This is a genomic window from Streptomyces sp. NPDC002232 (genome assembly GCF_042890295.1).
Classification (GTDB): Bacteria; Actinomycetota; Actinomycetes; order Streptomycetales; family Streptomycetaceae; genus Streptomyces.
In genome coordinates this window covers 1-56,214 of the sequence record NZ_JBIARV010000007.1, presented here as the reverse complement: position 1 = coordinate 56,214, position 56,214 = coordinate 1, and the positions used below count along the sequence as shown (strand labels likewise).

The window sequence follows — 56,214 nt, the reverse complement described above, 5'->3', positions numbered from 1 at the left end:
CCGCCACCCAGCGCCAGGGGTGGCGCACCGGGACGACCACCAGTGCGGGCGCCGGGTCGGTGGGACCGGCGGCTTCCTCGGAAACGGGCGCCGGGTCGGGTTCGGCGGTGGCGGGGACCGTGGGCTCGGCGGTGGGGGCCGCGGGCTCGGCGGCGGGGGCCGCGGGCTCGGCGGCGGGGACCGTGGGCTCGGCGGCGGGGGCCGCGGGCTCGGCGGCGGGTGGATCGCTGGTGAGAGACATGGCGGTTCCTCGGGAACGGGGCACGGGAGCGGAGAAGGGGCGCGGATCAGGCGCTCAGCGGGGCGGGGAGGCGACACTCCCGGTCGCGCAGGAGGGCCAGGGCGGCCCGCGCGGAGGCGTCGTTCTGCCCGAAGGCGACCCCGCCGGTACGGGGCCGGGTGAAGGCGCTCCCGGCGCGGGCGGTGGTGTGCGGGCCGAGGGCGAAGCGGCGCGGGTGCGGTCGCCCGTCGCGCTCCAGGATCCGGCCGTCGACGGGGTCGACGACGAGGAGGCCGCCGCCGGTGGTCCTGGTCCCCTCCTCGTACAGGGCGCGCAGCAGCGGGCTGCCGGTGAGCTCCAGGGTGGGGTCGGGGATCCGGGCCTCGACGAGGGCGCGGGCCTCGGTCCACTCCCCCGGCACCGCGGTGGACGCGGCACGGAAGACGCCGCGCTCCTCGTCGGTCTCGACGGTGACCTCCGGACCGAGGAAGCGGACGACGCCGGCCCGGGAGAGCGCGAGGAGCTGCCGCAGCCGGGGGCCCGGCGGGCCGGAGGCGAGGTAGCTGAAGAAGCCGTGCCACCAGCCGCCCGGGTCCAGCCGCTTGCCGAGCCGCAGGAGCTGGCCGTAGACGGAGAGCAGTCCGGCGAAGACGGCCGCGTCGGGACTGTGGGCGGGGTCGTGGCGGCGGGCGAGGTCCGCGGTGATGTAGCCCCGCAGGCCGTGCTGGAGCGCGTCGGCGGAGTCGTGGCGGAGGCCGTCCAGAGGGCGGTCGAGGGCGTCGAGGTCGAGCCGGTCGGCGGGGTCGGGCACGGCGGCGGCGACGAGCGCGGCGAGCTCGGCCGAGCGCGGCGGCGCCTGCGCGTAGGCCCGCTCGAAGGCGTCCGGGGCGAGGGCGGTCCGCTCGGGGTGGGCCGAGAAGAGCCGGTGGTAGTGCGCCCAGCCGAGCTCCTTGTCGATGAGCGGCCACACGTCGCGCCCGAAGTCGATCGGCCCGGCGCGCCCGAGCAGGGCGTCGGTCTGCTCGGTGCCGAAGAAGCGGGGCAGCGGGGGGCGTTCGCCGTCGAGGACGTAGCCGATCTTCGAGTGGTACGGGACGCCCCGGCGCGATCCGACGTGCAGCACCGGCTCCTTGCCGGAGGGGACGTAGACCAGCTCGTCGCCCTCGCCCTCGTACCGGCCGCCGCGGCCCTCGGTGAGCAGCACCATCAGGTCGACGAAGGCGAGGCCGAAGCCCCGGACGAGGACGGGTTCGCCGGCGGGCAGGGCGGCGAGGTCGGCGTCGGCGGTGAAGTCGGGCGGAAGGTGGACGAGGCCGTGGCGGGCGGCGAAGCCGGCGAGGTCCCGCTGCTCCCGGTCCGGTTCGGCGTCGAGGTGGCCGACGGTGAGGACGACGAGGTCGGCGAGGAGGGGCACGGCGGTGCCGTCCAGCCAGACCCGCTGCCGGCCGTCACGGGGGCCGGTGACCCGCAGGGCGGTGGTGCGGTGCTCGTGGACGGTGACGCTGGCGGGCAGCGCGGCGCGGGCCCGCTCGTACACCCAGCGCAGATAGGCGCCCTGCTGCGGGCGGGTGGGGAAGGTGCGGCCGTCGATGCCGGCCCACTCGGCGAGGGTGGGTCCGGGCCGGACGGGCCCTTCGAGGTCCACCGTCTCGTCGGTGAACATCGTGACGTCCTCGGCCTGGGAGTTCATCCAGAGCAGCGGGGACTGCGCGGTGCGCCAGATCCGGCCGGGGCCGGGCGGGTGCGGGTCGACGAGGTGGACGTCGAGGGGCTCGTCGCCGTACAGCTCGGGCAGGTTGGCGGCGAGCCGTTCGAGGAAGCCGGTCCCCCGCGGCCCGGCGCCCACGATGACGAGGGAGCGGCGCGGGCTCATCGGGCACCGGCCGTGCCGCGGGCGTAGTGCCGCTCGACGTAGTGCTGCCCGATGCCGAGGACCGAGGTGACGGCGACGTACCAGAGCGTGGCGACCAGCAGCAGCGGGATGATCTCGTACGTGCGGTGGTAGACGAGCTGGGTCGAGTAGAGCAGGTCCTGCACGGCGATGACGGAGACGATCGAGGTGCCCTTGAGGGTGCCGATCAGCATGTTCCCCGCGGGCGGGACGATCGCGCGCATGGCCTGCGGCAGCACGATCCGGCTGAGCCGGCGCCACCGGCCGAGGCCGAGGGACTCGGCGGCCTCGATCTGGCCCCGGTCGACGGAGAGGATGCCGCCGCGGACGACCTCGGCGGCGTACGCGGCCTCGTGCAGGGTGAGTCCGATGACGGCGACGGCGACGGGGCCGAGGAGGTTGACCGTGTTCACGCCGAGGATCTGCGGGTAGAGCACGCCGATGTTGAACCAGAAGAGCAGCTGGACCAGGATCGGGGTGGACCGGAAGAACCAGACGTAGCCCCAACTGACCGCACGCAGAACGGGGTTGGCGGAGAGCCTGAGCACGGCGAGCAGGGTGCCGAGGACGAAGCCGAGGGCCATCACGAGGGCGGTCAGCCACAGGGTGAGGCCGAGGCCGCGCAGGACGGACGCGGAGGTGAAGTACTCGGCGACGACGTCCCACTGGAAGGCCTTGTTGCGGACGACCGAGACGAGGGCGAGCGCGAGCAGGACCAGGACGAGGACGGCGGCGGTCCACTGGCCGGCGCGGCGGGTCGGGACGATGCGTGGAGGAGGTTCGGCCGGCGGGGCCGTGGAAGGTGTCTTGACGAGGGTCGCGGACATGCGAGGGCTCCGTGGATGCCAGAGGGCGGATCGAACACGGGGTGCGCCTTCACACGCGATGAGTCACGGATCCGGGCCCCTCAGCCCGATCCGCCCTTCGAGGCTATGCGGTCAACACGCCCTGCTGTCAAGGGTGTCCGCACTCTGAGCCGTACGTCTCATCCCGGTTGACGCGGACCCGGATGCCTGTTCCACTGGGGCCATGCATCCGCAGCAGCTGGTCACGCGCTCCCACATCGACTTCGGTCGCGTGTGGTCCTCTTCCTGTTGAGCCGACCCTCTGCTTCGCCCCGTCCGCGTGCTGTAGTCCGCGGCGCCTTCACACCCAGGCCCCACGTGAGCGCCTGAGCTCTCCCCTCCCCTCGCCCCACCCCGTCACGCCCTTCCCTCCTTCGCCCTGAAGGACCTTCATGACCTTCGCGTTGTCCGTGCACCGGACCACGACCACCGACCCCCTGGCCCGCCCGCTCCTCGACGAGCTGGCGTACGAGTACACGACCCGGTACGGGTCCGCGCACGATCTGCACCGCTATCCGGCGGCGGAGTTCGCCCCTCCGTACGGCGCCTTCCTGCTCCTCCTGGAGCAGGGCAGGCCCGTCGCGGGCGGCGCCTACCGCCGCTACGACGAGGACACCGCCGAGCTGAAGCGGATCTGGACGCACTCGGCGCACCGCAGGCGCGGTCTCGCCCGCCGTGTCCTCACCGTGCTCGAACGGGAGGCCGCCGCGCGCGGCTACTCCCGCATCTACCTGACGACGGGGCCCCGCCAGCCCGAGGCCAAGGGCCTCTACCTGGCGAGCGGCTACCGCCCGCTCTTCGACGTGTCCGCCGATCCCGAATCGATCGGCCCGCTGCCGTTCGAGAAATTCCTGGAGAACCCGAAGCCATGAGTACGCGCACGAGTTCCGGCACCGCACGCACCACCCTCGCCTTCGCCCTGATCACCGCCGCCGCGCTCGGCCTCACCGCCTGCTCGGGCGGCGAGCCCGCGACCGCCCCGGCCGGGGCGGCGGGAGCGCCGGGCACCGCGAAGGGCGCGCTCCCGACCGAGGACGTGGTGGCGGCGGTGAAGAAGAACGAGGCGGCGGCGAAGCTGCTCCCCGCCGACGTGCGGCAGCGCGGCAGCCTGACCTTCGCCGCCTCGGTGAGCAATCCGCCCAGCGCCGCCTTCCTGCCCGACGGCAGGACCGTCGTCGGCGTGGACGCCGACTTCTCCGCCGCGGTGACGAAGGCGCTCGGTCTGGAGCTGAAGCGCGAGGTGGTCGGCTTCGAGGCGATCCTGCCGGCGCTCGGCAGCGGCAAGTACGACGTGGGCACCGGGAACTTCGGCGTGACCGAGGAGCGGCGCAAGACCATCGACTTCGTGACGTACATCAACGACGGGCAGGGCTTCGCCGCGCGCGCCGACAGCACCCTGAAGGCGGTCACGGACCTCACCCAGCTGTGCGGTCTGAAGGTGGCCGTGAACGCCGGGACCACCTTCGAGCGGACGCTGGAGAAGAACAAGGACCGGTGCGGGAAGGCCGGGAAGCCGGCGTACGAGGTGAACGTCTACAGCGAGACGGGGGCGATCTGGATGTCGCTCCAGCAGGGCCGCAGCGACGTGGTGATGAACACGATCAACGGCGTGCGGTACGCGGTGACGCAGCAGAAGAACCTGAAGTTCCTCAACGAGTACCGCCGTCTCGACGTCGGCTTCGCCTTCAAGAAGGGCACTCCGCTCGCGCCGGCCTTCCAGGCCGCGGTGAACGGCCTGAAGGCGGACGGGACGTACGACCGGATCCTCAAGAAGTGGGGGGTGACGGCCTCGGGCATCGAGACGTCGCAGATCTCCCCGCCGGAGATCCCGGCACCGACGAAGTAGCGGGGCGGGGTCCCGGGGGCGCCAGGCGGGCGAGCGGCCGGACGGCTGGGCCCCCGGGGGCGCCCGACGCCGGGGCGGCCGGCCCCGACGGGCCGTCAGCAGTCGCAGCCGCAGTCGCAGTCCCCGCAGCAGCAGTCCCCTTCGCAGCAGGAGGAGCAGTTGCTACAGCAGTCGCAGCAGTCGCAGCAGTCACCGGGGTCGCACTGCTGGCAGAGGCCCTCGCGGCGCTGGCGGCTCCAGGGGTCCTCGAAGCTGCCGCAGCACATCTGGCAGGTGCAGGCGAGGCCGATCCAGAGGGCGCAGCCGGCTATCAGACCGCGCCGGTTCGGCGGCTCGGGCGGGAGCGGGCCCCCTCCGCCGGAACCTCCCGGTCCGGGGGTCCAGGGCCCGCCCGGTCCGCCCGGGCCGCCGGGGGCGTACGGGTTGCCGGGCACGGGCCCGCCCGGTGTCGCGTACGGGTTCCCCGGCACGGGGCCGTGGGCACCCGGCGCTCCCGGTCCCGCCCCGTGCGAGCAGGTGGTGGTGCCGAAGGCGCGGTCGACCGAGGTCCGCAGCTCGTGGGCGAGGAGGACGTGGGCGAGCCGGCCGTTCGCGAACTCGGCGTCCTTCAGCGCCAGGCGGATGCCGTGGAGGGCGTCGTCGGCGAGCCGGCGGGCCTCCTCCCGGGAGGTACCGGTGGCGGTGAGCGGGTTCCACGCGCCGGTCCCGGCGTCGGCGGCCTGGTCCTCGACGGCGTCGAGGAGGTGGGCGAGGCGGCCGAAGAGGCGGCCCGCCTCGGCGAGCGGCGCCGCGTTCCCCGGGCGGCCGGCGAGGACGGCGGTGTGGGCGAAGGCGGCGGCGGTCGCCGTCTCGGTCGGCTCGGTGACGGTGAGCAGCGGGGTGCCGGGTCCGGCGAGGGCCTCGATGCCGGTCTGGCGGTCGACGGCGTCGACCAGGACGGCGGTGTCGAAGCCGAGGTCCCGGCCCGTCCTGGCGCCCGCCCTGTCCCAGGAGCGGGCGACCCGCCGGGCCGCGGCGGCGACGGGGCGGCGGGCCAACAGGCCGTCCCGGTCGGCGACGTGGTCCCGCACCTTCGCCGAGGCGAGGACGAGCGAGACGGCGGCGGCGAGCCTGGCTCCCTCGCCGCGGGCGACCGGCGCGGTCCGCAGGGCGCGCAGGGCGCAGGGCCCGGCCTTGCGGCGGCCCGCCTCGGTCACCCCGGTCTGAGCCTCCGTCAGGACGGAGACGATGAGGCCGTCGTAGTTGGTGACGACCCGGGCGAACTGGCCGTGGTCGGCGCGGAGTGCCAGGCAGAGGCCGCAGAGGTGGGCCATCCACTCGGTCCTGAGCCCTTCGGTGAGCCGATGGGTGCAGGGTCTGACGATTCCGAACAAGGACTCCCCCGTGAGTCGTGGGCGGCGGCGGGCGGGGGTCCGCCGAGCGGCCCCGCGGCATCGTAGCGAGCGGCTTCGTTCACCCGTACGCGCCCATCGTCACCCTTGTGGCCCGACTTTCATATTTTCAGCTACATGGCCCTCCTTCAGGCCCCGCATACCGTAAGTTTTCTGACGAATCGCCAGGAAACGGCCCTCACGTTCTGCACCAGTCCCGTCACGAATCTTCTGCGCGCCGACTATCCACTTGGCGCGCGATCCGCATCATGGACGACGATAGGGACATGCGGAACCACAAGTGACCGCGTTGAAAGGAGGCGTCCATGGGATCGGTGCGCAAGGCCAGTGCCTGGCTGGGACTCGTCGAGGACAACGACGAGCGGTACTACGACGACGAGTACGCCGACGGTACCGAGGGCGGCGACGCCTGGGTGACGGACCCCCGCGTCCGGGTCGCCACGGACACCGCCGAGGAGCGGGGCCGCCGGATCGCCACCGTCTCCCCGGACGGCTTCCGGGACGCCCGGGGCATCGGCGAGCTCTTCCGGGACGGGGTTCCGGTGATCGTGAACCTGACCGCGATGGAGCCGAACGACGCCAAGCGCGTCGTCGACTTCGCCGCCGGTCTCGCCTTCGGCCTGCGCGGCTCGATCGAGCGCGTGGCGACGCGGGTCTTCCTGCTGACGCCCGCCGACACCCAGATCGTCAGCGGCGAGACGGGACGCCGCCGGCAGGACGGCTTCTTCAACCAGAGCTGAGCGGGTCCGCCGGCCCGGCACCTCCCGACTGGGATCGGGTCAGTGCACCGGGCGTCCCGAGCCGGCGGACTCGATCGCCTCCCGCGTCGCGGGCACCCGCGGCGCCGCCGCCCCCTGGGCGGACACCGGGGACACCGGGGACTCCGAGGAACCGCGCCGCCGCTCGGGCGCCGCCTCCGGCTCCTGGGCCGACCCGCCGGGGCGCGCCCCGTCACCGTCCGGGGCGCCCTGGCCCGAGTGGGCCTCGTCGAAAGCCTCTTCCTGATCCACCGGACACTCCATGACCCGCGGCAGCCGCCGGGCCATCAACGCGCCCACGAGCAGCAGCGCGGCGCTCACGCAGAGCGTGACGTGGAGACCGGTCACGAAGGAGTGCCGGGCGGCCTGATGCAGGGCGTCACCGGCCGCGCCGCCGAGCTGATCGGCCACCTTGTACGCCTCGCCGAGCGAGTTCGCCGCGGCCCGGCTCGCCTCCGCGGGCACCCCGGGGACCGAGGCGAGCCCGGGGGCGTACGCCGCGTTCATCACGCTGCCGAGCAGCGCGATGCCCATGCCCGCGCCGAGCTGGTACGAGGTCTCGCCGATCGCGGCCGCCCCGCCCGCGCTCCGCTGCGGCGCCTCGCTGAGCATCGACTCGTACGCCGAGAAGAGCGTGGTCTGGAGGCCGAAGCCGAGGAGCACGAAGCCCGCCGTGAGCAGCAGCGGCCGGTCGTGCTGCCCCATGAGGGTCAGCAGCAGCACCGCGCCGGCGGTGAGGAGGAAGCCCCAGCCGACCATCCGGCGGGGCCCGATCCTGCGCAGGGTGTACGAGCCGGTGGCGCCGGCCGCCATGGCGGCGAAGGTCAGCGGGAGGAGCCGGAGCCCGGTCTCCAGCGGGCTGAGTCCGAGGACCAGCTGGAGGTACTGGACGGCGATGAGCTCCAGGCCGACCAGGGCCAGCATGCCGATGACGATGCAGCCGACGGAGGTGGTGAAGGCGGCCCGGGAGAAGAGCCGCATGTCGATCAGCGGGTGCGCGCGCCGCTTCTGCCGCCGGACGAAGAGGACCAGGAGCGCGGCGCCGAGCAGCAGCGGTCCGGCGGTCGGCAGGGCGAGCAGCGGGTCGCCGGCTCCGGCGCGCTTCACGCCGAGCACGCAGCCCAGGACGCCGCCCGCGGCCATGAGCGCGCCGAGCACGTCCCACGGCCCGTCGGCGGCACCCCGGGACTCGGGGAGCAGACGGCGGCCGAGGGGCAGGATCAGGGCCATCAGCGGGATGTTGATGAGGAACACGGAGCCCCACCAGTAGTTCTCGACGAGGAAGCCGCCGAGCACCGGTCCGGTGGCGGCCCCGATCGCGGCCGTGGCGGTCCAGACGCCGATCGCGGTGGCCCGCTCCCGCCGGTCGGGGAAGACCGTGCGGAGGATGGAGAGCGTGGCGGGCATGATCATGGCGCCGCCGACGCCGAGCAGCGCGCGGGCCGCGATGAGGACCGCGGGGTCGGTGGCGAGCGCCGCGACCGCCGAGGCGATGCCGAACAGCGCGTAGCCGAGGAGGAGCACCCGTCGTCTGCCGACCCGGTCGCCGAGCGTGCCGAAGAGGATCAGCAGCGCCGCGCAGACCAGGGGGTAGGCGTCGACGATCCAGAGCAGCGCGGTGGCGCTGGGGCGCAGGTCCTCGGTCAGTGAGGGGACGGCGACGTGGAGGATGGTCGCGTCGAGCGCGACCAGGAGGAGACTGACGCAGAGGACGACGAGGACGACCCAGCGGTTGGCGCCGGTGCCGACGGCGGCACCGGTTCGCTCGTGGGCCGTGTTCGTCCGCTGCATGTACGTACCTCCCAGTGAAGCTCTCGCGCTCGGCGGGCCCCGACCAGGGCGTATGCCCCTGGGGCGGCCCGGCATCGACGGGCGAGTGAGCCGTCAGCGTACGCGAGTTCAAGCCCCGAGCGCGTGGTGCAGCTCTCACCCCGGCGGGCCTCCTGGTGTGGCGTACGCCACTCGACGGGGGCCGCGCGTCGCATGTAATTCCGCACGGACATCTGTTTGAGGAAATTCCTCCGCGTTCAAACACCCTTACGGAAAGAACCCGCCCGGCATTAGGGCGGAAGGTCATCGGATTTCCCGACGGACGCCTGGAATGAACCACCCGGTGAGACCCACTCCACATCACATGGTCATCACGAAGGGAGCGGAACGACCGGGTCTGCTTCTCACTCCCTGTAACGTCGATTGGGTGCGTACCGACATCTTTGCCCGGCTGGACCGGGAGCCGGAACCGCCGAAGATAGAGGTCCCGCGGATGACCCGCACGCGTCTCGCCCTCTTCGGCGGGACGTCGGCGTTCTATCTCGCCATCGTCGTGGCCGTGCTGCTGTCGACATGGCTGGTGACCCTCGACTGGAAGATCATGCTCTTCCGGCCGTACCAGCAGTGGCCCGAGATCCACGGTTTCCTCGACTACTACGTCGTCCTCGGCCAGCGCGGCCCCACGGCCGTCATGGTGGCCGCCTGGCTGGGCTGGCGCTCCTGGCGTCAGCACACCCTGCGCCCCCTGCTGTGCCTCGGCGCCACCCTCCTGCTGCTCAACATCTCGGTGGGTGCGGTCAAGCTCGGCCTCGGCCGCCTCGGACCCCACTACGCGACCCAGGTCGGCTCCGCGGAGCTCTTCGCGGGCGGCGACATATTCCCCTCGGGGCACACCGCGAACGCGGTCGTGACCTGGGGCATCCTCGCCTATCTCGCGACCACCCCGAGGGCCCGCCGCTATCTGTCGGCACTGTCGGCCGTCGTCGCCCTCGGCGTGGGCCTCACCACCGTCTACCTCGGCACGCACTGGCTGAGCGACGTGCTGCTCGGCTGGGCCGCCGGGCTGCTCGTGCTGCTCGCGCTGCCCTGGTGCGAGCCCGTCCTGGCCGTGGCGGAGTCCTGGATCCTCGCCGCGCGCGACCGCGTCCGGGAGCGGCTGCGGGACCGTCGCCGGCTCGTCCCCTCGCTGCCCGTGGCCTCCGGGGGACCGCGCCCGGTGCGCGAGCCGGTCCGCGAACCGGTCCGGGAACCCGTGGGAGTGGCCGGCGGCCGACGCGCCCCGGCGACCCGCGGCTGACCCGCACGACAGAAGGGCCCCGGCCGTCTCGGCCGGGGCCCTTCCGCATGCGGTCCGCCGGTGCCTCAGCCGAGCCAGCAGCGGGTGACGGAGCCGTGCTCGACCTCGAAGTTGATGCGCCCCGACAGGTACTCCATGGTGATGATCGAGCCGGGCGGCAGGGACCGGACGACGCTCCAGCCGCGGGTCCTGGCGAGTCGCTCGGCCCCCTCGGCGTCGAGCCCCACATAGGACTCGGGAGCGTCGCGGGGCGGTTCGGGAGTGCGCGAAGTAGGTGACATGAACCTCACGTTAGTCCCTCTGCGGTCACGCTTGTGTCACAAGTTCTCGACATATGTTTGCCCTGCTCACTCGCGGTCAGGAGGAGAGTTTCCGGCCGTTTCTCCAGTAATTCCGAACGACCCCGAGCAGTTCGCACGAAGCGCGCACAAGCACCGGTGACGCGCGCTCAATTCCCCGCTTTCCGCGCCCCCGCCCCGAATTGCGTCGGCGACGCGCACCCGAGGCGCACACTCTTCCCTTACACGATGCTTACGCTGTCCGAACGCCCGGAGACGCGGAGCCGGGACCTCGGCGAGGCGGAGGCAGCGATGGGCAACGGGACAGCGACCGCGACCTCGGAATCGAGCCGCGAGCGGCACGGCCGCGTCCTCGTCGACTGGCTCACCACGACCGACCACAAGAAGATCGGCCATCTGTATCTGGCCACCTCGTTCGTCTTCTTCCTGATCGCCGGACTCCTGGCGATGGTGATGCGGGCCGAGCTGGCCCGCCCGGGGCTCCAGCTCGTCACGAACCAGGAGTACAACCAGGCCTTCACGCTGCACGGCACGATCATGCTGCTGCTCTTCGCCACGCCCACCTTCGCCGGCTTCGCCAACGAACTGGTGCCCCTCCAGATCGGCTCGCCCGACGTGGCCTTCCCGCGGCTCAACATGTTCTCGTACTGGCTGTTCCTCTTCGGCGCCCTGATGGTGCTCGGGTCCCTCTTCACGCCGTCGGGCCCGGCCGCCTTCGGCTGGACCGCCTACGCCCCGCTGAACGGCCTGGAACGGTCACCGGGCGTCGGCGCCGACCTGTGGATCATGGGGCTCGCGCTCTCCGGCTTCGGCACGATCCTCACCTCGGTGAACTTCCTCGCCACGATCGTCGGCATGCGGGCGCCCGGCATGACCATGTTCCGGATGCCGATCTTCACCTGGAACGTGCTCTTCACCGCGGTCCTCGTGCTCGTCGCCTTCCCCGTCCTCGCGGCGGCGCTGCTCGTCCTGGAGGCCGACCGGCGCCTCGGCTCCGTGGTCTTCCAGCCCGAGAACGGCGGGGCCCTGCTCTGGCAGCACCTCTTCTGGTTCTTCGGCCACCCCGAGGTCTACATCATCGCGCTGCCGTTCTTCGGGATCGTCAGCGAGATCATCCCGGTCTTCGCCCGCAAGCCGATCTTCGGCTACGCGACGCTCGTCGGCGCCACCCTGACGATCACCGGGCTCTCGGTGGTCGTCTGGGCCCACCACATGTTCGCGACGGGCGCGGTGCTGCTGCCCTTCTTCTCGCTGCTGTCGTTCCTCATCGCCGTGCCGACCGGGGTGAAGTTCTTCAACTGGACCGGCACGATGCTGCGCGGCTCGCTCTCCTTCGAGACCCCGATGCTCTGGTGCGTCGGCTTCCTCGTGTCCTTCCTCTTCGGCGGGCTCACCGGCGTCATCCTCGCCTCGCCGCCGATGGACTTCCCCGTCACCGACTCGTACTTCGTCGTCGCCCACTTCCACTACACGGTCTTCGGCACCGTCGTCTTCGCGACCTTCGCCGGCTTCTCCTTCTGGTGGCCCAAGTTCACCGGCCGGATGCTCGACGAACGCCTCGGGAAGATCCACTTCTGGACCCTCTTCACCGGCTTCCACCTGACCTTCCTGGTGCAGCACTGGCTCGGCGCGGAGGGCATGCCCCGGCGGTACGCCGACTACCTGGACGCCGACGGCTTCACCGCGCTCAACACGGTGTCCACCATCGGCGCCTTCCTTCTCGGCATGTCCACGCTGCCGTTCCTCTACAACGTCTGGCGGACCTGGCGGTACGGCGAGAAGGTCGAGACCGACGACCCCTGGGGCTTCGGGCGCTCCCTGGAGTGGGCGACCTCCTGCCCGCCGCCCCGCCACAACTTCGACGCCGTGCCCCGGATCCGCTCCGAGTCGCCCGCCTTCGACCTCCACCACCCTGAGTTCGCCGCGTACGAGCGGACCCGGATCAGTCCTCCGGCGGGCTCCCCGGCCGGTCGAGGGCACGGGACAGACGGTCCCTGAGCAGCCGCACCGCCTCCACGAGCTCCGGCGGGTCGACGACCTCGAAGTCGAAGCCCATGAACATCACGTGGAACACCATGAAGTCCAGGCTGCGCGCCCCGGTCCGCAGCAGACAGGCGTCCTCGCCGTCCGCCGTCAGGACGCCGTCCAGCGGGCCGACGACGGCCGCCGCCTCCGCCAGGGGGACGAACAGCCGGACCGTCGCCTCGCGCGCGTAGGCGCTGCCGGACACGCCCTTCTGCACGTACGCCGCCAGGTCCTCGGCGGGCGGCTCGCGGGGCGGGAAGCGCGGGCCGTGCGGCGGGGTCGGCTCGATCCGGTCCGCCCGGAAGGTGCGCCAGTCGTCCCGCTCCAGGTCCCAGGCGACCAGGTACCAGCGGCGCTCGGTGCAGACCAGCCGGTGCGGCTCGACGGTCCTGCGGGTGGCCGTGCCCTCGTGGTCCCGGTACGCGAACCGGAGCCGCTCGCCGTCCCGGCAGGCGTGGGCCAGCTCGGTGAGGACGGCGGGGTCGACGCGCTCCCTCGGGGTACGCAGCAGGGGCACCGTGAACGCGTTGAGCGCCCCGATCCGGCGCCGGAGGCGGCTCGGCAGGACCTGCTCCAGCTTCGCCAGGGCGCGGACGGAGCTCTCGCCGATGCCCTCGACGCCCTGGCCCGCGGCGGAACGCAGCCCGACCGCGACCGCGACGGCCTCGTCGTCGTCCAGGAGCAGCGGCGGCAGCTCGGCCCCGGCCCCCAGCTGGTACCCGCCGCCGGTCCCGGGGCTGGCGTGCACGGGATAGCCGAGCTCCCGGAGCCGGTCGACGTCCCGCCGCACGGTGCGCGGCGTGACGCCGAGCCGCTCGGCGAGATCGGGACCGGACCATTCCCGGTGGGCCTGGAGCAGGGACAGCAGGCGCAGAAGTCGTGCGGACGTCTCCAACATCCCCCCAGCCTCCCAGCCCCCGCGGACAACCACGGTCCGCAATGCCCCCGCGGCGGGCGGCGCCCCGCGGTTGTGGGGGCGCCCCGCCGTTGTGGGCGACGCGCCCCGCCGGGCCCCGTTACGGGCCCGCGCCCCGCCGTCGTGAGCGGCGCCCCCGCCGGGGCCCCGTGGTGGGCCTGCGCCCCGCCCGTTGTGGGCAGGCGTTCTGCAAGGGGCGGAACGGGTGGGCACAACGGACCAGCGCCCTACCGGCGCCAGAGGCTCCCGCGCCCCGACCCGCACCACCGGTGACGGCACCCGGGCGGTGCGGGTCCAGGCACAGGAGGCGGAGGCGCCGCTGAAGGGCGCCGTCCCGTGTGCCCACCCGTCCCGCCCAGCGGGACGATTGCCCACACGGCAGCGGGCGAGCGCCCACACGGGCGTGGGCGACGGGACCACAGAGCGGCGCGGGCACACGGGCAGCCACCCGCGACGCCGGGCCAGGGCACGCCCGGGGAGGGCGCGGGCGCAAGGGCAGCAGCCCAGGGCGGCAGGCCCAGGCGCGCGGGGCGGCGCGGGCGCGCGGCCAGCGGGCGGGCTCGCGGGGGCGTCGGGCCCCACGTGCCGCGGGCCTCCGGGGGCCGGTCGTGCTGCGGGCCCCCGGGGGCAGGCGCGTCAGCGGAGGCGGCGGACCAGTCGCCCCACCCGCGCCTTCTGGGCGTAGACCGCGTCGATCACCCGCCCCACCCCCCGATGCACCCGCGCCCGCACCGGCGCGTGCGCGCGTCGTCCCGCGCCGCGGGCCAGCAGCTCCCCCCACAGCTCCTCGTGCCGCGCCGCGATCCGCACCGGGTCGAAGCGCTCGGACGCGGCGAGCGCCGCCCGCCCGGCCCGGGCCCGCAGTTCCTCGTCCTCGACGAGCTCCCGCAGCGCGCCCGCGACCGCCGCGACGTCGTCGACCGGGACGAGCCGCCCGTCGACCCCGTCCTCGATGATCTCGCCAGGACCGTGGGGGCAGTCGGTGGAGACGACCGGCAGTCCGCACCGCATCGCCTCGACGATCGTCATGCCGAAGGACTCCCGCTGCGAGGTCACCGCGGCGATGGAGCCCTTGGCCCACTCCGGTTCCATGGGGGTGACGGTCCCCATGAGGAAGGCCTGCCCACTGAGGCCCCGGTCCTGGATCCGGCGGGCGAGCGGGCCCCTGAGGTCCTGGACGGCGTCGCCGGAGCCGTAGATCCGCAGCTTCCAGTCGGGGTGGTCCGCGGCGACGGCCGCGAAGGCGTCTATCAGCACGTCGTACCGCTTGACGCCGGTGAGCCGGCCCGCCGCGACGACGGTCCGCGCCGCGGGGTCGGCGGGCGGTGCGGAGGGCGCGGGCACGCTGTTGGGGACGGACTCGACGCGTACGCCGGGCAGACGGAGCCTCCGGTAGGCGCGGGCGTCGGCCTCGGTGACCGTGGTGACCGCGTCGAGGAGGGCGTACTCGTGGGCTATGTCCCGGCGCAGCCGGTAGCTGTGGCCGTCCAGGATCAGGTGCTCCTGCCCGATGAGGACCGGCCCCGGCCGGGCCTGCCGGACGAGCTGCACGTTGAGCCCGGGGCGGGTGGCGACGAGGACGTCGGCCTCCACCCGGCCCAGGTGCTCCCCGATCCGGGCGTCGGTGAGCGCGCTGTACTGCTTCCAGCGGCCGTCGCCGCGCGGGAAGACCCGGGCGGGGCGGTGGTGGTCGGGGTGGTCGCCGTCGTATCCCGGGCTGTCGTGGCGCAGGTCGACGAGGTGACGCAGGGTCACCCCCGCCGGCAGGGCGAGGCGCGGACGGTCCCGGTGGCGGAACACCGAGACGATCTCCACCTCGTGACGTTCCGCCAGTTCCTCGGCGAGGGTGAACGTGGTCCGGATCGTCCCGCCGTAGTGGTAGCCGTTGTGGAGCAGAAAAGAGATACGCATCGCGCTGCCGGTTCCCCCCGGTCAGTCATCAGGTGGTCGGTGCCCGACTGTACTGCCGGCGCCCGGCGGCCTTCACGGCCGGTGGCCGAGCGGCGGTACGGCCGCCCGGTTCCTCGTCAGGTCCCTCTGGCTCACCCGGCCGCGGCCGTCCTGCCAACGGGCCACGGACAGGAAGGTGTTCCAGGGCGGAGAGGGCCGAACCACACCGGCTCCGTCCAGGCGAGGAGCGGAAGGGCCGGCGCGGCTCCCGGGCCTCCGGCGGGGAGCCGGCCGCTTACCGGTGACGGCTCAGAGCGGGCCGATCCGCAGCATGGTGCCGACGACGATCCGGTTGGGATCGGCCCCGATCACGGTCCGGTTCGCCGCGTACAGCGCCTTCCAGCCGCCCTTGATCCCGAAGCGGCGGGCGATGGAGGCCAGCGTGTCGCCGCGCTGGACGGTGTGGACGCGTCCGGACAGGCCGTACCGCTTGGAGCAGACCGGCCAGGCGCCCCACCCCTGGACGCGCAGCACGTCCTCGGCGACGGTGATCTGCTGCTGCCGGGTCGCCAGGTCGGCGCGCCGGGCGTACTTCAGTCCGCCGTACTCGATCCAGGTGGGGTGCCAGAACTGGAGGCCGCCGTAGAAGCCGTTGCCGGTGTTGGTCTGCCAGTTGCCGCTGCTCTCGCACTCGGCGACGCAGCCCCACGGCCACTGGTCCCGCGCGCAGGCGTACGGGGGCAGCGCGGCGGCCGTCTCCCGGAGTGCGTCCGACAGGCCGAGGAGCGCGGCAGAGGCCTCCGCCATCCCGTCCGGGGCGCCCAGGACCTCGCCCGGCACGTCCCGTGGCCCGTCCGGGGCGTCCCGTACGTCCCTGACCGAGGCCGACGCGCCGAGGGGCCCGGCGGGGGTCTCGCGGGCGTGGGCCGGTGCCGGGGCCAGGCTCAGGAGCGCGGCCGCGGAGGCCGCCGCGAGGGAACCGGCTGTCCAAAATCGGATCTTCGACATCGGGGAAGGCTAGGCAGCCTCCCGGCGCCCCCGGCCCGTGCCGCGCGGAACACTGTTCACACCCCACCCGGTCGGAGTCACGGCCCGCCGGCGGCCCCGCACGGCCCCGGCCGCACGGGCCTCCGGCAAGTTGCCCCGCTTCCGCGCGTGACCCCGGCCGATGCTGACCCGTTGAACTCGTCATGAGACGACCGGGAACGGCCCGGCGTCCCCCCGTACCGAGTCCCAGGGAGCCCCCCGTGCCGCGCATGCTCGACGTCAGCGAGGACGTACGCGCCGAGATCGGCGACGAAGAAGCGGACCGGCTGCTCGCCGGCGACAACGCCCCGGGCGGCTACGACTGCACGTCCTGCCGCACCCCGGGGGACTCCGACCAGGAGCGCACGAGCACGGTGCTGTTCGTCGGCGACGAGACCGCGGTCCTCGCGTTCGCCCACGCCACATGCATCCCGTCGCAGGTCGTCCGGGTCGCCGAGGAGCAGCTCCAGGGCGCCGTCGCCTCCATCACGGCATCCGACGCCGCCGACGCGCTCTCCGCCTCCTACCCGGAGCAGGCCGTGCTCGGGGTCACCAGCGGTCTCGTGCTGATCGAGGGCGAGCTGCACCCGGCGCTCGTCGTGGAGCCGACCGCGCCGGTGGCCCGTCCGGGCACGGACGGCCTCACCGACGAGTTCCTGCCGCTCCTGGCCGAGCAGGGCTTCCAGCAGGTCATGGACCTGGGGCAGCGCCCGGCGGTGCTGCCGGGCTGGTCGGTGCTGGTCGCCATGGGCCAGCTGCACTCCGTGCTCCAGCCGGGGCCGGGCGGCGCCGGGCAGGCGGCCTGGTGGCAGGCCCACCAGCCGCTCCAGGTCACTGAGGGCTGGCGCGCGGCGGCCAACAAGTCGCACACGGTCCTGGTCTTCGCCGCCCCGGTCGGCTCGATCGGCCAGCAGCCGCGCGAGGACCTGCTGCGCGACGCCCTGGAGAAGGCAGCGGCGAACGGCCGTCTGGTCGCCGCCGCGATGCCGCTCGCGGGCACCTGATGGAGGACGGCCGGCCCGGCATAGGGCGGGCGCGGAGGCCCGGTCCGGGCGCGGGGGCGCCGGCCGTCCCCCGCCCCCGGGCCGCTCCCCTTTCGGAGAGCCGCCCGCATCCGACGGGCGTCGGTGTCGTTGGCACCTATGTGCACCCATACGACCCCTTCCTCCAGCCGTATCCGAGCCCGATCCCGTCGATGCGCCCCGCGCGGGACGTCGCGACGGGGCCTTCGCCCACGCCGATCTACGACGCCCTGTACTCGGAGTACCTCAGGACGTTCCGTACGCTGCCGGGCGACCGCAGCGGTGAGGAGGAGCTCGGATTCCGGGCCTTCGGCACGGTCCTGAGCACGGGCGTCCACGGGCAGGGGCACCGGCCCCACGCGGCGCATCCGACGGCGTGGTCGGCGCAGCAGCACCCGCACGCGCAGGCGGCGCTGCCACCGGGGCCCCGCAGGAGCCTCTGAGGGCCGCGACGTACGGCTGAGGGCCGGGACCCCGATCGGGTCCCGGCCCTCAGCCGTACGGGGAGCGCGGAGGCTACTTCTTGCGGCCGCGCTTCTCGCGCACCCGGACCGAGATGTGGATCGGGGTGCCCTCGAAGCCGAACTCCTCGCGCAGCCGGCGCTCGATGAAGCGGCGGTAGCCGGCCTCCAGGAAGCCGGACGCGAAGAGCACGAAGCGCGGCGGCTTAGTGCCGGCCTGCGTGCCGAAGAGGATGCGGGGCTGCTTGCCGCCGCGGATCGGGTGCGGGTGGGCCGCGACGATCTCGCCGAGGAAGGCGTTGAGCCGGCCGGTGGGGACACGGGTCTCCCAGCCGGCGAGGGCGGTCTCGATCGCCGGAACCAGCTTCTCCATGTGGCGGCCGGTCTTGGCGGAGACGTTGACGCGGGGCGCCCAGGCGACCTGCTGCATCTCGGTCTCGATCTCGCGCTCGAGGTAGTAGCGGCGCTCCTCGTCGAGCTCGTCCCACTTGTTGTAGGCGATGACGATGGCGCGGCCGGACTCGACCGCCATCGTGATGATGCGCTGGTCCTGGACCGAGATGTTGTCGGTGGTGTCGATGAGGATGACGGCCACCTCCGCCTTCTCGACGGCGGCCGCGGTCCGCAGGGAGGCGTAGTAGTCCGCGCCCTCCTGGAGGTGGACCTTCTTGCGGATGCCGGCGGTGTCGACGAACTTCCACGTCACGCCGCCGAGCTCGATGAGCTCGTCGACCGGGTCGCGGGTGGTGCCGGCCAGCTCGTTGACGACGACGCGGTCCTCGTTCGCCACCTTGTTGAGCAGCGAGGACTTGCCGACGTTCGGGCGGCCGATGAGGGCGATGCGGCGGGGGCCGCCGACGGCGTTGCCGAAGCGCTGCTCGGGGGCCTCGGGCAGCTTCTTCAGGACCTCGTCGAGGAGGTCACCGGTGCCGCGGCCGTGCAGCGAGGAGACGGGGAACGGCTCGCCGAGGCCCAGGGACCAGAGCGTGGCCGCGTCGGCCTCGCCGGACTGGCCGTCGACCTTGTTGGCGGCCAAGACGACGGGCTTCCCGGCGCGGCGGAGCAGCTTGACGACGGCCTCGTCGGTGTCGGTGGCGCCGACGGTGGCGTCCACGACGAAGAGACAGGCGTCGGCGGCCTCGATGGCGTACTCGGCCTGGGCGGCGACGGAGGCGTCGATGCCGAGGACGTCCTGCTCCCAGCCGCCCGTGTCGACGACCTTGAAGCGGCGTCCGGCCCATTCGGCCTCGTAGGTGACGCGGTCGCGGGTGACGCCCGGCTTGTCCTCGACGACGGCCTCGCGGCGGCCGATGATGCGGTTCACCAGGGTCGACTTGCCGACGTTCGGGCGGCCGACGACGGCGAGAACGGGGAGCGGGCCGTGGCCGGCCTCCTCGATCGCGCCCTCGACGTCCTGGACGTCGAAGCCCTCTTCCGCGGCGAGCTCCATGAACTCCGCGTACTCGGCGTCGCCAAGTGCCCCGTGGTCGTGCTGGTCGTTCATGAAGTCCGTTCCTTGTTCATTCGTGGTCGGTGGTCCCGGGGGGCCGGAGCCGGTGGGAGCCACTACTGAGAGTGTCGCTCAGCGCCCGGTGAGGCGCCTGGCGTTTTCCAGGTGTGCGGTGAGCTGCCCCTGGATCCGTACGGTGGCCTCGTCGAGCGCCTTGCGCGTCCGGCGGCCGGAGCCGTCCCCCGCCTCGAAGGCGTCGCCGAAGACGACGTCCACGCGGCCGCGCAGCGGGGGCAGCGCCTTGACCAGCCGTCCTCGGCGGTCGGTGCTGCCCAGGACGGCGACGGGGACGATCGGCGCACCGCTGCGTACGGCGAAGTACGCCAGGCCCGCGCGGAGCGAGGCGAAGTCGCCGTCACCGCGGGTGCCCTCGGGGAAGATCCCGAGGACGCCGCCCTGGTCCAGGACGCCGAGAGCGCGGGCTATCGCCGTGCGGTCGGTCGACTCCCGGTCCACCTTGAGCTGCCCGATGCCCTCCAGGAAGCTGCCGAGCGGGCCGACGAACGCCTCCTTCTTGATGAGGAAGTGCACGGGGCGCGGGGCGGTGCCCATGAGCATGGGGCCGTCGATGTTGTGCGCGTGGTTGACGGCGAAGATCACGGGGCCGGAGGCCGGCACCCGCCAGGCGCCGAGGACGCGCGGCTTCCAGAAGCCGTACATCAGCCCGATGCCGATGCGTCTGCCGACCGCGGCACCCTTCTCGGAGGGCACGGTCACCGGGCGGCCGCCCGCTTCTCGTCCACCAGGGTGACGACGCACTCGATGACCTGGTCCAGGGTGAGGTCGGTCGTGTCGACCTCGACGGCGTCGCCGGCCTTGGCGAGCGGGGAGGTCTTGCGGCTGGAGTCGGCCGCGTCCCGCTTGATCAGGGCCTCCCTCGTGGCGTGCACGTCGACGCCCTTGAGCTCGCCGGAGCGGCGGGCGGCACGGGCCTCGGGCGAGGCGGTGAGGAAGATCTTGAGGTCGGCGTCGGGCAGGACGGTGGTGCCGATGTCCCGGCCCTCGACGACGATGCCGACCTCGGCGCCGCGGGCGATGGACCGCTGAAGCTCCGTGATCAGGCTCCGCACCTCGGGGACGGCGCTGACCGCGCTGACCTTCGAGGTGACCTCCTCGGTCCGGATCGGACCGGACGCGTCGGCGCCGTCGACGGTGATCGTCGGCCGCGACGGGTCGGTGCCGGAGACGATGACCGGCTTGGAGGCGGCGTTGGCGACGGCCTCGGCGTCGGACACGTCGACGCCGTTGCTGATCATCCACCAGGTGATCGCCCGGTACTGGGCGCCGGTGTCGAGGTAGCTCAGCCCCAGCTTGGCGGCGACCGCCTTGGAGGTGCTGGACTTGCCCGTGCCGGAGGGCCCGTCGATGGCGACGATCACGGATTCCACGGTGGGAACACCTTCCTGGGGGTGAACGGTAGGCCCGGCGGGATGCGGGGGACCCCCACAAGGTTACCGAGTCCCCGGCACCCGTTCGGCCCCCTGGTCGCCCCTGGCCGCGCGCGACGGGGCTCGCGCTCCCGGTGGCCCGTCGTGGGGCGGGTCCACCCGTTGCGGCCGGGGCCCGCCCGTTGTGCGCGGCCCGCCGGACCGTTGTGGCGGCGCGCCCCCCGCCGGTCCGTTGTGGGCGGCGCCCCCCGCCGGTCCCGTTGTGGGCGGCGCCCCCGCCGGTCCCGTTGTGGGCAGGCGTTCCGCAAGGGGCGGAACGGGTGGGCACAACGGACCCGCGCCCTGCCGGCGCCAGAGGCTCCTGCGCCTGAACCCGCACCCACGTGCACGGCCCCTGGGCGGTGCGGGCCAGGGCGCGGAACGCGGAGGCGCCGCGAGAGGGCGCCGTCCCGTGTGCCCACCCGTCCCGCCCCAGCGGGACGATTGCCCACACGGGCAGCGGGCGAAGGCCCCGCACACGACGGGCGACACGGGGCGCACGGGTGCGGGGCGAAGGCCCCGCCGGACGCGGACCGACGCACGCGCGGCGCCGCGCGGCGCGGCGTCAGCGGCCCACAGTGGCGGGCCCGCAACCCGGCTCAGGCCGTGCGCAGCGACCAGCCCCGGTCCTGGAGCGCCGTGCTCAGGCCCGCCGCCGCCGACGGTTCGACCATGAGCTGGACCAGACCCGCCTGCTGCCCGGTCGCGTGCTCGATGCGGACGTCCTCGATGTTGACCCCCGCGCGCCCCGCGTCGGCGAAGATGCGGGCGAGCTCGCCCGGCTGGTCGCTGATGAGGACGGCGACGGTCTCGTAGGCCGTGGGGGCGGCACCGTGCTTGCCGGGGACGCGGGCCCGCCCGGCGTTGCCGCGCCGCAGCACGTCCTCGACGCCCGTCGCGCCGTCGCGCCGTTCGTCGGCGGACGCGGACTGGAGTGACCGCAGCGCGCGGACGGTCTCGTCGAGGTCCGCGGCGACGCCGGAGAGGACGTCGGCGACGGGCCCGGGGTTGGCGGAGAGGATCTCGACCCACATGCGCGGGTCCGAGGCGGCGATCCGGGTGACGTCGCGGATGCCCTGCCCGCAGAGGCGTACGGCGGAGTCCTCGGCCGACTCCAGGCGCGCGGCGACCATCGAGGACACCAGCTGCGGGGTGTGGGAGACGAGGGCCACGGCCCGGTCGTGGGCGTCGGCATCCATGACGACGGGCACGGCGCGGCAGAGCGCGACGAGCTCCAGGGCGAGGTTGAGGACCTCGGTGTCGGTGTCCCGGGTCGGGGTGAGGACCCAGGGCCGCCCCTCGAAGAGGTCGGCGGTGGCGGCGAGCGGGCCCGAGCGCTCCTTGCCGGACATGGGGTGGCTGCCGATGTACGCGGTGAGGTCGAGGCCCAGCGCCTCCAGCTCCCGCTTCGGGCCGCCCTTGACGGAGGCCACGTCCAGGTAGCCGCGGGCCAGGCCCGCCTTCATGGCGTCGGCGAGGGTGGCGGCCACGTGCGCCGGGGGCACGGCGACGATGGCGAGGTCCACGGGCCCCTCGGGCGCCTCGTCGGTGCCCGCGCCGAGCGCGGCGGCCGTGCGGGCGCGCGCCGGGTCATGGTCGCGCAGGTGGACGGTGACGCCCCGGCCCGCCAGGGTGAGGGCGGCGGAGGTGCCGATCAGGCCGGTTCCGATGACGAGCGCTGTTCTCACTGGGCGATGTCCTTGCGCAGGGCGGCCGCGGCGCCGAGGTAGACGTGCGCGATCCGGGACTTGGGCAGTTCGGTCTCGACGTGGGCGAGCAGCCGGACGACCCTCGGCATCGCACCCTCGATGTCGAGTTCCTGCGCGCAGATCAGGGGCACGTCGACGATCCCGATGTGCCGGGCCGCGGCGGCGGGGAAGTCGCTGTGCAGATCGGGCGTGGCCGTGAACCAGATGCTGATGAGGTCGTCGGCGGTGAGCCCGTTGCGTTCGAGGACGGCGGCGAGGAGTTCCTCGACCTGCTCCCGCATGTGTCCGGCTTCGTCCCGCTCCAGCTGGACGGCTCCTCGGACCGCTCGTACCGCCACGTCGTGCTCCTTCGCCTGCGTCAGTGCTCCGTTCAGCCTAGTCAGCGGCGGGGGCGGCGCACCGCGGCGCCCGCCCTCCGAGACGGGGCGGGCGCCGTGGGGTGGTCAGAGCCGCTGCTGCCGGATGATGTCCTCCAGGGAGCCGCCCTGGGGCAGCGACCCGTCCGGGGTCAGCTTGTCGACGGCCTGGGGCAGCGACCGCGCGATCTCGTCGGCGGCCTGCTCGGGGCTGACGCCGGCCTCCGTGGCGACCCGCTGGAGGGTCTCGTCGGGGAGGGCGTCGGCGATCTGGGCGCCGCTGACGGCCTGGTTGTCACCGGTGCCGACCCAGGACTGGGCCTGGTCGGTGAGGCCGGACCTGGTCAGCATGTCGAGGAGACCGCCGAGCGGGTTCGAGCCGGTTCCGCCCCCGCCGCCCTGCCCGCCCATGAGCGCCCCCAGGAGCGAGCCGAGGACGTTGCCGCCGCTCTGTCCGGCGCCGCCCCCGCCGCCGAGGAGACTGCCGAGGAGACTGCCGAGGTCGTTGCCCGCCATGGTCCTGCCTTTCGTCCGGTACGGAACACGCCCAATGTCACCCGGAGCGGGATGGCCCGCCAGTCGGGGCGGGGACGGCCGTGCGGGGGAGGCGGGCGGCGCCCGCAGGCGTGTTGCGGGCCGTGGGGGCGGCGCGCGACGAGAAGCTGGCGGCATGACTTCGAGCGCCTCGACACGTCGCACTGTCCTGTTCGCCGCGGCGGCCCTGACGACGGGCTGCGGCTCGGACGGCGGTGACGGCGGTACGGGCACGAGCACTCCGCCGGCCCCGGAGACGGCCGGCACCCCGGCCGTCTCGAAGACGCCCGCCTCGGAACCGGCCGGCACCCCGGCCCCGAGCGGCGCCGCCCCCTTGGCCAGGACCTCCGAGATCCCGGTGGGGGGCGGGAAGGTCTTCACGGCGGAGAAGGTGGTCGTGACGCAGCCCTCGGCGGGCGACTTCAAGGCGTTCTCGGCGATCTGCACCCATCAGGGGTGCCTGGTGGACAAGGTCGCGGACGGCACGATCGACTGCCCCTGTCACGGCTCCAGGTTCCGCGTCGACGACGGCTCGGTGGCGGCCGGTCCCGCGCCCCGCCCGCTTCCGGCCGAGAAGATCGTCGTCTCGGGGGAAAGCATCACCCTGGCGTAATCTGCCCCGCATGACTCCGGACGAGCTGGTGCGCGAGCACACGATCTACTCCTGCGTGATGGGCTCGCGCGCCTTCGGTCTGGCGACCGAGGACAGCGACACGGACGTGCGGGGCGTCTACCTCGCCCCGACGCCGCTCTTCTGGAACTTCGACAAGCCTCCCGCGCACGTGGAGGGGCCGCGCGAGGAGCAGTTCAGCTGGGAGCTGGAGCGCTTCTGCGAGCTCGCCCTGCGGAACAACCCGAACGTCCTGGAGTGCCTGCACTCCCCCGTCGTCGAGCACGCCGACGACTGGGGCCGCGAGCTGCTGTCGCTGCGCGGGGCCTTCCTGTCCCGGCGGGCCCACCAGACCTTCGTGCGGTACGCGGGCGGCCAGCGCCGCAAGCTGGACGCGGACGTCCGCCAGTACGGCCGCCCGCGCTGGAAGCACGCCATGCACCTGCTGCGGCTGCTGACCAGCTGCCGCGACCTGCTGCGCACGGGCGAGCTCCGGCTGGACGTCGGCGCCGAACGGGACGCCCTCCTCGCGGTGAAGCGCGGCGAGGTGCCCTGGCCGGAGGTCGAGTCCTGGATGAACCGGCTCCAGGAGGAGGCGGACCGGGCCCACGACAGGACGCCGCTGCCCGACGCCCCGGACGAGGCGCGGATCCAGGACTTCCTGATCCGCGCCCGCCGGGCCTCAGCGCTGAGCGTGCTCTAGCCGGGCCCGTACGACGAGGTCGTGCAGGGCGTCGTGGACGCGTACCTCGTCGGGCAGCTTCGAGGCCGCCCGGGCCTCGTCCAGGACGCCGTGCAGGGCCTGAATCTCGGCGCTTACGGCCTCGGAGTCGACGTCGACCCGCCCGTGCTCGGCCGCCTCCTTCGCCACGACGAGCCCGGGCAGCCGCGCGGGAGCCTCGGGCACCTCCCCCACCAGGGTCGGCAGATGGGCCTGGACCTCGCCCGAGCGCATCAGGTGGATGCCGGTGAGCGGGTCGGGCTGTTCCGCGACGACGGCGGAGAGGTCCCGGTCCGCGTCCAGGGTGAGGGTCATGGCTCACGCGTCCCAGAGCGCGCCGAGGGTCAGCAGGTCGCTGCGGTACTCGACGCGCTCCGCCCACTCCTTCGGCCAGGCGTCCGCGCCGAGGTGCGCCCCGGCGAAGGCGCCCGCGAGGGCGGCGATCGAGTCGGAGTCGCCGCGCGTGCAGGCGGCGCGGCGGAGGGCCGTGAGGGGCTCGTCGGGGAAGAGCAGGAAGCAGAGCAGTCCGGTCGCGAGGGCCTCCTCGGCGATCCAGCCGTCGCCGGTGTACTCGCAGGGGTCGAGCTCCGGGTCGGCCGAGCGCTGGACGGCGTCGAGGCGCTCCAGGACCGCGAGGCACTCGTCCCAGCCCCGCTGGACGAAGTGGAGGGCGCTGGGGTCCTGGGAGCGGGTCCACAGGTCGCCGAGCCACTGCTCGCGGTAGACGGAGCGGTTCTCGTACGCGTACGAGCGCAGCTGTCCGACGAGCCCGGCGGGGTCGACGCCCTGCGCGAGCAGGTGCACGGCGCGGGCGGTGAGGTCGGAGGCGGCGAGCGCGGTGGGGTGACCGTGGGTCAGGCCGGACTGGAGCTGCGCGGCCCCGGCCCGCTGCTCGTCGCTGAGCCCGGGGACGAGCCCGACGGGCGCGACCCTCATGTTGGCGCCGCAGCCCTTGGAGCCGATCTGGCCGGCGTCCTGCCAGGGCCGGTCGGTCATCAGCAGCCGGCAGGCGGTCAGGCAGGTGTTGCCGGGGGCACGGTTGTTCTCCGGGGACTGGTACCAGTCGACGAACTCGTCACGGACGGGCCCGACGAGCCTCTCGGGGTCGAGCGGGCCGAGGTCCATGGCGGCGCGGATGCCGCGGGCGAGGGCGAGGGTCATCTGGGTGTCGTCGGTGACGTACGCCGTCCCGCTCGTGACGGGCAGGGCCATCTTCCGCCAGGGCCCCGTCTTGGCGAGGATCGACGGAACGTCGTTGAACTCGGTCGGGAATCCCAGCGCGTCGCCCAGCGCCAGCCCGATGAGGGTGCCGGTCGCGGCCTGCTTGGTGGCGGTGCGGGTGAGGTTCATGGGGTGCGTCCTTCCGGTCGCAGGAGGGGCGGGTGGAGGGTCGTGGCCCCGCCCGCCCGGTAGAGAGCGGCCGGTTTCCCCCGTCCGCCGGTGAGGCGCGGCGGTCCTTCCACGGCCTGGACGAAGCCGGGCGTGGTGAGGACCTTGCGCCGGAAGTTGGGGCGGTCCAGGTCGACGCCCCAGACCGTCTCGTAGACCTGCCGCAGCTCGCCGAGGGTGAACTCGGCCGGGCAGAAGGCGGTCCCGAGGCAGGTGTACTCGAGTTTGGCGCCGACCCGTTCGTGGGCGTCGGCGAGGATCCGGTCGTGGTCGAAGGCGAGCCCGCCGTGCGTCCCGTACGGGACCCAGCGGGCCTGGACCGCGTCGCCCCCGCCGCGCGGCTCGGGCGGGTCGGGCACGAGCGCGGTGAAGGCGACGGAGACGACCCGCATCCTCGGGTCCCGGTCCGGTTCGGTGTAGGTCCGGAGCTGTTCGAGGTGGAGTCCGGCGACGGTGGCGTCGGAGAGTCCGGTCTCCTCGGCGAGTTCGCGCCGGGCGGCCCGCTCGGCGGACTCGCGGGGCAGCACGAACCCCCCGGGGAGGGCCCAGGATCCGGCGTACGGCTCCTGGCCGCGCTCGACGAGCAGGACGTGCAGCCGCTCCTCGCGGACGGTGAGGACGGCGAGGTCGACCGTGACGGCGAACGGCGCGAAGGCGTGCGGGTCGTAGCCCTCGGGGGCCCGGTGGACGGTCATCGGAGCTCCGGCGGGGGTTCGGTGGGGTGCGGGCCCTCGGCGAGGAGTCCGTCGACGGCGGCGACGGCGGCGGCGAGCCGCTCCTCGTGGGGGCCGGTGAGGACGGCCGTGCGGCGGCCGGTGTGCGCGAGCTGGGTGAGCAGGCGCGCGGTCGTCCAGGGCCGCAGCGGATCGGTGTCGTCGGCGCCGTCGATGCCCCGGTGGTCGGTGAGCAGCCAGAGGTGCTGCCGGCCGTGGGCGGCGACCTCGCAGGCGGCGGGGCTGCTGGTGCCCGTGTGCCGCTCGTGCCGGATGGTGGTGGCGAAGGCGTCGCTGTCGCAGAAGAGCACGGGCGAGCCGTCCCGGGCGGCTTCCTCCTCCCGCTCGGCCTGGCGCTGGGCGATGACGGGGAAGTCGGCGGAGCGGAGGGGGATGTCGGCCGGGTCCGCGCCGGGGTCTCCGGCGGGTCCGGGCGCCCGGTACTCGGCCGCGTGATCCGGTACGCACCGCGTGCGGGCCCAGACTCCGCCGCGCCGCCGGTAGTGGTCGGTGAGGGCGCGGGCCATGGTGGTGGCACCGCTGGACGCGGCGCCGAGGACGACGACCCGCCGGGTGAGCGCGGCACGCACCGGCGGCTCCAGGTGGTCCCAGAAGGCGGCGGGATCCGCGCGGACGGCGGTGCCGGTGAGGTGCGGGACCCGCTCGACGAGGACGGTCTCGGCGCCGAGGGCGTGCCCGGGGCCCGCTCCGTACGGCCGCGCGGTGAAGACGGCGTCGACCCGCTCGGGGCCGGTGTACTCCTCGCCGCCGACGACGAGGACGTCCGGGTGGATCTCGCGCATCCAGGCGACCCGGTCCTCCAGGGGGAGGCTGTCCGCCGCCGTGGCGCGGACGAGCACGGTGAGGCGCTCGCAGCGGTCGCGCGCGGTGCGGACGAGGTGGTGGTGGCCGGCGTGCGGCGGATGGAACCTGCCGGGGACGAGGCCGTGGCCGTAGCGCGTCATGGTGTGCTCCCCGCCGTGGGCAGCCCCGCTCCCCCGGTGCGACGTGTGCGGCGCGCCGGAGGGAGGTCGAGACCTGATCCACCCCCGTGGGTCCAGGTCCACCGGCTGTTCACGGCGGGGCTCACCTCCGATCTCTTTAAGAGTCATCCTGACTATAAAACGTGAGGCGGTGCTTCCACAAGGTCCACCGGACGCGAGGAAGCCCGTGACCGCCAAGCGGTCACGGGCTCCTCAGGGGTGGCACACGGCCTTACATGCCGACTTCCTTCATCAGCATGCCGACCTCGGTGTTGGTCAGACGGCGCAGCCAGCCCGACTTCTGGTCGCCCAGGGCGATCGGACCGAAGGCGGTGCGGACCAGCTTCTCGACCGGGAAGCCCGCCTCGGCGAGCATCCGGCGCACGATGTGCTTGCGACCCTCGTGCAGGGTGACCTCGACGAGGTAGTTCTTGCCGGTCTGCTCGACGACGCGGAAGTGGTCGGCGCGGGCGTAACCGTCCTCCAGCTGGATGCCGTCCTTCAGGCGCCGGCCGACCTCGCGGGGCAGCGGGCCGGTGATGGCGGCCAGGTAGGTCTTCTTCACGCCGTACTTCGGGTGCGTGAGGCGGTGGGCCAGCTCGCCGTGGTTGGTGAGCAGGATGATGCCCTCGGTCTCCGTGTCGAGGCGGCCGACGTGGAAGAGCCGGGTCTCACGGTTGGTGACGTAGTCGCCGAGGCACTGGCGGCCGTCCGGGTCCTCCATGGTGGAGACGACGCCGGAGGGCTTGTTCAGCGCGAAGAACAGGTGGGACTGGGTGGCGACGGTCAGGCCGTCCACCTTGATCTCGTCCTTCTCCGGGTCGACGCGCATGCCCTGCTCGACGACGATCTCGCCGTTGACCTCGACGCGGGCCTGCTCGATCAGCTCCTCGCAGGCGCGCCGCGAGCCCATGCCGGCGCGGGCGAGGACCTTCTGAAGGCGCTCCCCCTCCTGCTCGGCGCCCGGGAAGGTCTTGGGGGTCTTGATCTCGGGCTTGCCGGCGTACCGCTCCCGGTTCCGCTCCTCGGTGCGGGCGTCGTACTCGCGCGAGCGCGCGGGCGCCGTACGGCCGCCGCCGCGCTGCGGGGACTGCCGGGGGCCGCCCTTGGCGCCGCCGCGCGCGGCGTCGCCCCGCCCGCGCTTGGGGGCGTCCGAGGGGCTGTAGCGCTCGTCGTAGGTGCGCTCCTCCGGGCGCGCGTTGCGCGGGTTGGAGCCGGCCGGCCGGCCGCCGCCCTGGCCCGGACGCCCGCCGCCACCCTGCTGGGGGCGCCCGCCACCCTGGCCCGGACGCCCGCCACCCTGGCCCCGGCGGTCGTCGCGGCCGCCGCCACCCTCGCCGGGGCGTCCGCCGCCCTGGCCCTGACGGTCGTCGCGGCCGCCGCCGGAGCCGCGGTAGTCGCCGCGCCCGCCGCCACCGCCGCCGTTGCCACGGCCGCCGCCGCTGCCGCCGCGGCCGCCGCTGTTGCCACCACGGCTCCCGCCGTTGTTTCCGCTGCTGTTCCTGCCGCTGCTGCTTCGCATCAAATTTCCGTCTTGTCGTCTACGTCTGCGTCCGGGTCGAACGACGGGACGCCTTCCAGGGAGTCCGGCTCGACCGCCTCGGCCTCGGGGAGGAAGGGGGCGAGCTCGGGGAGTTCGTCCAGGCCGCGCAGGCCCATCCGCTCCAGGAAGTAGTTCGTCGTCCTGTACAGGATCGCACCTGTTTCGGGTTCCGCGCCCGCCTCCTCCACCAGACCGCGCTGGAGGAGGGTCCGCATCACGCCGTCGCAGTTGACTCCGCGGACCGCCGAGACCCGCGAACGGCTGACCGGCTGGCGGTACGCGACCACCGCGAGGGTCTCCAGGGCCGCCTGGGTGAGCCGGGCCTGCTGCCCCTCCAGGACGAAGGCCTCGACCGCCGGGGCGAAGGCGGCGCGGGTGTAGTAGCGCCAGCCGCCGGCGACCCGCCGCAGCTCGAAGCCGCGGCCCTGGGAGGTGTACTCGTCGGCCAGCTCGCGCAGGGCGTCGGCCACCTCGCGCGGGGTGCGCTCCAGGACCTTGGCGAGGTGGGCCTCGGTGGCGGGCTCGTCGACGACCATGAGGACGGCTTCGAGGGCGGGCTTGAGGTCGCTCACGCGAGGGCCTCCTGGTCGAATTCGTCGGTCACGGCCACGGACGGGTCCGTCTCGCCGCCGGTCCAGGAGACCGTGAGGTCCCCGAGGGGGGTCTCCTGGTCGAGGGCGACCGCCTTCTCCCGGTAGAGCTCCAGGAGGGCGAGAAAGCGCGCGACGACGGTGAGGGTGTCGCCGGCGTCCTCGATCAGCTCCCGGAAGACGGCCGTCCCGCGCTCGCGGAGCAGCGCGACCACCACCGCGGCCTGGTCCCGCACGCTGACGAGCGGCGCGTGGATGTGGTCGACGTACACCTGGGGCTCGGCCTTGGGCTGCATGGCCTTGACGGCCAGCCTGGCGAAGCCCTCGGCCCCGATGGAGATGACGACCTCGGGGAGCAGCTCGGCGTGGTGCGGTTCGAGCCCGACGGTACGGGGATGGCGGCGGCCCTCGGTCTCCCAGCGCTCCTCGAAGATCGCGGCGATGCGCTTGTACGCGCGGTACTGGAGGAGCCGGGCGAAGAGCAGGTCGCGGGCCTCCAGGAGGGCGAGGTCGGCCTCGTCCTCGACCTCGGCGGCGGGGAGCAGCCGGGCGGCCTTCAGATCGAGCAGGGTGGCGGCGACGACGAGGAACTCGGTGGTCTGGTCGAGGTCGCCGTCGGGCCCGAGGGCCCGGAGGTGCGCCATGAACTCGTCGGTGACCTGGGAGAGGGCGACCTCGGTGACGTCGAGCTTGTGCTTGGTGATGAGCTGGAGGAGCAGGTCGAAGGGCCCCTCGAAGTTCGCCAGCCGCACGGTGAACCGGCCGTCCCCGACGCCCTCACCGGCGGGCTCCGAGGCGGGCGACGCGACGGGGGCCGAGGCGGGTGCCGCCCCGGCCGGGAGTTCGCCGACCGCCGGAGTGACCTCCGCCGCGGGCACGGGCCCGCCACCGGCCCCGGGCTCGGGCTCGGGCTCGGGCTCGGGCTCGGGCTCGGGCTCGGGCTCGGACAAGGATTCCGGCTCGGCCACGGACCGTGGCTCAGGGCGGGAGACGGACCCGGGATCCGGCATGGGGCCGGGGGCTCCGGGTTCCGTCCGGCCCTCGGGCGCGGGCGCGGGATCGGCCGCCCCCGGCGTCGCGGGGGGCTCGGCTTCGGGGGGCGGGGGCGCCTGGGGCTCCCCGGGTGCCGCCCCCGCGCCCGGGCCGCGACCCAGGAGGCGGCGCGGTGGGCGGGACGTTTCGTCAGGGGCGTGGTGCATGGGGGTCCAGGGGGGAACGAGGAGGACGGCAGCCCGCAGGCTACCGTCAGCGGCCGCGCAGGCGGCGGACGAGGATGCTCGCGTCGCCGCGGGACTCCAGGTCCGCCAGGACGACCGCGACGGCCTCCCGGACGATCCGGCCCCGGTCGACGGCGAGACCGTGCTCGCCGCGGAGCACCAGCCGGGCGTGCTCCAGGTCCATCAGCTCCTCGGCGGAGACATAGACCGTGATCTTCTCGTCGTGGCGCTCGCGGCCGCTGGGCCGCCGGTTCGCGGTCCGGGCGCCGCGCCGCCGGGCCGCCGCCGGAGCGGGCACCGGGGCGGTGGGAGCGGCCTTGCCGGCCGGTCCCTCGGGCTCGGCCGTCCTCGCGCGGGGCTCCGCGGCCTCGGAGTCCGCCGGAGCGTGCTCCGCGGAGCCCTCGGCCGCCGCCGTGTCGCTCTCGGCCGCGGGGGCCGGGACCGGGCGGCGGGGTGCGGACGCCTGGAGCGCCGTCCCCCCGGTCGTACGGAAGAGTTCGTCGGCTCCGGGCAGACTCACTCGGCGTGACACCGGGCGAGCACCTCCCTGGCGAGCTGGCGATAGGCGGCGGCGCCCACGGAGTTGGAGGCGTACGTGGTGATGGGCTCACCAGCGACCGTGGTCTCCGGGAAGCGCACGGTCCGCCCGATGACCGTGTGGTACACGTGGTCGTCGAAGGCCTCGACGACGCGCGCGAGGACCTCACGGCTGTGCACGGTCCGGGAGTCGTACATCGTGGCGAGGATGCCGTCGAGCTCCAGCTCGGGGTTGAGCCGCTCCTGGACCTTCTCGATGGTCTCGGTGAGCAGCGCGACTCCGCGCAGGGCGAAGAACTCGCATTCCAGCGGCACGATGACCTTGTGAGCCGCCGTCAGGGCGTTCACGGTCAGCAGGCCGAGCGAGGGCTGACAGTCGATCACGATGTAGTCGTAGTCGTTCATCAGCGGCTTCAGGGCCCGCTGGAGCGTCGACTCGCGCGCGACCTCGCTGACCAGCTGGACTTCGGCGGCCGAGAGGTCGATGTTGCTCGGCAGCAGGTCCATGTTGGGCACCGCGGTCTTGAGGAGCACCTCGTCCGCCGACATGCCCCGCTCCATGAGCAGGTTGTAGACGGTGAGGTCGAGCTCCATCGGGTTCACGCCGAGGCCGACCGACAGGGCTCCCTGCGGGTCGAAGTCGACGAGCAGCACCCGCCGCCCGTACTCGGCGAGCGCGGCGCCCAGGTTGATGGTCGACGTGGTCTTGCCGACGCCGCCCTTCTGGTTGCACATCGCGATGATCTTCGCGGGTCCGTGGTCGGTCAGGGGACCCGGGATCGGGAAGTACGGCAGAGGCCGTCCGGTGGGGCCGATCCGCTCGCGGCGCTGGCGGGCAGCGTCGGGTGCGAGGGTGGCCGCGTACTCCGGGTCGGGCTCGTACTCGGCGTCGGGGTCGTAGAAGTGCCCCTCGGGCACCTCGTCGTAGGCGGCGAAGTGGGTGGACTCTCGGCCCATCTCGTTGCCGGCCGTGGCGTTCACGTGTAGGCCGTCCATCGTCTTCATCGTGTGGGCACTCGTCATGGGCTGGTGCGTCGCGAAGGTCCGCACCGCGACGGAGCCGATCGGGGCACCTGGCGCGCCGCTCCCGGGAGTAATTGTCGACTCATTCACAAGTCGTCTTACCTCCTTGGATGTCACCAGGAACATTTATCGATAGGTCAGCGTGGCACCATGCCGACGGTTGGCGACTCTATGGCGTGTCACCGCTCCGCAGCAACACAATCCGCCGGACCCGGCCCGATGTGTCGGCAACCGAACACCTCTCTGTCAAGGGTGCGCAGGCATGCATCCACACGTTTCAGGGGTGCGCGAAACGGTTAAAGGGTTACGTTCGCGGCGAGTTGCCCGAACGTTTCGCCGGGCCCGAGACACGGCCGGCCGGACCTTGTCGAACAAGGTCCGGCCGGGTGCGTGATATTGACGGCACGCGTTGACGGGGACGGCGTCAACGGGCTCTCGGGGTCAGGCCAGGAGGCTGGCCAGCTCGACGTGCTCGAGGTTGTGCGCCTCGGCGACCTCCTTGTAAACCACCTTGCCGTCATGGGTGTTGAGACCCAGGGCGAGCGCGGCGTCGCGGCGCAGCGCCTCGACCCAGCCGTTGTTCGCCAGCGACACGATGTAGGGCAGCGTGGCGTTGGTGAGGGCGTAGGTGGAGGTGTTCGGGACGGCGCCCGGCATGTTGGCGACGCAGTAGAAGACCGAGTTGTGGACCTGGAAGGTCGGCTCGGCGTGGGTGGTCGCGTGCGAGTCCTCGAAGCAGCCGCCCTGGTCGATGGCGATGTCGACAAGGACACTTCCGGGCTTCATCTTGGCGACGAGCTCGTTGGTGACCAGCTTCGGGGCCTTGGCGCCCGGGATGAGGACGGCGCCGATGACGAGGTCGGCCTCGACGACGGCCTTCTCCAGCTCGTAGGCGTTGGAGACGATCGTCTTCACCTTGGTGCCGAAGATCTTGTCGGCCTCGCGGAGCTTGTTGATGTCACGGTCGAGCAGGGTCACGTGGAAGCCCATGCCGACGGCGATCTGGGTGGCGTTCCAGCCGGAGACGCCGCCGCCGATGACGACGCACTCGCCGGCGTGGGTGCCGGGGACGCCGCCGGGGAGGACACCGCGGCCGCCGACGGAGCGCATCAGGTGGTAGGCGCCGACCTGCGGGGCCAGGCGGCCCGCGACCTCGGACATCGGGGCGAGCAGCGGGAGCGCGCGGTTGGCGGTCTCGACCGTCTCGTAGGCGATGGCGGTGGTGCCGGACTCCAGGAGGGCGTCCGTGCACTCGCGGGAGGCGGCGAGGTGCAGGTAGGTGAAGAGCGTCTGGTCCTTGCGGAGGCGGTGGTACTCCTCCGCGATGGGCTCCTTGACCTTGAGCAGCAGGTCGGCGATGGCCCAGACCTCGTCGGCGGTGGGGAGGATCTCGGCGCCGGCGGAGACGTACTCCGCGTCCGTGATCGAGGAGCCGACACCGGCGTTCTGCTCGACGAAGACCTGGTGGCCGTGGCGGACGAGCTCGTGGACACCGGCGGGGGTGATGGCCACGCGGAACTCGTTGTTCTTGACCTCGCGGGGGATGCCGACCTTCATCGTCGATCACGGTCCTTGAATCAGGGGGATATCTGGGGCACTGCGATACATACCCGGATGCACGGGGGCGCACCGGGGCAGACCACGTTCGAACGCGGCTCACCCAGTCTAATGAAGGAGTTCCTGCTGTCTAGCCTTTCAAAGTACTAATCTTCGACGGAGCCACTGCGGATTTCGTAGGCAGATGATTCCGTTTCCAGGAGTCTCTCCGCCGCGGACCGGTGCAGACCTGCGGCCGCGGGGTCGCCGAGCCGGTCGAGGGTGTCGGCGAGCCGCAGCTGGAGCGCGGCCTGGAGCCGGGTGTCCTGGGCGCGGCGGGCCCACTCCACCGCCTCCTCGCAGGTCCGCAGGGACTCCTCGGGCCGCCCTGCGTACTCCTGGACCCGGGCCGCCTCGCTCAACGCCCGTGCGTAGCCGGGGAGATCGGACAGCCTCCGGTAGCCGGCCGCGGCGGCGCGCCAGCTCCGCAGGGCCTCGCCGTACCGCCCGGCGTAGGTCTGTACGGCCCCGAGGCGGGTGTACAGCCGGGCCTGGTCGGGGCGCTCGTCCCGGGCGAGGCGCTGCGCGAGCGCCCGCCCGTACCAGTCGCCGGCCCGCTGCCAGTCCCCCAGCTCCTGATACGAGCCACCTACGGATTCCATTGCGCGACCGGTCGCATACGGATCATTTGCTACGCGTCCGGCCTCCAAAGCCGACCGATATCGCAGAAGTGCGTCCTTCGTCCTGCCGGTCCTGGCATCGAGGTCGGCCAGGTTCAGGAGGGCTGCGGCCCGCTCCCGGTGCAGCCCGTGCCGCTCGGCGACGTCCAGGACCAGCCGGTGCAGGCCGTACAGCTCGGGAGCGGCGGCGTCCGCCCCCCGGTGCGCGGCGAGCGCCCGCACCAGGGAGGCGACCAGGCGGCGGGCCAGGGTGTCGAGCTCGCCGTCGGCGACCGCGAGACGGGCGGAGGCCAGCAGCACGGACTGCCGGGTGTCCAGCCAGGAGGCGGCCGCGGCCCGGCCCGGGAAGCGCAGGGCGCGCGGCAGACCGGCCAGCTTGCGGCGGGCGGGCGAGCCCTCGGGCTCGGTGACCGCACGGCAGGACTGGAGGAGCCGTACGGTCCGCTCCAGCATCCGGGCCCGGGCGAGCTGCACCTCGGCGGGCCGGTCGCGCTCCTCCAGCTGAGCGCGAAGCAGCGGGACGAGGTGCGCGCGCACCTCGTACTGTCCGTCCTCGCCGCCCGCGACGAGGCCGAGGGCCTCGAAGTCGGCGAGGGTGGTCGCGGCCGCCGAGACCGAGCAGCCGGCCAGGGCGGAGGCGGTGTGGGCGTCGGCCCGGCCCAGCGGGGCCAGGGCGAGGAATCGCAGTATGCGCGCGGCGGTGGCGGGCAGCGCCTCGTGCGCGAGCAGGAAGGAACGCGTGAGGGGGTCGCCGCTGAGGCCGTGCAGCCGCTTGGCGAGGTCGGCCACGGAGGCCTTCGGCTGCGAGGACAGCCAGCCGCCGGCGAGGACGACCGCGGCGGGCAGCCCCCCGCACTCCTCGACGAGGGTCTCGGCGGCCTGCGGGTCGACGGTGACGCGGACGGAACCCGTGAAGGAGGTCAGCAGTTCGATGGCCGACTTCGGATCGAGCCCGCCGAGGGTGCAGGGCCGCACGTCCGGGATGCCCGTCAGCGGCCCTCGGGCGACCCCGATGACCAGAGTGTCGGGATTGTCGGGGATCAGCGGGTCGGCCTGCTCGGCGTCGACGGCGTCGTCGAGGACGAGGACGGCCCGGCGGTCCGCGAAGGCGGCCCGGACCAGCTCACTGAGCTCGTCCTCGCCCGCCCCCGGAGGTTCGGCGACGCCCAGCGCGGCGAGCAGTTCCTGCGCGGCCCGCGCGGTGGGCACGGGGTCGCCGCCGGGCTCGGTGAGCCGGGCGCGGAAGATCCCGTCGGGGTAGCGGTCGGCGAGACCGGCGGCCAGCTCCTCGGCGAGCGCGGACCGGCCGGAGCCGGGCTTGCCGGCGATGAGCAGGACGCGCGCGCGGGGTGCCTTCCGGCCGGTGAGGGTGTCGAGGCCCGTCCGTTCGATGTCGGCGCGCAGGGCCTTCAACTCCCGCTGCCGGCCGAAGAACTGCCGGCTGCCGGCCGCCGCCACAGCCTGATCCGTCACGGGCCACGCTCCCGTCCACCTGCGCACTCGCCTCTCCCGCGGGGGGCATCCGCACGGGCGATTCCGAGCGTAGTTCAGGGGGCGGGGCGGACCTGGCGGTCCGGGCCGGGCACGTCCCCCGATCGGATCAACACATCGTCAGACCGCGACCCCCACAACGGCCCTGCTGCGGGCACCGCCCCCGCCGTGGCGGGCCCGCGCCCCGCCGTCGCGGGCGCCCCCGCCGACCCCCGTCGTGGGCCGCGCCCCGCCGTTGTGGGCAGGCGTTCCGCAAGGGGCGGAACGGGTGGGCACAACGGAACGGCGCCCTGCCGGCGCCAGAGGCTCCTGCGCCTGAACCCGCACCCCCGTGCACGGCCACTGGGCGGTGCGGGCCAGGGCACAGGACGCGGAGGCGCCGCGAGAGGGCGCCGTCCCGTGTGCCCACCCGTCCCGCCCAGCGGGACGATTGCCCACACGGGCGTGGGCGACGGCACCGCCCGAAGCGGGCGCGGGCACACGGGCGCGGGCGAAGGCCCGCACGCGGCCGCGGGCACACGCGGAGCGCACCGCCCTGCCAAGGGCCCAGATCCCGGCGCGGGGCGCACCGCCCCGCCCAAGGCGTGGCCCCGCACGGCCGCGGGCACACGCGGGGGCCCCGCCCCACCAGGGCCCAGCCCCCACCGAGGCACCGCCCAGGCCGCCGCCCGCCGAGGCGCCGCCCCGCCCCGCCCCCTACGCCTCGAACGGCCGGGCCGGCCAAGGCGCGGTCGCCGGGCGGAGGGCGTCCAGGCCGTCGCCCGCCCGTGCCGCCGCCAGCGACAGCACCCCCACCACCAGGCAGTTGTTGTGCAGTTCGCCCGCGAGGACGCCCCGTACCAGATCCGCGAGCGGCACCCGGGCGAGCTCCATGTCGGCCTCCTCCTCGGAGACCTCGTACCGCTCGCCGTCCGCCTCCGAGAGGTCCCGCGCGAGGAAGATCCGTACGGCCTCGTCGCAGCCGCCGGGCGTCGTGTAGACGTCGGCGAGGACCCGCCAGTCCTCCGCCTTGACGTGCGCCTCCTCGTACAGCTCGCGCTGGGCCGCGTGCAGCGGGTTCTCACCGGGCACGTCGAGGAGCCCGGCGGGGATCTCCCAGAGCTTCTGGCGGACGGGGTGCCGGTACTGCCGGAGCACGACGACGCGGTCCTCCCCGTCCAGGGCGAGGACGGCCACGGAGCCGGGGTGGACCTGGTAGTCGCGGCGGACGACCGAGCCGTCCGGCATGACCACGTCGTCCGTGCGGACACTCGTCTTCTTGCCCGTGAAGGGGGTGGCGGTGGCCGCGACGCGCCACTCCTCCGGGGTGTCCTGCACCTGCTGCATGAGCTGTCCTCCCACATGACCGCATACGAAAGCCGGGGCGAGGAGTCCCGGTGAGGACCCTCGCCCCGGCTACGTTAACGCGCCGTACCGCTACGCCGTGATGCCCGTCTTGCGCGCGACGGCCGCCTTCACCAGGCCCGCGAAGAGCGGGTGGGGGCGGGTCGGGCGGGACTTGAGCTCCGGGTGCGCCTGGGTGGCGACCAGGTAGGGGTGGACGTCCCTCGGGTACTCGACGAACTCGACGAGCTTGTTGTCCGGGGAGGTGCCGGAGAAGACCAGACCGGTCTTCTTCTCCAGCTCCGCGCGGTACGAGTTGTTGACCTCGTAGCGGTGGCGGTGGCGCTCCTCGACGTACGGCTCGTCGCCGTAGGCCTCGCGGACGACCGAGCCCTCGGCGAGCTTCGCCGGGTAGAGGCCCAGGCGCATCGTCCCGCCCAGGTCGCCCGCGCCCTCGACGTACGCGAGCTGCTCCTCCATCGTGGAGACGACGGGGTGCGCGGTGGCCGGGTCGAACTCGGTGGAGTTGGCCTCGGGGATGTCCGCCAGGTTCCGCGCGGCCTCGATCACGATGCACTGGAGGCCCAGGCAGATGCCGAGCAGCGGCACCTTGTTCTCGCGGGCGTACTGGATCGCGCCGACCTTGCCGGAGACACCGCGGTCGCCGAAGCCGCCGGGGATGAGGATGCCGTCGATGTCGCCGAGCTGCTTGGCGGCGCCGGCCGGGGTCTTGCAGTCGTCGGAGGTGACCCACTTGACCTTGACCCGCGCCTTGTTGGCGAAGCCGCCGGCGCGCATGGCCTCGGTGACCGACAGGTAGGCGTCGGGCAGGTCGATGTACTTGCCGACGAGCGCGACGGTGACCTCGTGGTCCGGGTTGTGGACGCGGTCCAGGAGGTCCTCCCAGACGGTCCAGTCCACGTCGCGGAAGGGCAGGTCGAGCTTGCGGACGACGTAGGCGTCCAGGCCCTCGGTGTGCAGCACCTTCGGGATGTCGTAGATCGACGGGGCGTCGATGGCGGCGACGACCGCGGCCTCGTCGACGTCGCACATCAGCGAGATCTTGCGCTTGATGGCGGTCGGGACCTCGCGGTCGGCGCGCAGCACGATCGCGTCGGGCTGGATGCCGATGTTGCGCAGGGCGGCGACGGAGTGCTGGGTCGGCTTGGTCTTCAGCTCGCCGGAGGGGCCGATGTAGGGCAGCAGCGAGATGTGCACGACGAAGACGTTGTCGCGGCCGACCTCGTGGCGGACCTGGCGGACGGTCTCCAGGAAGGGCAGCGACTCGATGTCGCCGACCGTGCCGCCGACCTCGGTGATGACGACGTCGACGTCGTCGGTCGCCATGCGGCGGATGCGGCCCTTGATCTCGTTGGTGATGTGCGGGATGACCTGCACGGTGTCGCCGAGGTACTCGCCACGCCGCTCCTTGGCGATGACCTGCGAGTAGACCTGGCCGGTGGTGACGTTGGCCGAGCCGTCGAGGTCGACGTCGAGGAAGCGCTCGTAGTGGCCGATGTCCAGGTCGGTCTCGGCGCCGTCGTTGGTGACGAACACCTCACCGTGCTGGAAGGGGTTCATCGTGCCCGGGTCGACGTTCAGGTACGGGTCGAGCTTCTGCATCGTGACCCGCAGGCCGCGGGCCTTGAGGAGCGCACCCAGGCTGGAGGCGGTGAGCCCCTTGCCGAGCGAGGAGGCGACACCCCCGGTGACGAAGATGTGCTTGGTCGTCGTGGTGTTGGGCGGCATCGCCAAGAGGGGGCTCCCGTGGTCGCGTTCTGGAGGTGCGTACCGGCGTCCCCTCCGGAAGAATCGGGGGGTGCCGTCGCTGCGGTTTCGGGGTCCTCGGCTGTCGCCGTTTCCCACCGGTCCACGGGGTACCAGGGTATCAGCGACATCGGGAGGGCGCTTCCGGCCACACGCGGCAGTCGGGTGTTCACGGAGGGCGACACGGTCGTCGCGGACGGAGCCGGATCGGCTCACCCGAGTGGAGCAGCGGGGTGCTCGTGTGATCACTATGGTCCTGGGGGTGGCACGTATTCTGCTCGGACATCCCCCGCAGAAGAAGGCCGGCGTCATCCGCCGGGCAGGCCGGCGGCACCCGTCGCGCAGGCCGGCTTCGCCCGTCACGAGGACCGGCTCATCCCGCACACTGGCGTGGCCGACACCTCACAGACATCACGCACATCAGCAGGAAGCGCCCCTCAGGGGCGGACGTGGCCGTACGACTGGAGTGGAGCACGTGGCCGGGCGCATCGAGGATTACGCACTCATCGGAGACATGCAGACCGCAGCGCTGGTCTGCCGGGACGGCAGCGTCGACTGGCTGTGTCTCCCCCGCTTCGACTCGCACGCGGTCTTCGCGGGACTCCTCGGCACCGAGGAACACGGATTCTGGAGAGTGGGACCGGCGGTTCCGGCGGACGCGGAGCCCGCGCCCGCCGACCGGCGCCGCTACCGGGGGGACTCGCTGATCCTGGAGTCCGAGTGGGACACCCCGCGCGGCACCGTCCGGGTGACCGACTTCATGCCGCCGCGTGACGGCGCGCCGCAGCTGATCCGGATCGTCGAGGGCGTCTCGGGCCGGGTGCGGATGCGTTCCTCGCTACGGATGCGGTTCAGCTACGGCCGGATCGTCCCCTGGGTGCACAAGGTCGGGGAGCGGACGGTCGCCGTCGCCGGGCCCGACTCGGTGTGGCTGGACACGGACGCCGAGACCCACGGCAAGGACCTGACGACGTACTCCGACTTCACGGTCATGCCCGGGGAGCGGGTCACCTTCACGATCTCCTGGCAGCCCTCCCACAAGGAGCAGCCGGCGCTGCCGGACCCGGAGGGCGCGCTGGAGGCGACCGCCGACTTCTGGCGCGAGTGGGTCGACCACTGCACGTACCACGGCCCCTACCGGGAGGCCGTGATCCGCTCGCTGATCACCCTGAAGGCGCTGACGTACGCGCCGACCGGCGGGATCGTCGCCGCGCCGACGACCTCGCTGCCGGAGGAGATCGGCGGCGTCCGGAACTGGGACTACCGCTACACCTGGCTGCGGGACGCGGCGATCACCCTCTCCTCGATGCTCCGCACCGGCTACCGCGAGGAGGCCCGCGCCTGGCGGGACTGGCTGCTGCGCGCCGTCGCGGGAGACCCGGAGAACCTCCAGATCATGTACGGCATCGCGGGCGAGCGGGAGCTCGGCGAGGCGGAGCTCGACTGGCTGCCGGGGTACGAGAACTCCGGCCCGGTCCGGGTCGGCAACGGCGCCGCGAACCAGCTCCAGCTGGACGTGTACGGCGAGGTCACGGAGGCCCTCCACCTCGCGCACATGACGGGCCTGTCCCGGAACGACTACGCGTCCCTGCTCCAGATCAAGCTGATCAACTATCTGGAGAAGAACTGGGACCAGCCCGACGAGGGCATCTGGGAGGTCCGCGGTCCGCGCCGCCACTTCACCCACTCCAAGGTGATGGCCTGGGTGGCCGTCGACCGCACGATCAAGCTGATCGAGTCCGGGGACGCCGACGGCCCGCTGGAGCGCTGGCGCGAGCTGCGCGACGACATCCACCGGGACGTCTGCGAGAAGGGCTACGACAAGGAGCGGAACACGTTCACGCAGTCGTACGGCTCCCGGGAGCTGGACGCCTCGCTGCTGCTGATCCCGCAGATGGGCTTCCTGCCGCCGGACGACAAGCGGGTCATCGGCACGATCGAGGCGATCCAGCGCGAGCTGTCCACGGAGGACGGCTTCGTGCTGCGGTACCCGACGGCCGGCGAGGAGGCCGGTGTCGACGGTCTGGAGGGCGACGAGGGCGCGTTCCTCGCCTGCTCGTTCTGGCTGGCGGACGACCTGGCGATGATCGGCCGGGTCGACGAGGCCCGCACCCTCTTCGAGAAGCTGCTCGCGCTCCGGAACGACCTGGGGCTGCTCGCCGAGGAGTGGGACCCGCGGCTCCAGCGGCAGGTGGGCAACTTCCCGCAGGCGTTCAGCCACGTCCCGCTGATCGACACGGCGCTGCGGCTCACGGCGAGCGGGGCGTACGGGGGCTGATTCGGGCGTACGGGGCTCGTACGGGGGCGGGGTGGCCCCGTACGGGGCTGGTACGGCGGCTGGTCGGGCGTACGGGGGCTCGGGCGCTCGACGCGACGTACCTGAACTTCGTCGGCGCCGAGGGCGAGCAGCGGATCGTCTCCTCCTTCGGCGAGGAGAACTTCCGCCGGCTCGCCGACGTGAAGGCCGCGTACGACCCCGAGAACGTCTTCCGGTACAACCAGAACATCCCCCCGGCCGGCTGAGCCGTCACCGGCGGCCGGCGGGCGCTCCCACGGGTGACGTAGGCCACAGTCGACAGGCGGTCGCACAATTCCGGCCACAGTGCGACGAGTTGTCGCCCCGGTGTACGAACGGTCGGGGCCCGTGACCGTGCGGTGATGTCGTCGCGTCACGGACGCGGGTAGCGTCCGGGCCCATGGACAATCAGGGCGGGATCACCGTGCAGCGGGCGCTGGAGCTCCCCGGGCTGCGCGGCGGGCTCCCGGAGGTCGTGGCCGGCGCGGACCGGCTGCACCGCACCGTGCGCTGGGTGCACGCGGGCGAGGTGCCGAACATCGCGTCGCTGCTCAAGGGCGGCGAACTGCTCCTCACGACGGGCCTCGGCCTGGGCACCCGCCCGGCCGAACAGCGGGCCTTCGTCCGGCGGCTCGCCGACCGGGGCATCGCCGCGCTCGTCGTCGAGCTGGGCCCGCGCTTCGCCCGCCTCCCGGCGACGATAGTGGAGACCGCGCGGGCGGCCGGGCTGCCGCTCGTCCAGCTCCACCGCGAGGTCCCCTTCGTCGCCGTCACGGAGGAGATCCACACCGAGATCGTCAACGGCCACTACGCCCTCCAGCGGCAGGCCGAGGAGGTCCACCGGCAGTGCACGGAGGCGCTCCTCGGCGGCGGCGGGGTCCCGCAGGTGCTCCGCATCCTCTCCGACTTCGCCGCCAACCCGGTCTTCCTGGAGACCGCCGACGGACAGCTGCTGTACGCGGCGGGCACCGAGTCCGCGCCCGCCGACCCGCTCCAGGTGTGGGACGGACTGCGCGGCCAGCGGGCCGCCCGCGAGTCCGGCCCGCCCACCGGGACCGTCCTCGTCGACGTGCCCGGCGGCGGCCCGGGGACGGGCTCGGTACGGGCCCGCCTCGTCCTCCTCGCGGTCTCCGGCGCCCTCTCCGCCGTCCACCGGATGGCGGCCGAGCGGGCGGCGGGACTCCTCGCGGTCGTCCTCATGCAGGCGCGCCAGGAGGAGGAGCTCGCCGCGCGCGGCCGGGGCGACTTCCTGACGGACCTGGCGGAGGGCCGGATCTCGGCGGAGGACGCCCCGGCACAGGCGCGGGTCCTGGGCTTCAGGCCCGGGGACGGCCCGCTGCTGCCGGTGGTCATGCGCCTGGCCTCGGAGCTGTCGCCCTCGGGCAATTGGGCCCTGCTGGCCCGGGCGGTCCACGAGGAGCTGTCCTCGGTCGGCGTACCGGCCCTGCTCGGCGTCCGCCCGGTGGAGGGCCGTGTGCCGCTGCTCCTGGGCCTGCGCTCGGAGTCGGAACGGACGGCGGTCGCCGACCGGGTCGCCGCGGCGCTGCGCGCAGGCGTGGAGCGGGCGGGCCTGGAGCGCGCCGGGGGGCATCCGCCGGTCGTCGTGGTCGGCGTCGCGGGCGGCTGGGCCGCGGCCTCCGCGGGCCTGCGGCACGCGGCGGAGACGGCGACGGCGGCGCAGGGCCTGTCGGACCGTCCCTGGTACGACGCCCGGCGCCTGGACATCGACCTGCTGCTGTGGCGGCTGCGCGACCATCCCGACCTGGCGGCCTTCGTGGACCGCGCGATCGGTCCGCTGCGGGACCACGACCGCACGTCCCGGCCGCCGCTGCTGCCGACCCTGGAGACCTATCTGGCCCATGCGGGCCGCAAGGCGGAGACGGCGCGCGAGCTGCACCTCAACCGGCAGACGCTCTACAACCGCCTGGCCCGCATCGCGGAACTCCTGGGCACGGACCTGGACGACCCGCAGACGGTCCTGGCCCTCTCCCTGGCCCTGAGAGCCCGCCGGCACACGCCCTGACCCACCCCCGGCCCGCCCCGTCGCGGGGCCCGCCCCGGTGTGGCCCCGCGCCCCGTGCGGGCCCACACCCGGTGCGCCCCGCGCCCGCCGGTCCGCTCCGGACCTCCGCCCCGCCGCCCGCGCGGGCCCGCGCGCCCCGGTGGGGCCTTGCCTCCGGCCACGCCCCGTGTGGGCAATCGTCCCGCTGGGGCGGGACGGGTGGGCACACGGGACGGCGCCCCTTAGCGGCGCCTCCGCGTCCTGTGCCCTAGCCCGCACCACGCGTGACGGGCACGAATCGGTGCGGGTCCAGGCACAAGAGCCTCTGGCGCCGGCAGGGCGCTGGTCCGTTGTGCCCACCCGTTCCGCCCCTTGCGGAACGCCTGCCCACAACGGGGCCGACGGGGCACCTGCCGTAACGCGCGGGCGCGACGCACGGGCGGGGCGCCGCCCACAACGGTGGGGCGCGGGCTCACAACGGGCCGGGCGCGAGTCGTGACGCGCGGGCCCGCAACGGCGCCCGGCCCTACCGGAGGGACGCCAGTTCGTCGTATACCGACAGGACGTGCGCGACCGTCTCGTCCTCCGTCGGCCACGTCCCCGCCTGCACCCGCCCCGCCGCCGCCAGGTCCATCCGGCGTTCCGCGTCGTCGAGGAGGCCCCGTACCGCCCCCGCCAGCGCCCCCGCGTCCCCGTACGGCACCAGTTCCGCCGCGTCGCCGACGAGTTCGGGGACGCCGCCGACGGCCGTCGCGACGAGCGGCACGCCGAGCCGGAGCGCCTCCTGCGCGAGCAGCGCGCGGGCCTCCCAGCGCGACGGCAGCACGGCGACGTCCGCCGCGGCGAGCAGCTCGGCCACGTCGTCCCGGCGGCCGATGAGCCGGACGGGGAGCCCTTCCTCGAAGATCCGCCGTTGCAGGAAGGCCCGTTCACGCCCCTCGCCGGCGATCACGAGCAGCGGCTGCGGGTCGAGCTCCCGCCACTCCCGGGCCGCGTCGAGCAGCGTCCGGTATCCCCGGCCGCGTTCGAGCGCTCCGACGGCCATGACGAGCGGGCGGTCGACGGCGCCGAGTTCGGCGCGGGCCTTGCCGTCGTGGAGGCAGACGGGGCCGCGCGCGGGCGGCACGGTGACGGGCGCGAGGCGGGCGTCCCGGGCCCCGCGCCGCCGGGCCCGGTCGACGAGTTCGGAGGAGGTGCCGAGGACGACGGTCGCGGCGCGCGCGGTGGTGCGTTCGAGGATCCGCAGCGCCCCGCCGCGCGCCCCGTCGGCGGGGGTCCGGCTGTGCCAGGTGGTCACGAGGGGCGCCGCGCGGCCGCCGCCGGCGAGCGCGAGCGCGGCCCGTACGGAGGCCTGGAGGCCGTGCGCGTGGACCACGTCCGCGCCGATGCATGCGTTGCGGAGCGCGGTGACGGCCGCCGGGTCGCCGAGGCGCGGCAGGGGCACGAAGTGTGCGCCGGCGCCCAGGTAGTCGTAGGCGCGGTCGAGTTCGGCCGGGGCGCAGACGGTCACCCGCACGCCCCTCGCCACCAGCCCCGAGGCAAGTGATCGGACGTGCGCGCTGCTGCCCGCGCCGCCGCCGCCCAGCACTTGGACCGTACGGAGCTGTGTCACGCGCCCAAGGATGCCAGTCCGCGCCCCCGACCGTACGCACGTTCCGGCACCGGAACGGCGTCGTTCCGCCGTGCGGGAGGCGTGCGGCGCGGGCACGCACTCCACGGGTTCACCCACACGGGTGAGCGCACCGGCGTGGCGCACACGCCCTCAGGCGGAGGCGGCGCGCTCCCCCCACACGGCGGCGGCCACGAGACCGGCCGCGTGCGCGGCGAGCCCGAGGCGCCCGTTGGAGGCGGCGACGGCGCTGCCGACGGCGGCGCCCAGCGCGTGCGCGCCGGTGTCCCCGAGCATGGTCTCCTCGCCGAGGTCGGCGCCGAGGAGCGCGGCGGCGGCCCCCATCGGCGCCGCGGCGAGCGTTCCCCGCAGCAGGCCGGGCGCGGCGAGCCCGAGCACCAGGAGGCCCGCGCGTCCCGGCCGTACGTCCACGAGGTTCACCAGGTGGGCGGTGCCGGCGATGACGACGCCGGCGAGGACCTTGTCGACGGGCTTCTCCCGCAGGAGGGCGCCGGCCGCGAGGGAGGCCGCGCCGATGCCGAACAGCTTCACGGCCCCGCTGGTCACCTCGCCCGCGCGCAGCGCCTCCAGGTGGGCCCGGAAGCCGCGCCGGTGGTCGCCCCGCAGGTCGTCGTACCGGCCGCACACGGCCGCCGCGGTGACGGCCAGGGCGGCGGCGGGTGCCGAGGGCAGGACGGCGGCGGCCGAGCCGAGCGCGGCGGCGGGGCCGCCCTGGAGCCCGACCGGCCGGCCCGCGTGGTTGGTCCGCTCCCAGTCGTCGGGCTTCCCGGGCGGGCGGCGGCGCAGCTGCCCGTACGCGAGACGCGTGGCGCCGAAGGCGGCGGCGAAGGTGCCGAGCCGCCCCGGGGCCCGCGTCATCCGTCCGCCCGGGCGGTGGCGAGCAGCTCCTCGGCGTGGGCCCTGGCGGTCTCGGAGTCCTCCTGGCCGGCGAGCATCCGGGACAGCTCCCGGACGCGCTCCTCGCCCTCCAGGACGGTGACGCCGGAGCGGGTCACGGAGCCGTCGTTGGTCTTCTCGACGAGCAGCTGCCGGTCGGCGAAGGCCGCGACCTGCGGGAGGTGGGTGACGACCACGACCTGGGCGGACCTGGCGAGCTTGGCGAGACGGCGGCCGATCTCGACGGCCGCCTTGCCGCCGACGCCCGCGTCGACCTCGTCGAAGAGGTACGTGGGCACCGGGTCGACCCCGGCGAAGACGACCTCCACGGCGAGCATGACCCGGGACAGCTCGCCGCCGGACGCGCCCTTGGCGATGGGCCGGGGCGGGGCGCCGGGGTGCGGGGCGAGCAGCAGCTCGACCTCGTCGGCGCCGGACGGGCCGTAGGCGACGCGCCGGCCGCCGACCTCGACGCCCTCGGGGTCCTCGGTCTGGGCGATGGCGAAGGACACGCGCGCGTGGGGCATGGCCAGCGAGGCGAGCTCGGCGGTGACCGCGTCGGCGAACCGGGCGGCGGTCTCCGTGCGCGCGTCGGTGAGCCGCTGCGCGAGCACGGAGAGGTCGTCGCGCAGCCGGTCCCGCTCGGCGGTGAGCTCCTCGATGCGGTCGTCGTCGCCGTCGAGCTCGCCGAGCCGCCCGGCGCTCTCCTCGGCCCAGGCGAGGACGGCGCCGATGTCCTCGCCGTACTTCCGCGTCAGCTGGGTCAGGGCGGCCCGCCGTTCCTCGACGGCGGCGAGGCGCAGCGGGTCGGCGTCCAGGTCGTCGGCGTATCCGGCCAGTTCCTGCGCCACGTCCGACAGCAGGATGGAGATCTCGCCCATCCGGTCGGCGAGCCCGGCGAGTGCCGGGTCGTGCGACCGTACGGCTTCCAGGGCCCGGCCCGCGCCCGCGACGAGGGTGGTCGCGTCGACGGCCTCGGGGTCCTCGGGCTGGCCGACGAGCGCGCCGTGCGCGAGCGCGGCGGCGGAGGCGAGGGCCTCGGCGTGGCCGAGCCGCTCGGCCTCGGCGGCGAGCTCGACGTCCTCGCCCGCACGCGGCTCCACGGCCTCGATCTCGCCGAGCCCGAAGCGCAGCAGATCGGCCTCCTGGGCGCGTTCCCTGGCCCGGGTGGTGATCTCTTCCAGTTCGGTGGTGACGGTCCGCAGCCTCCGGTACGCCTCGCCGTAGGCGGCGAGCGGTTCGGAGACGGCCCCGCCCGCGTACCGGTCGAGCGCGCCGCGCTGCCGGGCGGGCTTGAGCAGGCCCTGCTGGTCGGTCTGGCCGTGGACGGCGACGAGCTCGTCGGCGAGTTCGGCGAGCAGCCCGACGGGCACGGAGCGCCCGCCCACGTGGGCGCGCGAGCGTCCCTCGGCCGAGACGGTGCGGCTGACGAGGAGCACGCCCTCGTCGAGCTCGGCACCGGCCTCCTCGGCCCGTACCGCGACGGGCGCGCCTGGGGGCACACTGATCCGGCCCTCGACGACCGCCGAGGCCGCGCCGATCCGCACCAGGGCCGCGTCGGCCCGTCCGCCGAGCAGCAGCCCCAGGCTGGTCACGACCATCGTCTTGCCCGCACCGGTCTCACCGGTCACCGCGGTGAAGCCGGGCGACAGCTCGACCACCGCGTCGTCGATGACCCCGAGCGACCGTATCCGCATCTCCTCCAGCACGCCCCAGACCATACGAGGTTTCCCGGGTCGGATGCGACATCGCCCCCGGGCGTAACCCTCGGGCGTGCCGCTCGTTGCGCCCCGCCGGGAGGGGTGTCAGCGCGGTGCGCCCCGCCATCCCGACACGGGCAGGGCGAACTTGGCGACGAGCCGGTCGGTGAAGGACGCGTGGTGCAGCCGGGCGAGCCGGACGGGCACGGCGCCGCGCCGCACCTCGACGCGCGCGCCGGCCGGGAGCTCCACGGTCCTGCGCCCGTCGCACCACAGCACGCCGTCCGGGGTGTGCGGCTCGACCTCGACCGTGAGCACCGACTCGGGGGTGGTGATCAGGGGCTTGGCGAAGAGGGCGTGGGCCCCGATCGGGACCATGAGCAGCGCCTCGACCTCGGGCCAGACGACGGGGCCGCCCGCCGAGAAGGCGTAGGCGGTGGAGCCGGTGGGTGTCGCGCAGATCACCCCGTCGCAGCCGAAGCCGGTCACCGGCCGGCCGTCGATGGCGAGCACGACCTCCAGCATCCGTTCCGGCGAGACCTTCTGCACGGCGGCCTCGTTGAGCGCCCAGTCGCGGTGCAGGACGTCGCCGTTCTCGTACACGGTGACGTCGAGGGTCATCCGCTCCTCGACCTCGTACGCCTTGGTGACGACCCGGTCGACGACCTTGTCGAGGTCGTCGCGCTCGGCCTCCGCGAGGAAGCCGACGCGTCCCAGGTTGACGCCGAGCATGGGCACGCCGGAAGCGCGGGAGAACTCGGCGCCGCGCAGCAGGGTGCCGTCGCCGCCGAGGACGACGAGGAGTTCACAGCCGTCGAGCGCGTCGGAGCAGGCCTCCGGCACCCTCTCGACGGACGGCGGCAGCGGCAGGTCCGCGGCCTCGGCCTCCAGGACGCGGACGCCGATGCCGCAGCGCAGCAGCCCCAGGACGACCAGTTCGGCGCTGCGCACGGCGGCCGGCCGGCCGGTGTGCGCGAGCAGGAAGACGGTGCGTGCCGTTCCCGATGGTGCTGCTGCCGTTGAGCTCAACGAGGTCCCTCCGCCACGGCGCGGTCGACGTCCGCCGGATCCAGCGCGGGCGCGCCTGCCCGCAGCCACAGAAAGTACTCGACGTTGCCGGAGGGCCCGGGCAGCGGGCTGGCCGTGACGCCGAGGACGCCGAGGCCGAGCTCGGCGGCCCGCCGGGCCACGTTCTTCACGGCGTCGGCGCGGAGTTCGGTGGACCGTACGACGCCGCCGGTGCCGAGCCGCTCCTTGCCCACCTCGAACTGCGGCTTGACCATGAGGACGAGGTCGGCCCCGGGGGCCGTGCAGGCCGCGAGGGCGGGCAGGACGAGGCCGAGCGGGATGAAGGACAGGTCGCCGACGACGAGGTCGACCGGGACGCCGTCGATCGCCTCGAGCGTCAACTCGCGTACGTTCGTGCGGTCCTTCACGGTGACGCGCTCGTCGCTCTGCAGCGACCAGGCGAGCTGTCCGTAGCCGACGTCGACGGCGACGACGTGGGCGGCGCCCGCGCGGAGCAGGACGTCGGTGAAGCCGCCGGTGGAGGCTCCGGCGTCCAGGGCGCGCCGCCCCTCGACCTCCAGGCCCAGGGGCACGAAGGCCTCGAAGGCGCCGGCGAGCTTGTGTCCGCCGCGCGAGACGTAGTCGGGGTCGGAGTCGTCCTGGACGACGACGATGGCCGCGGCGGTCTCGACCTGGGTGGCGGGCTTGGTGGCGACGGTCTTGCCGACGGTCACCCGGCCCGCGGCGATCAGCTGGCTGGCGTGCTCGCGCGAGCGCGCGAGCTTGCGCCGGACCAGCTCGGCGTCGAGACGGCGGCGTGCCACTCCTGCCACGTTCGGTTCAGCTCCTGTTGTCGTGCGGACGGGGGGCGGGGTGCGTGTCGAGCGAGGTCAGCTCGGCGCGCAGTCCACGGTGTACATCCTCGTACACCTCCAGGTGTCCGTCCGCCGGGAGGTGGTCCACCTCGGCGAGACGCGCGAGACCGGCGTCGACGGCGGGATGTCCGGTGAGCTCCAGGGCGACTCCGAGCGGCGCGGGCCCGGCGGGCTCGTACGCCTCGGCGGGGGCCGGCTCCTGGGGGGCTTCGGGGCGGGGGTCGCTCATGCCCCGACGCTATCGCGAAGCCCTGGGGTACCGTCGACGGCGATGGCGACGATCACGGAGTGCCGCGGCGCACTGGACAGACTTTCGGACAATCTCGCGCGGGCGGACGACGGCGTGCGGGGTGCGGCCGCGCTCGACCGCAGCCTGAGCTGCCACATCACCGACCTCGACACGACGTTCACGGGCCGCCTCGCGGAGGGCCGGATCCGGGTCGACGGGACGGTGGAGGGCCCTCCCCCGGGCAAGGCGCAGATCCGGCTCGCGATGACCGGGGACGACCTGGTGGCGATGGTGGACGGGCGGCTGAACTTCGCGAAGGCCTGGGCCTCCGGCCGGGTCGGCCTGGAGGCCGGTTTCCGCGATCTGCTGCGACTGCGGTCGCTGCTGTAGGCGCCGCGGTCACTTCCGCAGCGCGGGCTCGCGGGCGGCGGACTCCTCGGCCGGCGCCGGGGCGGCGGTCCGCGCGCGTGCCTTCCGTCCGGCCGGCACGACCAGCGGCGTCCCCGTCTCCGGGTCGTCGATGACCTGGCAGCGCAGCCCGAAGACCCGCTCGACGAGCTCGGCGGTCACCACCTCCGCCGGCGGTCCCTCGGCGACGATCCGGCCGTCGCGGACCGCGATGAGGTGCGTCGCGTACCGGGCCGCGTGGTTGAGGTCGTGGAGGACCGCGACGAGCGTCCGCCCCTGCGTCTCGTGCAGCTCGGCGCAGAGGTCGAGGATGTCGATCTGGTGCTGGATGTCGAGGTAGGTGGTGGGCTCGTCGAGCAGCAGCAGGGGCGTCTGCTGGGCGAGGGCCATGGCGATCCAGACGCGCTGCCGCTGACCGCCCGAGAGCTCGTCCACGTACCGGTCGGCCAGCTCGGCTACGCCCGTCGCCGCCATCGACTCGCGGGTGACGCGCTCGTCCTCGGGGGACCACTGGCGCAGCAGCCCCTGGTGCGGGTAGCGGCCGCGCGCGACGAGGTCGGCGACGGTGATCCCGTCCGGGGCCACGGACGTCTGGGGCAGCAGCCCGAGCGTCCTGGCGACCTTCTTCGCCGGCATCGTGTGGAGGGACTGCCCGTCGAGCAGGACGTGGCCCTCGGTGGGCTTCAGCATGCGGGAGAGGGCGCGCAGGAGGGTGGACTTGCCGCAGGCGTTGGGCCCGACGATGACGGTGAACGAGTGGTCGGGGATCGCCACGGACAGGTCGCGGGCGATGACCCGCTGCTCGTACGCCAGGGTGACCGCTTCCGCGCTCAGGCGCTGCCGCTGCCGCTCGTCCATACCCGCGCTCCCGCTTCCTCGTCCGTGACCGGGTCCTGCGGTGACGACCACGACCCACGGGAAGTTAGGTTAGCCTACCCAACCTCGCACGACTCCGGGGGTGCAGCGCCTCTCGGGGTGCGGCACCTCCCGGACCCTGGGCCGTCACACCCCGAGCGTCTCCAGCGCCTTCCCCGCGTCCGGCACCCGCCCACCCGCACGGTCCGCCTCCGACCAGGCCGCCCCGCACAGCGCCCGCACCCCGTCCAGCACATCGGCCCCCTCGCCCGGCGCGGCGTCGAGCACGAGCTCACCGCCGCTCACGGAGGCCCGCCATCCCCCGCACGCGAAGCCGCCGTCCCCGTCCGCGGCGACCTCGGGCTGACCCGTCAGCAGCCCCCGCAGATCCGCCGCCACGTACGTCGGCCGGTGAGCGGGTACCGCCGCCAGCAGCTGGGCCACGTCCGTGACCCCGGTCAACACGAGCAGCGAGTCCACCCCGCCGTTGAACGCGCCCTCGATGTCCGTGTCCAGCCGGTCCCCCACCACCAGGGGCCGCTCCGCCCCCGTCCGCAGCACCGTCTCCCGGTGCATCGGCGGCAGCGGCTTCCCCGCGACCTTCGGCTCCGCCCGGCCCCCGGTGGCGATCCGTACGACCTCCACCGCGGCCCCGTTCCCCGGTCCGATCCCCCGCGCCCCCGGAATGGTCAGGTCCGTGTTCGAGGCGTACCAGGGCACGCCCCGCCCCACCGCGTACGCCGCCTCCGCGAACCTGGCCCACGGCATCCCCGGCCCGCCGTACCCCTGCACGACCGCCACCGGGTCGTCGTCCGCCGACTCCACCGGCACGAGGCCCCGCTCGCGCAGCGCCACCCGCAGCCCCTCACCGCCGACGACCAGCACCCTGGAACCCCCGGGCACCTCGTCCGCGATCAGGCGGGCCACCGCCTGCGCCGAGGTCACGACGTCCCCGGCCTCGGCCGGCACGCCCAGCTCCGTCAGGTGCTCCGCCACCTCACCGGGCGTCCGCAGCGCGTTGTTGGTGACGTACGCGAGATGCATCCCGCCCGCCCGGGCCACCCCGAGCGCCTCCACGGCGTGCGGCACGGCCTCACCGCCCGCGTACACGACACCGTCCAGGTCCAGGAGCGCCGTGTCGTACGCCTCGCTCAACGCGACCGCGCTGCTCCCGGGGCTCTTCCTGCCGCCGTCGGACTGCCCCTGGCCGTTCCGCACCGTCACCGCGCACTCCTCAGATCACCGGGTGAATTCCCCCACTCCCCCGATCATCGCTCATGCCCGCCGCCATACGATGACAGGATGAACACATCAGGTCACGCGGCCGACGACGTCCGCGCCGACGCCACAGGTCTGCGCCTGGCCCCGTTCCGGGGACTCCGGTACGTCCCCGAGCGGGTCGGCAGTCTCGCCGCCGTGACGTCCCCTCCCTACGACGTCGTCGTACGACCTGACGGGCTGCTCCATCTGGAGTCCGCGGACCCCCACAACATCGTCCGGCTGATCCTCCCGCAGGCCGTCACCGCCGGCACCCGCCACCGCAAGGCCGCCGTCACGCTCGACCGCTGGCTCGCGGACGGCGTCCTCGCCCCGGACCCGGAGCCCGCGCTCTACGTGTACGAGCAGCACGGCGACGGCGTCCTCCAGCGCGGCGTCATCGGCGCCCTGGAGCTCTCCACCCCGGCCGAGGGCGTCGTCCTCCCCCACGAGGACGTCATGCCGCACGTCGTCGAGGACCGCGCCGCCCTCATGCGGACCACGGCGGCCAATCTGGAGCCCCTGCTCCTCACGTACGTCGGCGGCGACGAGGGCGGCGCCGACGCGGTCATCGAGCGCACGGTCCGGCGCGAGCCCCTGCTCTCCACCACGACGGAGGACGGCTTCCACCACCGCCTGTGGTCGGTCACGGACCCCGCCGAACTCGCCACGATCGCCGACGAGCTGAGCCGGCACCAGGCCCTCATCGCCGACGGGCACCACCGCTGGGCGACGTACCTCCGGCTGCGAGAGGAGCACGCGGCTCCCGGCCCCTGGAACTACGGCCTGGTCCTCCTCATCGACACGGCCCGCTACCCGCTGCGGGTCCGCGCCATCCACCGTCTCCTCAACCGGCTCCCGGTCGCCGACGCCCTCGCGGCCCTCGGCGACGCCTTCCGGGTGCGCCGCGTCGACGAGCCCCTCCCGGCGGCCCTGGAGGCCCTGGAGGCCGCCTCGGCCGAGGGCAACGCGTTCCTCCTCGCGGGGGACGGCGCCTTCCACCTGCTCGACCGCCCGGACCCGGCCCTCCTGGAGCGCACGATCCGCACGGACCGCCCGCGGGCCTGGCGGACCCTGGACGCCACCGTCCTGCACTCGACGCTCCTGGAGCACGTCTGGCACATTCCGGACGCCCCCGAGGACATCGCCTACATCCACGACACGGTGGCGGCGGTGGAGCAGGCGGAGCGCCGCGGCGGTACGGCGGTCCTGATGCACCCGGTGCGCGAGGAGGTCGTCCGCGACCTCGCCCGCCAGGGCGTCACGATGCCCCGCAAGTCGACGTCCTTCGGACCGAAGCCGGCGACGGGCCTGGTGCTGCGGAGCCTGGCGCTGGACTGAGCGGACGGAAACGAAGAAGGGCGGCACCCGGAGGGTGCCGCCCTTCTCACTGTTCCACCGGATCAGCCCTTGTCGCCGTCGCGGTCGTCCTCGTCGGCCTCGTCTTCGTCGTCGTCCTCATCGTCCTCGTCGTCCTCGTCATCGAGGTCGAGCTCGACATCGACGACGTCGCGGGCCTCGGAGGCCTCCGGCGCGTCCGACTCGTCCTCGTCCTCGTCGAACGCGTCGACGAACTCGACGCCGTCCATCTCGGCCAGACGGTCGGAGGCGTCCGTGGCGCCGTCCTTGTCGGCCTCCAGGGCCTTGGCGAACCACTCGCGCGCCTCGCGCTCACGGTCGGCGGCCAGCAGCGCGTCGGCGTACGCGTACCGCAGGCGCGCGGTCCACGGGTGCACCGCGCTGGAGGCGAGCTCGGGGCTCTGGAGGGTCACGATGGCCGCGTCCAGCTGCCCCAGGTCGCGGCGGGCGCCGGCGGCGACGAGCCGCATCTCCACCTGCCCGGCCTTGTCCAGCTTCTGCACCTCGGGCTCACCGGCCATGGCGAGGGCCCGCTCGGGGCGGCCGAGCCCGCGCTCGCAGTCGGCCATGACGGGCCACAGCTCGACGCCGCCGCTCATCCGGCGGGCCGCACGGAACTCGGCCAGCGCCTCGGAGTACTTCTGCGTCGCGTACGCGGCGAAGCCGGCCGCCTCACGGACGGCGGCGACGCGGGACGCGAGTCGCAGGGCGACGCGGGAGTAGCCGTAGGCCTTCTCCGGGTCCTCGTCGATCAGCTGGGCGACCATGACGAGGTTGCGCGAGACGTCCTCGGCGAGCCCCTTGGGGAGGCTCATGAGCTCCTGGCGCACATCGGGGTCGATCTCCTCGCCGGTGACCTCCGGCGGGATGGGCAGGCGCTTGATCGGCGCGCGGTCGCCACGGTCGCGGTCGTCCCGGCGGCCGAAGCCGCCCCGGTCGTCACGGCCCCGGTATCCGCCACGGTCGCCACCCCGGTCGTCACGGCCGCGGAACCCGCCTCGGTCGCCGCCACGGTCGTCCCGGCGGAAGCCACCGCCACGGTTGTCGCCGCCACGGTCGTCACGACGGAAACCGCCACCACGGCTGTCGCCACCGCGGTCGTCACGACGGAACGACGAGGGACGCTCGTCCCGACGGAAGCCACCGCCGCCACGGTTGTCATCACGCGAGGGGTACGAGGGGCGGTCGTCCCGACGGAACGACGAGGGCCGCTCGCCACCGCGGTCATCACGGCGGAAGCCACCGCCACCGCGGTTGTCGTCCCGACGGTCGTCACGCTGCCCGTACGAGGGACGGTCGTCGCGACGGAAGCCACCGCCACGGTTGTCCCCACCACGGTCGTCACGACGGAAACCGCCGCCACCGCCACGGTTGTCGTCGCGCTGTCCGTAGGAGGGACGGTCGTCACGGCGGAAGCCACCGCCACGGTTGTCGCCGCCACGGTCGTCACGACGGAAACCGCCGCCACCGCCACGGTTGTCGTCCCGACGGTCGTCACGCTGCCCGTAGGAGGGACGGTCGTCACGGCGGAACGACGAGGGACGCTCGTCACGACGGTCATCGCGACGGAAGCCACCGCCGGCACGGTTGTCGCCGCCACGGTCATCGCGGCGGAAGCCGCCACCGCTGCGGTTGTCGTCGCGCTGCCCGTAGGAGGGACGGTCGTCACGGCGGAAGCCACCGCCACGGTTGTCCCCACCACGGTCATCGCGACGGAAGCCACCGCCACCACCGCGGTTGTCGTCCCGACGGTCGTCACGCTGCCCGTACGAGGGACGGTCGTCGCGACGGAAACCGCCACCACGGTTGTCACCACCGCGATCGTCGCGGCGGAAGCCACCGCCACGGTTGTCACCGCCACGGTCGTCACGACGGTTGTCGCCACCGCGATCGTCACGGCGGAAGCCGCCACCACGGTTGTCCCCACCACGGTCGTCACGACGGAAACCGCCGCCACCGCCACGGTTGTCGTCCCGCTGGCCGTAGGAGGGACGGTCGTCACGGCGGTGGCCACCGCCACGGTTGTCGCCGCCACGGTCGTCACGACGGAAGCCACCGCCACCGCCACGGTTGTCGTCACGGCGCGGCCCGCGGAAGCCGCCCCGGTCGCCACCGGCACCGTCCCTGCGACGCGGCTCGCGCTCCGGACGGTCGTCGGGAGAGTTGGTGGACATCGGTGTGACTCCTGTCTTCGGGTACTTCAGTCATTCTCGCGCAGCCGGCACTCGGCCGCGCATCGGAAAAAGTCAAGCAAAAAACAAAAGGACCCCTGGTCCCAGCGTGAACGCTGGGACCAGGGGTCCTGAAGAATTGTTCGGCGGCGTCCTACTCTCCCACAGGGTCCCCCCTGCAGTACCATCGGCGCTGAAAGGCTTAGCTTCCGGGTTCGGAATGTAACCGGGC

Annotated in this window: 49 protein-coding genes, 1 rRNA gene and 3 pseudogenes (1 of these 53 only partly in view); 14 read left to right on the top strand and 39 right to left on the bottom strand. The window is 73.8% G+C overall.

The features are described from left to right. The 3 genes in view from ACFYXU_RS31915 to ACFYXU_RS31905 are tightly spaced (at most 46 nt apart) and all read right to left on the bottom strand, a layout consistent with a single transcriptional unit that may run on beyond the window. Positions 1-241: the start of an amino acid ABC transporter permease gene (locus ACFYXU_RS31915; RefSeq protein ID WP_389461168.1), read on the bottom strand. Its footprint begins 776 nt before the window's first position; 241 of the gene's 1,017 nt are visible here — the first part of the coding sequence; it begins with the start codon at positions 239-241; its stop codon lies off the left edge, out of view. Positions 242-287: 46 nt separating this feature from the next. Next, entirely contained in the window at positions 288-2,093 is a 1,806-nt protein-coding gene (locus ACFYXU_RS31910) for an FAD/NAD(P)-binding protein (protein ID WP_376516358.1), read from the bottom strand. Next, a complete protein-coding gene (locus tag ACFYXU_RS31905) occupies positions 2,090-2,938 on the bottom strand; it encodes an amino acid ABC transporter permease (protein ID WP_376516355.1) in 849 nt (282 codons plus the stop codon). Before ACFYXU_RS31905 ends, ACFYXU_RS31910 begins: the two co-directional genes overlap by 4 nt. A gap of 410 nt (positions 2,939-3,348) precedes the next feature. Between ACFYXU_RS31905 and ACFYXU_RS31900 the strand changes: the two genes are divergently transcribed. Together ACFYXU_RS31900 and ACFYXU_RS31895 are read left to right on the top strand one after the other, a co-directional pair. Further along, the gene (locus ACFYXU_RS31900; protein ID WP_329855725.1) at positions 3,349-3,828 is read left to right on the top strand and encodes a GNAT family N-acetyltransferase; all 480 of its coding nucleotides are present in this window, start codon (positions 3,349-3,351) and stop codon (positions 3,826-3,828) included. Next, positions 3,825-4,802, top strand: coding sequence for an ABC transporter substrate-binding protein (locus ACFYXU_RS31895; protein WP_376516353.1), 978 nt, complete (start codon positions 3,825-3,827; stop codon positions 4,800-4,802). Before ACFYXU_RS31900 ends, ACFYXU_RS31895 begins: the two co-directional genes overlap by 4 nt. Positions 4,803-4,897: 95 nt before the next feature. Here the strand turns inward: ACFYXU_RS31895 and ACFYXU_RS31890 are convergent, their stop codons facing one another. Beyond that, positions 4,898-6,175, bottom strand: coding sequence for a DUF5685 family protein (locus ACFYXU_RS31890; protein WP_389461166.1), 1,278 nt, complete (start codon positions 6,173-6,175; stop codon positions 4,898-4,900). 323 nt (positions 6,176-6,498) lie between these two features. Here ACFYXU_RS31890 and ACFYXU_RS31885 point away from each other — a divergent pair, with 323 nt between their 5' ends. Beyond that, positions 6,499-6,933, top strand: coding sequence for a cell division protein SepF (locus ACFYXU_RS31885; RefSeq protein ID WP_329855720.1), 435 nt, complete (start codon positions 6,499-6,501; stop codon positions 6,931-6,933). A gap of 39 nt (positions 6,934-6,972) precedes the next feature. Here ACFYXU_RS31885 and ACFYXU_RS31880 read toward each other — a convergent pair whose 3' ends face one another. Next, positions 6,973-8,742 (bottom strand): MFS transporter, encoded by a 1,770-nt coding sequence (locus ACFYXU_RS31880; RefSeq protein WP_376516349.1) that lies wholly within the window; start codon positions 8,740-8,742, stop codon positions 6,973-6,975. Between the two features lie 406 nt (positions 8,743-9,148). Between ACFYXU_RS31880 and ACFYXU_RS31875 the strand changes: the two are divergent. Next, positions 9,149-10,006: pseudogene (locus tag ACFYXU_RS31875) on the top strand (phosphatase PAP2 family protein); the annotation flags it as partial. Positions 10,007-10,083: 77 nt separating this feature from the next. On the opposite strand, the gene ACFYXU_RS31870 reads toward ACFYXU_RS31875, so the two are convergent. Continuing rightward, positions 10,084-10,299 carry an I78 family peptidase inhibitor gene (locus ACFYXU_RS31870; RefSeq protein ID WP_329855716.1) on the bottom strand — a complete coding sequence of 72 codons (216 nt, stop codon included), beginning with the start codon at positions 10,297-10,299 and terminating at the stop codon, positions 10,084-10,086. Between the two features lie 309 nt (positions 10,300-10,608). Here ACFYXU_RS31870 and ctaD point away from each other — a divergent pair, with 309 nt between their 5' ends. Next, on the top strand, positions 10,609-12,315 hold the full coding sequence (gene ctaD, locus ACFYXU_RS31865; protein WP_389461443.1) for a cytochrome c oxidase subunit I: 1,707 nt from the start codon (positions 10,609-10,611) through the stop codon (positions 12,313-12,315). Here the strand turns inward: ctaD and ACFYXU_RS31860 are convergent. The 3 genes from ACFYXU_RS31860 to ACFYXU_RS31850 all read right to left on the bottom strand — a co-directional run bounded on the left by ACFYXU_RS31860 (position 12,260) and on the right by ACFYXU_RS31850 (position 16,156). After that, complete coding sequence (locus ACFYXU_RS31860) at positions 12,260-13,240, bottom strand: helix-turn-helix transcriptional regulator (RefSeq protein ID WP_376516344.1); 981 nt, start codon at positions 13,238-13,240, stop codon at positions 12,260-12,262. The two genes, ctaD and ACFYXU_RS31860, sit on opposite strands and share 56 nt — an antisense overlap. A 654-nt stretch (positions 13,241-13,894) precedes the next feature. Further along, a complete protein-coding gene (locus ACFYXU_RS31855) occupies positions 13,895-15,169 on the bottom strand; it encodes a glycosyltransferase (protein ID WP_389461164.1) in 1,275 nt (424 codons plus the stop codon). A 288-nt stretch (positions 15,170-15,457) separates the two neighbouring features. Further along, positions 15,458-16,156 carry a transglycosylase family protein gene (locus tag ACFYXU_RS31850; protein WP_376516340.1) on the bottom strand — a complete coding sequence of 233 codons (699 nt, stop codon included), beginning with the start codon at positions 16,154-16,156 and terminating at the stop codon, positions 15,458-15,460. A 239-nt stretch (positions 16,157-16,395) separates the two neighbouring features. Between ACFYXU_RS31850 and ACFYXU_RS31845 the strand changes: the two genes are divergently transcribed. Both ACFYXU_RS31845 and ACFYXU_RS31840 read left to right on the top strand, forming a co-directional pair. After that, positions 16,396-17,178 carry a hypothetical protein gene (locus ACFYXU_RS31845; RefSeq protein WP_376516338.1) on the top strand — a complete coding sequence of 261 codons (783 nt, stop codon included), beginning with the start codon at positions 16,396-16,398 and terminating at the stop codon, positions 17,176-17,178. 140 nt (positions 17,179-17,318) lie between these two features. Beyond that, positions 17,319-17,639, top strand: coding sequence for a hypothetical protein (locus tag ACFYXU_RS31840; protein WP_329855709.1), 321 nt, complete (start codon positions 17,319-17,321; stop codon positions 17,637-17,639). Between the two features lie 73 nt (positions 17,640-17,712). Here the strand turns inward: ACFYXU_RS31840 and der are convergent, their stop codons facing one another. The 6 genes from der to ACFYXU_RS31810 form a co-directional block, all read right to left on the bottom strand. After that, positions 17,713-19,161, bottom strand: coding sequence for a ribosome biogenesis GTPase Der (gene der / locus ACFYXU_RS31835; protein WP_329855707.1), 1,449 nt, complete (start codon positions 19,159-19,161; stop codon positions 17,713-17,715). A gap of 78 nt (positions 19,162-19,239) precedes the next feature. Beyond that, on the bottom strand, positions 19,240-19,827 hold the full coding sequence (locus ACFYXU_RS31830) for a lysophospholipid acyltransferase family protein (RefSeq protein WP_361393821.1): 588 nt from the start codon (positions 19,825-19,827) through the stop codon (positions 19,240-19,242). Between the two features lie 53 nt (positions 19,828-19,880). Further along, positions 19,881-20,546 carry a (d)CMP kinase gene (cmk, locus tag ACFYXU_RS31825; RefSeq protein WP_389408751.1) on the bottom strand — a complete coding sequence of 222 codons (666 nt, stop codon included), beginning with the start codon at positions 20,544-20,546 and terminating at the stop codon, positions 19,881-19,883. 647 nt (positions 20,547-21,193) lie between these two features. Continuing rightward, on the bottom strand, positions 21,194-22,282 hold the full coding sequence (locus ACFYXU_RS31820) for a prephenate dehydrogenase (RefSeq protein WP_361393622.1): 1,089 nt from the start codon (positions 22,280-22,282) through the stop codon (positions 21,194-21,196). Then, entirely contained in the window at positions 22,279-22,641 is a 363-nt protein-coding gene (gene aroH, locus ACFYXU_RS31815) for a chorismate mutase (protein WP_361393621.1), read from the bottom strand. Before aroH ends, ACFYXU_RS31820 begins: the two co-directional genes overlap by 4 nt. Positions 22,642-22,746: 105 nt before the next feature. Then, positions 22,747-23,175 carry a YidB family protein gene (locus tag ACFYXU_RS31810; protein ID WP_389408603.1) on the bottom strand — a complete coding sequence of 143 codons (429 nt, stop codon included), beginning with the start codon at positions 23,173-23,175 and terminating at the stop codon, positions 22,747-22,749. A 154-nt stretch (positions 23,176-23,329) separates the two neighbouring features. Between ACFYXU_RS31810 and ACFYXU_RS31805 the strand changes: the two genes are divergently transcribed. After that, the gene (locus ACFYXU_RS31805; protein WP_329855700.1) at positions 23,330-23,806 is read left to right on the top strand and encodes a Rieske (2Fe-2S) protein; all 477 of its coding nucleotides are present in this window, start codon (positions 23,330-23,332) and stop codon (positions 23,804-23,806) included. Between the two features lie 10 nt (positions 23,807-23,816). Next, on the top strand, positions 23,817-24,506 hold the full coding sequence (locus tag ACFYXU_RS31800) for a DNA polymerase beta superfamily protein (RefSeq protein WP_389408602.1): 690 nt from the start codon (positions 23,817-23,819) through the stop codon (positions 24,504-24,506). Here the strand turns inward: ACFYXU_RS31800 and ACFYXU_RS31795 are convergent. From ACFYXU_RS31795 to ACFYXU_RS31735, 13 genes and pseudogenes are all read right to left on the bottom strand, one after another. Next, a pseudogene (locus ACFYXU_RS31795) lies at positions 24,486-24,776 on the bottom strand (nucleotidyltransferase domain-containing protein); the annotation flags it as partial. The gene ACFYXU_RS31800 and the pseudogene ACFYXU_RS31795 overlap by 21 nt on opposite strands. A 66-nt stretch (positions 24,777-24,842) precedes the next feature. Next, the gene (locus ACFYXU_RS31790; RefSeq protein WP_389461161.1) at positions 24,843-25,874 is read right to left on the bottom strand and encodes an ADP-ribosylglycohydrolase family protein; all 1,032 of its coding nucleotides are present in this window, start codon (positions 25,872-25,874) and stop codon (positions 24,843-24,845) included. Continuing rightward, positions 25,871-26,608 carry an NUDIX domain-containing protein gene (locus tag ACFYXU_RS31785; protein ID WP_329855695.1) on the bottom strand — a complete coding sequence of 246 codons (738 nt, stop codon included), beginning with the start codon at positions 26,606-26,608 and terminating at the stop codon, positions 25,871-25,873. The genes ACFYXU_RS31790 and ACFYXU_RS31785 overlap by 4 nt, the downstream gene beginning before the upstream one ends. Continuing rightward, the gene (locus ACFYXU_RS31780) at positions 26,605-27,591 is read right to left on the bottom strand and encodes an AAA family ATPase (RefSeq protein ID WP_389461158.1); all 987 of its coding nucleotides are present in this window, start codon (positions 27,589-27,591) and stop codon (positions 26,605-26,607) included. Before ACFYXU_RS31780 ends, ACFYXU_RS31785 begins: the two co-directional genes overlap by 4 nt. A gap of 250 nt (positions 27,592-27,841) precedes the next feature. Further along, positions 27,842-29,131 carry a pseudouridine synthase gene (locus tag ACFYXU_RS31775; RefSeq protein ID WP_389461156.1) on the bottom strand — a complete coding sequence of 430 codons (1,290 nt, stop codon included), beginning with the start codon at positions 29,129-29,131 and terminating at the stop codon, positions 27,842-27,844. After that, positions 29,131-29,688, bottom strand: a complete 558-nt coding sequence (gene scpB / locus ACFYXU_RS31770) for an SMC-Scp complex subunit ScpB (RefSeq protein ID WP_376514631.1) — start codon at positions 29,686-29,688, stop codon at positions 29,131-29,133. The genes ACFYXU_RS31775 and scpB overlap by 1 nt, the downstream gene beginning before the upstream one ends. Positions 29,689-29,720: 32 nt before the next feature. Beyond that, positions 29,721-30,941 (bottom strand): segregation and condensation protein A, encoded by a 1,221-nt coding sequence (locus ACFYXU_RS31765; protein ID WP_389461154.1) that lies wholly within the window; start codon positions 30,939-30,941, stop codon positions 29,721-29,723. Positions 30,942-30,987: 46 nt separating this feature from the next. After that, complete coding sequence (locus ACFYXU_RS31760) at positions 30,988-31,479, bottom strand: hypothetical protein (protein ID WP_376514633.1); 492 nt, start codon at positions 31,477-31,479, stop codon at positions 30,988-30,990. Beyond that, positions 31,476-32,501: a ParA family protein gene (locus ACFYXU_RS31755; protein WP_030212665.1), complete on the bottom strand. Its 1,026-nt coding sequence runs from the start codon at positions 32,499-32,501 to the stop codon at positions 31,476-31,478. The genes ACFYXU_RS31760 and ACFYXU_RS31755 overlap by 4 nt, the downstream gene beginning before the upstream one ends. Before the next feature lie 459 nt (positions 32,502-32,960). Continuing rightward, positions 32,961-34,076 carry an alanine dehydrogenase gene (gene ald / locus ACFYXU_RS31750; protein ID WP_329855689.1) on the bottom strand — a complete coding sequence of 372 codons (1,116 nt, stop codon included), beginning with the start codon at positions 34,074-34,076 and terminating at the stop codon, positions 32,961-32,963. A gap of 146 nt (positions 34,077-34,222) precedes the next feature. Beyond that, complete coding sequence (locus tag ACFYXU_RS31745; RefSeq protein WP_389408596.1) at positions 34,223-36,208, bottom strand: tetratricopeptide repeat protein; 1,986 nt, start codon at positions 36,206-36,208, stop codon at positions 34,223-34,225. A 714-nt stretch (positions 36,209-36,922) separates the two neighbouring features. Next, positions 36,923-37,552 (bottom strand): NUDIX hydrolase, encoded by a 630-nt coding sequence (locus tag ACFYXU_RS31740; protein WP_329849739.1) that lies wholly within the window; start codon positions 37,550-37,552, stop codon positions 36,923-36,925. Between the two features lie 90 nt (positions 37,553-37,642). Continuing rightward, positions 37,643-39,298 (bottom strand): CTP synthase, encoded by a 1,656-nt coding sequence (locus ACFYXU_RS31735; RefSeq protein WP_389461440.1) that lies wholly within the window; start codon positions 39,296-39,298, stop codon positions 37,643-37,645. 493 nt (positions 39,299-39,791) lie between these two features. Between ACFYXU_RS31735 and ACFYXU_RS31730 the strand changes: the two genes are divergently transcribed. The 3 genes from ACFYXU_RS31730 to ACFYXU_RS31720 all read left to right on the top strand — a co-directional run bounded on the left by ACFYXU_RS31730 (position 39,792) and on the right by ACFYXU_RS31720 (position 43,635). Then, positions 39,792-41,594 (top strand): glycoside hydrolase family 15 protein, encoded by a 1,803-nt coding sequence (locus tag ACFYXU_RS31730; protein ID WP_389408595.1) that lies wholly within the window; start codon positions 39,792-39,794, stop codon positions 41,592-41,594. Beyond that, positions 41,483-41,839: a BBE domain-containing protein gene (locus ACFYXU_RS31725; RefSeq protein ID WP_389461152.1), complete on the top strand. Its 357-nt coding sequence runs from the start codon at positions 41,483-41,485 to the stop codon at positions 41,837-41,839. Before ACFYXU_RS31730 ends, ACFYXU_RS31725 begins: the two co-directional genes overlap by 112 nt. Positions 41,840-42,012: 173 nt before the next feature. Then, complete coding sequence (locus tag ACFYXU_RS31720; protein WP_329849736.1) at positions 42,013-43,635, top strand: PucR family transcriptional regulator; 1,623 nt, start codon at positions 42,013-42,015, stop codon at positions 43,633-43,635. Between the two features lie 505 nt (positions 43,636-44,140). Here the strand turns inward: ACFYXU_RS31720 and ACFYXU_RS31715 are convergent. The 6 genes from ACFYXU_RS31715 to ACFYXU_RS31690 all read right to left on the bottom strand — a co-directional run bounded on the left by ACFYXU_RS31715 (position 44,141) and on the right by ACFYXU_RS31690 (position 49,932). Further along, positions 44,141-45,226, bottom strand: a complete 1,086-nt coding sequence (locus ACFYXU_RS31715; RefSeq protein WP_376514617.1) for a glycosyltransferase family 4 protein — start codon at positions 45,224-45,226, stop codon at positions 44,141-44,143. 150 nt (positions 45,227-45,376) lie between these two features. Further along, entirely contained in the window at positions 45,377-46,102 is a 726-nt protein-coding gene (locus ACFYXU_RS31710) for a hypothetical protein (RefSeq protein ID WP_376514619.1), read from the bottom strand. Then, positions 46,099-47,841 carry a DNA repair protein RecN gene (gene recN, locus ACFYXU_RS31705; RefSeq protein ID WP_361393608.1) on the bottom strand — a complete coding sequence of 581 codons (1,743 nt, stop codon included), beginning with the start codon at positions 47,839-47,841 and terminating at the stop codon, positions 46,099-46,101. The genes ACFYXU_RS31710 and recN overlap by 4 nt, the downstream gene beginning before the upstream one ends. Positions 47,842-47,925: 84 nt before the next feature. After that, positions 47,926-48,849 carry an NAD kinase gene (locus tag ACFYXU_RS31700; protein ID WP_376514621.1) on the bottom strand — a complete coding sequence of 308 codons (924 nt, stop codon included), beginning with the start codon at positions 48,847-48,849 and terminating at the stop codon, positions 47,926-47,928. Next, positions 48,846-49,661, bottom strand: coding sequence for a TlyA family RNA methyltransferase (locus tag ACFYXU_RS31695; protein WP_376514623.1), 816 nt, complete (start codon positions 49,659-49,661; stop codon positions 48,846-48,848). Before ACFYXU_RS31695 ends, ACFYXU_RS31700 begins: the two co-directional genes overlap by 4 nt. Positions 49,662-49,668: 7 nt before the next feature. Beyond that, complete coding sequence (locus tag ACFYXU_RS31690; RefSeq protein WP_329849728.1) at positions 49,669-49,932, bottom strand: hypothetical protein; 264 nt, start codon at positions 49,930-49,932, stop codon at positions 49,669-49,671. Between the two features lie 42 nt (positions 49,933-49,974). On the opposite strand from ACFYXU_RS31690, the gene ACFYXU_RS31685 reads away from it, so the two are divergent. Then, entirely contained in the window at positions 49,975-50,322 is a 348-nt protein-coding gene (locus ACFYXU_RS31685) for an SCP2 sterol-binding domain-containing protein (RefSeq protein ID WP_361393606.1), read from the top strand. Between the two features lie 9 nt (positions 50,323-50,331). On the opposite strand, the gene ACFYXU_RS31680 is transcribed toward ACFYXU_RS31685, so the two are convergent. Next, positions 50,332-51,198 carry an ABC transporter ATP-binding protein gene (locus tag ACFYXU_RS31680; RefSeq protein ID WP_389461149.1) on the bottom strand — a complete coding sequence of 289 codons (867 nt, stop codon included), beginning with the start codon at positions 51,196-51,198 and terminating at the stop codon, positions 50,332-50,334. 144 nt (positions 51,199-51,342) lie between these two features. Continuing rightward, the gene (locus ACFYXU_RS31675; protein WP_376514627.1) at positions 51,343-52,419 is read right to left on the bottom strand and encodes an HAD hydrolase-like protein; all 1,077 of its coding nucleotides are present in this window, start codon (positions 52,417-52,419) and stop codon (positions 51,343-51,345) included. Positions 52,420-52,497: 78 nt separating this feature from the next. On the opposite strand from ACFYXU_RS31675, the gene ACFYXU_RS31670 reads away from it, so the two are divergent. Beyond that, positions 52,498-53,793, top strand: coding sequence for a DUF1015 family protein (locus tag ACFYXU_RS31670; RefSeq protein WP_389408591.1), 1,296 nt, complete (start codon positions 52,498-52,500; stop codon positions 53,791-53,793). A 62-nt stretch (positions 53,794-53,855) separates the two neighbouring features. Here the strand turns inward: ACFYXU_RS31670 and ACFYXU_RS31665 are convergent, their stop codons facing one another. From ACFYXU_RS31665 to rrf, 3 genes and pseudogenes are all read right to left on the bottom strand, one after another. Further along, on the bottom strand, positions 53,856-54,686 hold the full coding sequence (locus ACFYXU_RS31665; RefSeq protein ID WP_376517776.1) for a hypothetical protein: 831 nt from the start codon (positions 54,684-54,686) through the stop codon (positions 53,856-53,858). Between the two features lie 15 nt (positions 54,687-54,701). After that, positions 54,702-55,712: pseudogene (locus ACFYXU_RS31660) on the bottom strand (hypothetical protein); the annotation flags it as partial. A 411-nt stretch (positions 55,713-56,123) separates the two neighbouring features. Then, positions 56,124-56,214, bottom strand: a 5S ribosomal RNA gene (rrf, locus tag ACFYXU_RS31655); the annotation flags it as partial.

Coding starts and splice junctions, on each gene's coding strand:
- ACFYXU_RS31910 (WP_376516358.1), bottom strand. CDS start 2,093: ATGAGCCCGCGCCGCTCCCTCGTCATCGTGGGCGCCGGGCCGCGGGGG.
- ACFYXU_RS31905 (WP_376516355.1), bottom strand. CDS start 2,938: ATGTCCGCGACCCTCGTCAAGACACCTTCCACGGCCCCGCCGGCCGAA.
- ACFYXU_RS31900 (WP_329855725.1), top strand. CDS start 3,349: ATGACCTTCGCGTTGTCCGTGCACCGGACCACGACCACCGACCCCCTG.
- ACFYXU_RS31895 (WP_376516353.1), top strand. CDS start 3,825: ATGAGTACGCGCACGAGTTCCGGCACCGCACGCACCACCCTCGCCTTC.
- ACFYXU_RS31885 (WP_329855720.1), top strand. CDS start 6,499: ATGGGATCGGTGCGCAAGGCCAGTGCCTGGCTGGGACTCGTCGAGGAC.
- ACFYXU_RS31880 (WP_376516349.1), bottom strand. CDS start 8,742: ATGCAGCGGACGAACACGGCCCACGAGCGAACCGGTGCCGCCGTCGGC.
- ACFYXU_RS31870 (WP_329855716.1), bottom strand. CDS start 10,299: ATGTCACCTACTTCGCGCACTCCCGAACCGCCCCGCGACGCTCCCGAG.
- ctaD (WP_389461443.1), top strand. CDS start 10,609: ATGGGCAACGGGACAGCGACCGCGACCTCGGAATCGAGCCGCGAGCGG.
- ACFYXU_RS31860 (WP_376516344.1), bottom strand. CDS start 13,240: ATGTTGGAGACGTCCGCACGACTTCTGCGCCTGCTGTCCCTGCTCCAG.
- ACFYXU_RS31855 (WP_389461164.1), bottom strand. CDS start 15,169: ATGCGTATCTCTTTTCTGCTCCACAACGGCTACCACTACGGCGGGACG.
- ACFYXU_RS31850 (WP_376516340.1), bottom strand. CDS start 16,156: ATGTCGAAGATCCGATTTTGGACAGCCGGTTCCCTCGCGGCGGCCTCC.
- der (WP_329855707.1), bottom strand. CDS start 19,161: ATGAACGACCAGCACGACCACGGGGCACTTGGCGACGCCGAGTACGCG.
- ACFYXU_RS31830 (WP_361393821.1), bottom strand. CDS start 19,827: ATGTACGGCTTCTGGAAGCCGCGCGTCCTCGGCGCCTGGCGGGTGCCG.
- ACFYXU_RS31810 (WP_389408603.1), bottom strand. CDS start 23,175: ATGGCGGGCAACGACCTCGGCAGTCTCCTCGGCAGTCTCCTCGGCGGC.
- ACFYXU_RS31805 (WP_329855700.1), top strand. CDS start 23,330: ATGACTTCGAGCGCCTCGACACGTCGCACTGTCCTGTTCGCCGCGGCG.
- ACFYXU_RS31800 (WP_389408602.1), top strand. CDS start 23,817: ATGACTCCGGACGAGCTGGTGCGCGAGCACACGATCTACTCCTGCGTG.
- ACFYXU_RS31790 (WP_389461161.1), bottom strand. CDS start 25,874: ATGAACCTCACCCGCACCGCCACCAAGCAGGCCGCGACCGGCACCCTC.
- ACFYXU_RS31785 (WP_329855695.1), bottom strand. CDS start 26,608: ATGACCGTCCACCGGGCCCCCGAGGGCTACGACCCGCACGCCTTCGCG.
- ACFYXU_RS31780 (WP_389461158.1), bottom strand. CDS start 27,591: ATGACGCGCTACGGCCACGGCCTCGTCCCCGGCAGGTTCCATCCGCCG.
- ACFYXU_RS31775 (WP_389461156.1), bottom strand. CDS start 29,131: ATGCGAAGCAGCAGCGGCAGGAACAGCAGCGGAAACAACGGCGGGAGC.
- scpB (WP_376514631.1), bottom strand. CDS start 29,688: ATGGTCGTCGACGAGCCCGCCACCGAGGCCCACCTCGCCAAGGTCCTG.
- ACFYXU_RS31765 (WP_389461154.1), bottom strand. CDS start 30,941: ATGCACCACGCCCCTGACGAAACGTCCCGCCCACCGCGCCGCCTCCTG.
- ACFYXU_RS31755 (WP_030212665.1), bottom strand. CDS start 32,501: ATGAAGACGATGGACGGCCTACACGTGAACGCCACGGCCGGCAACGAG.
- ald (WP_329855689.1), bottom strand. CDS start 34,076: ATGAAGGTCGGCATCCCCCGCGAGGTCAAGAACAACGAGTTCCGCGTG.
- ACFYXU_RS31740 (WP_329849739.1), bottom strand. CDS start 37,552: ATGCAGCAGGTGCAGGACACCCCGGAGGAGTGGCGCGTCGCGGCCACC.
- ACFYXU_RS31735 (WP_389461440.1), bottom strand. CDS start 39,298: ATGCCGCCCAACACCACGACGACCAAGCACATCTTCGTCACCGGGGGT.
- ACFYXU_RS31720 (WP_329849736.1), top strand. CDS start 42,013: ATGGACAATCAGGGCGGGATCACCGTGCAGCGGGCGCTGGAGCTCCCC.
- ACFYXU_RS31710 (WP_376514619.1), bottom strand. CDS start 46,102: ATGACGCGGGCCCCGGGGCGGCTCGGCACCTTCGCCGCCGCCTTCGGC.
- recN (WP_361393608.1), bottom strand. CDS start 47,841: ATGGTCTGGGGCGTGCTGGAGGAGATGCGGATACGGTCGCTCGGGGTC.
- ACFYXU_RS31690 (WP_329849728.1), bottom strand. CDS start 49,932: ATGAGCGACCCCCGCCCCGAAGCCCCCCAGGAGCCGGCCCCCGCCGAG.
- ACFYXU_RS31685 (WP_361393606.1), top strand. CDS start 49,975: ATGGCGACGATCACGGAGTGCCGCGGCGCACTGGACAGACTTTCGGAC.
- ACFYXU_RS31680 (WP_389461149.1), bottom strand. CDS start 51,198: ATGGACGAGCGGCAGCGGCAGCGCCTGAGCGCGGAAGCGGTCACCCTG.
- ACFYXU_RS31670 (WP_389408591.1), top strand. CDS start 52,498: ATGAACACATCAGGTCACGCGGCCGACGACGTCCGCGCCGACGCCACA.